Source organism: Acetobacterium bakii, from assembly GCF_001263355.1.
GTDB classification, from domain to species: Bacteria; Bacillota; Clostridia; order Eubacteriales; family Eubacteriaceae; genus Acetobacterium; species Acetobacterium bakii.
Genome location: NZ_LGYO01000008.1, coordinates 170,962 through 228,632 on the forward strand (window position 1 = coordinate 170,962; position 57,671 = coordinate 228,632).

Sequence of the window (57,671 nt, forward strand, 5' to 3'; positions counted from 1 at the left end):
GCAATGAATGCTTATTTTTTGAACATTGAAAGGCTGGAAAATTCAGACATTACAAAGCTATTGGACAAGATCTATGGGGATTATTATAAAAAAATAAAGAATTGAGGTAAAAACGATGGATATGAATCTATTTACACAAAAGTCATTGGAAGCAATTAAAACTGCAGAGCTCATTGCCGGTGAAAACAATCATATGGAAATTGAACCCGAACATTTATTAATGGGACTTATTACCCAGGAAAATGGTATTGTAGGTCGGATTTTTGATCGGCTTGGAAAAAATTCACATACCATAGCTGAGGAACTCAGAAGAGAAATTGCCAAAAAACCCAGTGTCTCAGGCCCCGGTCGTGAACAGGGGAAGGTATACATCAGTACAGAAACAGATAAAGTGCTTAATGATTCTTACAAGGAAGCTAAAAAACTGGATGATCAATACATTTCAGTGGAATGCATTCTTTTGGCTTTATATAGCCTCGGCAAAAAATCAAAATCCGTAGAAATTCTGGAACGATATGGCATTGCGAAAAACGACATTTTAAATATTCTTAAAGAAGTACGTGGCGGACAGCGGGTGGTAAATGATCATCCCGAGGTCACCTATGAAGCTTTAAGCCAATACGGAAATGATTTGGTTCAGGATGCCAAGGATAATAAGCTTGATCCGGTTATTGGCCGAGATGCCGAAATACGACATGCCATTCGGATTCTCAGTCGCAAAACAAAGAATAATCCAGTGCTGATTGGTGAACCCGGGGTTGGTAAAACCGCCATTGTTGAGGGTTTGGCCAAACGAATTGTTGAAGGAGATGTTCCCGAAGGATTAAAAGAAAAACGCATCATCTCTCTGGATTTAGCGGCTTTAGTTGCGGGTGCCAAATATCGCGGTGAATTTGAGGAACGTCTCAAAGCTGTTTTAAAGGAAGTAGTGGATAGCAACGGAGAAATTATTCTTTTTATTGATGAGCTGCATAATATCGTTGGCGCAGGAAAAACCGAAGGTGCCATGGATGCCGGTAATATGCTGAAGCCGCTGCTGGCAAGAGGCGAACTTCATTGTATCGGTGCCACCACACTGGATGAATATAGGCAGTACATCGAAAAGGATGCCGCATTGGAACGGCGTTTCCAACCGGTCATGGTTGATGAACCCAGTGTCGAAGATACGATTTCCATACTCCGTGGCTTAAAAGACACCTACGAACGCTTCCATGGGGTTCAGATTCTTGACACTGCCTTGGTGGCTGCCGCGACGCTGTCAAACCGATATATTTCTGATCGCTTCCTTCCGGATAAAGCCATTGACCTCATCGATGAGGCCTGCGCGAAAATTCGAACAGAAATGGACTCCATGCCAGAGGAAATGGATGAGGTCCGCCGTAAAATGATGCAGTTGGAAATTGAAGAAGTGGCACTTAAAAAAGAAAAAGATAAATTAAGCAAGGAACGTCTGGAACGGCTCCAAAAGGAACTGGTGGAGTATCAGGAACGCTTCAATACCATGAGTATGCAGTGGGATAATGAGAAAAATTCAGCAGATACACTAAAATCACTTCAGGAGGAATTAAGCCAATTAAACCATGAACGGGATAAAGCGATCAGAGAGGGGGATTATCGAAAGGCCTCTGAATTGGAATACGGAAAGATTCCGGAAAAAACCGCAAAGCTTGAAGAACTTAAAATGAAAGCTGATGAAAAAGGCGATGAAAATAGTTTGAAACGTGAAAAAGTTACCGAAGAGGAAATTGCGGAAATTATTTCTGATTGGACCAGTATCCCCTTAAGCAGATTGCTGTCTGGTGAACGCGAAAAGCTTTTGGGGCTGGAAGATATTCTTAGAGAACGTGTTATCGGTCAGGAAGAACCCATCGAAAAGGTTGTGGATGCTATCATTAGATCCCGGGCAGGCATTAAAAATCCCAAGAGTCCCATTGGTTCATTTTTGTTTCTGGGACCCACCGGGGTTGGAAAAACGGAACTGGCCAAAGCGGTAGCAGCAACACTTTTTGATTCTGAAGAAAACATGATCCGTATCGATATGAGTGAATACATGGAAAAATTCTCGGTATCCCGTTTAATCGGAGCACCTCCGGGTTATGTGGGCTATGAAGAAGGGGGACAGCTCACTGAATCGGTACGCCGTAAACCCTATTCGGTTATTCTCCTGGATGAAATAGAAAAGGCCCATAAAGACGTCTTTAATATTCTTCTTCAGATTTTGGATGATGGACGAATTACTGATTCCCAGGGCCGCACCGTGGATTTCAAAAATACTATTATCATCATGACCTCAAACATTGGCTCAGAGTATCTTTTAGAAGGAATTAATACCTCCGGTGAAATCACCAAAGAAACCGAAACCATTGTGATGGATTTGCTGAAAAGTTATTTCCGGCCAGAGTTTCTCAATCGAATTGACGAAATCGTTCTGTATAAACCGTTGAGTAAAGCAGCCATTGCACAAATCATTGAGTTGCTGTTAAAAGATTTACAGAAACGGCTGGATGAACGTCGCATCACAATTTCCCTAACATCAGCTGCAAGGGAATCCATTGTAGAAAGAGGTTTTGATCCTGCTTATGGAGCCAGACCGCTGAAACGTTATCTTCAAAAACACATTGAAACAATGATCGGAAAAGAAATCATCCGTGGAAACATTCATGAAGGTCAAACTTTATCCATTGATGTTAAGCCAAACGGTGATTTTTTCATCGGTGAAGAAGAATAAAGAAAGTGCTGAGAAATGGCGATAATTTCCATATTGGCGGCTAGAATTTACTAGTTTCAGGGATGCCGCATAGAAAGTTTATAAATATTAATCTGTTTGCAACAGTATTTTTTAGACAGTTAATCGTTCTTTTTCAGGTTGATTTGATATAATAGAGAAAGAAAAAATATATTCGGAGGTAAAAAATGCAAAAAATTATTATGTCTCCTAGCCGTTATGTTCAGGGTGCAGGGGAACTTGGGAAATTGCCGGAACATGTTGGAAAATTCGGAACCTCGGCTCTGGTATTAATGAGCGGAACAATGATGCGCACAAAATCCGATGAATTAAAAGCAAACTTTGAAGCCGCAGGGATAAAGTTTACATCCGAAAGATTTGGCGGCGAGTGTTCACTGGTTGAAGTTGCCCGACTCCGGGAAATTGTAAAGGCCAAGGGCTGTGACGTTATTGTCGGTGTCGGCGGTGGAAAAACCCTTGATACCGCTAAAGCAACCGCCCATTATGAAAAATTACCGGTTGTGATTGCTCCATCCATTGCTTCTACCGATGCCCCTTGCTCAGCACTTTCAGTGCTTTACACCGAAGAGGGGGTTTTTGATCAATATTTGGTTCTTCCTAAAAATCCGGAAATTGTTATTATGGATACCGATATTATTAAGGCAGCTCCGGTTCGTCTTTTTGTTTCCGGAATGGGGGATGCTCTGGCAACCTATTTTGAGGCTCAGGCCACCGTTGATTCCAACGGAACAACTATGTCTGGTGCTCATCCCACCCGATCGGCTTTGGCGTTGGCCCGTTTATGTTATGATATCCTCATCGAAGATGGCTTAAAAGCAAAACTTGCTGTTGAAGCAGTATGCTGTACTCCGGCTGTTGAGAATGTAATTGAAGCCAATACATACCTCAGTGGTGTTGGCTTTGAAAGTGGTGGTTTGGCAGCATGTCATGCAATCCATAATGGGTTAACGGTCCTAACCGAATGTCATCACATGTATCATGGCGAAAAAGTCGCCTTTGGAACCCTAGTTCAATTAGTAATGGAAAATCGATCCATGAATGATATCGAAGAAGTCATTGATTTCTGTCTTTCTGTTGGATTGCCAATCACCCTTGGAGAATTGGGCTGCACCGAAGTGACACCTGAAAAGATTATGGCTGTTGCCGTTGCTGCTGCTGATCCCGCAGAAACCATTCACAACATGCCTTTTGATGTTGATGCCGATACGGTGTATGCTGCCATCATGGCGGCCGATGCGCTCGGACGTTTGTATCTGGGTGAATAATTATTTTTGAATAAGGTGATGTTATTTTGCCTATTCCATCAAACCGGAGCGTAAGCTCCGGTTTTTTTGTGCCTAAAGGCAATGAGCCAAAGAATTGATTGGACTGACCAGGGACTGCCTGAAAAATTGAATAACCCTATAATAGCATTTATTAAAATTGTTGCAATAGTTTTGATTGGAGATTAAAATAATGTGATATAGACGTTTGAAAATAATTATGAATCGGCGAAAATTAAGGGGGACTTATGGAAAATATACTGAAAAATGACAGTCAGCTTTTTTATAAAAACCTTATTACCATAGGAATACCCATAGCCATGCAGCAACTAGTGGGAACTGCCCTCAATATGATTGACACGGTCATGATTGGTTCTCTCAGAGAAGAGGCTATAGCCGCTGTGAGTATTGCAAATCGCTGGTTCTTTCTTTATGTTGTTTGCCTCTTTGGGATTTATAGCGGCATGTCTATTTTTACATCTCAGTATTGGGGCGTTTGTGATATAAAAAACATTCGGCGCATTCTGGGAATGGCTTTAACCATTGGAATGGCTGTCGGAAGTTTTTTTTGTCTGGTAGCTGTTTTTTTTCCGGTTCAGCTCATGTCACTGTTTATTCAGGATCCTATAGTAATCCAGTATGGGGTTGAGTACCTTCAAATCATTGGAATTACCTACTTTTTAAGTGCTGTGAGCTTTGCTTTTACATACGTCAGCCGATCGGTGCATCGGACAAAAATACCGATGGTTGCAAGTGTCGTGGCTTTGTCCATCAATACCTGCTTCAATTATTTATTAATTTACGGAAAATTCGGATTTCCTGAACTAGGGGTTCAGGGTGCGGCGTTGGCAACGGTATTGTCTAGGATTATCGAAATAGTCTTAATGCTTTTCTTTATTTATAAAGGGCCCCGTCAACACCCATTGGCAGCGAGTGTGAAAGAACTGGTTGACTGGGATTTTAAACGATTAAAGGAAATACTTAAGAAGGGCGTTCCGGTATTCGTTAATGATAGTCTTTGGGCTTTGGGAAATACCGTATTCTATATTGCATTCGGCTATTTAGGTGCGGCTTCCATTGCGGCAATTCAGATTGCCTTTATCTTGTCAGATGGTTTCTGGGCATTTTTTATTGGTGTGGGATCTGCTTCATCTGTGATTGTGGGAAATGAAATCGGTCGAAATCAGTTTGACCTGGCCTGGAAATTATCCCTGCGGCTGATTAAAATATCCTGCGTTCTTTCAATTATAGCAACAGTTTTTATGATCCTGCTGATGAAACCGATAGGAGCGCTTTATAATATTACCCCGGAGACAAAAATTCTGCTGGAACGCTCGATTTTTGTTATTGCCATTTATCTTTTACCCAGGAACATTAATTATCTTTTGAATGTCGGTATTTTAAGATCCGGAGGCGACTCCAAATATGCGATGCTTTTGGATGTGATAATGGTTTGGGGAATAGCGGTGCCTTTAGCATTTATATCAGTTTTAGTTTGGAAGTTGCCTATTTATTGGGTGATTGCGATTGTGTATGCTCAAGAGCTCATCAAGATTCTTTTCCTGATCCATCGTTATCAAACTAAAAAATGGCTGAAGAATATCATTGTTTAACGAAATATTTAACAATAAAACCCCAATGTTCGGGTATTCATTTAAGAATACTGGGAACTTTGAGGTTTATGGGTTTGGGCGTTATTTTTTATGTAAAATTAGGGGATCAAAAAGTTCCCGGGTTTTTTTCAACATGTCGCGAATGGGAAGGTCATATGGACATTTAGGCTCGCACTCCCCACATTCAATACAATCCGAAGCATTGGAAGCAAAGCTGTTATAACGGTCCAGGGCCCATTCTTCCAGGTTGTAGCGGCGGTAATAACCTTCCACTATAAACTGCATGGGAATATCGATGCCCTGAGGACAGGGAGCACAGTAGCCGCACCGACGGCAAAAGGTTTTACCCAGAGCATTGGCATCGGCTTCAAGGATATGACGCTCCTCGTCATCTAATGGGGTGAAGTTTTTACCGACTGATGTATTGGCAAGAACCTGCTTTACCGAATCCATTCCCGGAATCAACGTCGAAATGTTCGGGTTTTCAGCCACCCAGCGAAGGGCATAGTTAGAATGGATAAAGGCTCCACCGGCCAGGGGCTTCATGACAATAACGCCGACATTCTTTGCCTTCGCTTTTTCAAAAAGCGGGGCTCCGCGATTTTCGACAATATTATAGGGAAATTGAATGGTTTCAAATTTCTCCTCATTCAAAGCGTGATCCAGAACCTCGTAGCTGTGCGAGGTAATACCAATATGTTTAATCAAACCTTTTTCTTTACAGGCAACCAGGGCAGCGTAGCCACCAGTAGGTGCCATAATTTTTTCATAGGCTTCCATTGTGCTACAATTGTGGAACTGATAAAGGTCAATAAAGGTTGTTTGCAATTCACTAAGACTGCGTTGTACATCAGCCATTACGTCATCATAGGTGATCTTTGGGGTTTTTGTGGCAAGGTAAAAGTTTTCTCGGCCCCATTCCTTCAGGGCTTCACCCAACATTTCTTCACTGTTGGTATAAGCTCTGGCAGTGTCAATGAAGTTCACGCCCTCTGCAACAAGATTCTCGATAATTTCATCAACATCCCATTGGTTGCATCGTTGAATCGGAATACCACCAAACCCAATAAGAGAAACTTCTAAACCGGTTTTTCCGAGTGTTCGCTTTTTCATATTCCACCTCTTCATTTCTCAAGTTATTGCTCATTCTAACACATAGAAAGTAAAAAGTCATCAAAAATGGAGTCATTCATTGGCAATGGATACTGCCATTTCATTTCTGATGCGGCAGAAAGATTTATGATAAAAATAAGGGGTGATTTATTCAATTGGCTACTGGAGAATCAACAATGGCTGTGCTATAATAGGAACACTAAGAATACATCGGGAGGATGTGAATGCTATTAAAAAACGACTACAAAAATTTAGATTATGGCTTGATCATCTCGGTTTTAATACTTTTCATCATTGGGATGATTGCGATCTTCACCGCAACCAATGTGGACAGTGTAGCCAACACAGGATCTGAAAAATATATTATAAAACAGAGTATTTCTTTTGTTATTGGGTGTATCATTATATTTTTTTTGATCAAAAGCGATTATAATTTTTTTGCTGATCATTGGAAGTGGATTTATGGAATTTCAATTTTCGTATTATTGATTGTATTTATCCCCGGGGTGGGAACAACTAATATGGGGACGACGGGATGGATTAACCTGGGTTTCTTTGAGGTTCAAACATCTGAAATTGCAAAAATTGGTTTTATCCTATCTTTTGCAAAAGTTTTGGAGCTTCGCTTTGATCGCTTGGATTGTGCCGAAGACCTCTTGGTCCCCGTTGCATTTATTTTACCTCCGGCACTGCTGATGATGCTCCAACCGGACTTTGGCCAGGCACTGGTTATATTGATTATTGCTTTGGGGATGCTTTTTGTGGCAGGATTCAACATTCGATATTTCTATGGGCTCATACTCTTTTCATTCATAGCAGTTCCAACCGCCTGGTTTTTTGCTTTTGATTATCAAAAAGAAAGGATTCTTTCTTTTTTAAACCCTGAGTTGGATCCACTGGGAACGGGATATCATGCCATCCAATCAAAAATTACCATTGGTTCGGGAGAGCTTTTTGGAAGAGGCCTCAATACCGAGGGCACCATGACAAAGCTTGATTTTCTTCCGGCTCAATGGACGGATTTTATATTTTCAGTTATCAGTGAAACGGTTGGATTTATTGGAGCGGCTTTTGTTGTGCTATTGTTTTTGTTTTTAATGTTACGTTTATTACGAAGTGCCAAAGCTGCCCGGGACATGTATGGAACTCTGGTGATTTTCGGGGTATTCTTTATGTTTTTGTTCCAGATTACCGAAAACATTGGGATGACCATTGGTTTATTGCCGATTACCGGCATCACTCTTCCATTCATCAGTTATGGCGGAAGTTCTCTGATCATCAACATGACAGCCATTGGGTTTGTGTTAAACATTTATATGCGGCGTTTGGATGTACGATTTTGACAGTGTACGATTCGATTTAGAAAGGTAAGGTAGTATGATGAGTATTCGTTTTGACCTCTCTTATGCAAATATTAATCCCAGTGAATTTGAAAATCGCTTTGAACAACTGGCTTTAGCCAATGAGGAACTCATGGCGAAAACTGGGATTGGGAATGATTTTCTTGGTTGGGTAGATTATCCTATTAATTATGATAAAGCTGAATATGCCCGGATTAAAAAGGCTGCCATTAAAATTCAGGACACCTGCGACGCCTTGGTCATTATTGGTATCGGCGGATCATACCTGGGATCCAAAGCAGTTATTTCTGCTTTAACCAGTCCTTTTTTCAATGAGGAACCACGTTCGAAAAGAAAGGCACCAAAAATTTATTTTGCCGGACAAAATCTTAGCGGTAAATATCTGGAAAAGCTGTTAGAACTTTTAAAGGATCAGGACATCTGTGTCAATGTTATTTCAAAATCGGGAACCACCACCGAACCAGCCATTGCTTTCCGGTTTTTCAAGAAGTTTATGGAAGAAAAATATGGAAAAGATGGCGCCAGGGACCGTATCTTTGTGACCACCGATAAATCAGCAGGCGCCTTGAAATTTATGGCCGATGAAGAAGGCTATGAAAACTTTGTTATTCCCGATGATATTGGCGGCCGCTATTCGGTTTACACAGCTGTGGGACTGCTTCCCATTGCCGCTGCGGGCATTGATATCGATGCTTTAATGGCCGGTGGAAAAGCTGGATATGAAGAGTATAAAAATCCGAAAGTTGATAAAAATCCCTGTTATCAATATGCATTGTACCGTAATGTGCTGTATAATCGCGGGAAAAGCATTGAAATTTTAGTGGATTATGACCCCAGTCTGGAATACATCGGAGAATGGTGGAAACAGCTTTTTGGTGAAAGTGATGGGAAAGACGGGAAGGGATTATTCCCATCCGCGGTACATTTTTCCACGGATCTTCATTCCATGGGACAAATGATTCAGGACGGCCCTAAAAATCATTTTGAAACCGTTCTTGTCATTGATGAAGATCAATCTTCGATTAAAGTTTTTCATGATGACGCAAACCTGGAAGGTCTGAATTACCTGAATGCCTGGGAAATTGATGCGATTAATGAAAAAGCCTTTATGGGAACACTTTTAGCACATGTGGATGGTGGTGTTCCCAATGGCATCATTCATCTTAAAAAACTTGATGCCTTTAATATTGGAAAATTAATCTACTTCTTTGAAAAAGCCTGTGGTCTTAATGGCTACCTTATGGGGGTTAATCCCTTTGATCAGCCAGGGGTTGAAGCCTATAAGAAAAATATGTTTGCACTTCTGCATAAACCCGGTTATGAGGCCCTGACCACAGAGCTCGAAGAACGCTTATAATCGGAATAGGATTTTATGACCATAAAGGTTAAAACTGAATAGCACCATCAACAAATTGAAGCGACCGTAATGGTCGCTTCAGACTGTAGACAAATTAAAAAAGTAAGTTTTGGGGACAATGGTAACATCATGTTGTCTGCATCATGGCGAACAGGCGATAGCCTGTACGATCATGCAGCAGACAACGATTTACCATTGTCCCCAGGACGAGTTTGTCGACAAACTCAAGCGACCGTAAGGGTCGCTTTTTTTATGGCATTGTTCGATAAATCGGGTGGTTTAGAAAAAATGTTTAAAATATAATTCTCTTTTCAATTTAAACTATAGTATAATAAGAGATTGAGAATGAACATGCAAAATTCAAAAGGCCTCTTTGAATAAATATCAGAAGAAGGTTATCAAAAAAAGGAAAGAATCAAATGGATACTAGTATATTAAAATTAATCAATGATGCTTTGGTGCAGGCAAAAAACGAAAAATATGTTTTGAATGACGGGAATATTGAAAAATCCCATTATCAACCGGAGCCAATTATAAAAAAAGCCTCGGAACTTGCAATGCCTGCTCCCAAAAGATACAAAGAAATGCTGAAAATAGAACCGAATAATAATACCTTTTCCTGGCAAAGTGATTATATAAATGCCCGGTTTTATTTACAAGCTAAATTCATGGAATCCTTTGAAGATGATTATGCTTATTATGGTGAAATATTAAGATATTTACCTCAGTACACCGATATGACTTTTCCGGAATTACGGGGATATTTTACCTGGCGCACTAAGGTTAGAAAAGGAATTATTGAGGAAACAAATATATCCTTTGTTTTTGTTTATATTTATGAGCTGATCAATGGGATCGGTGCAGACTCACCCAAAGATGGATTTCAAAAATTGCTGTATATATGGAATGTATATACAAAGTTTAACAATAAAATTGATCGATATTTAAAAGATTGGCTAAAAGATTATGTCATTTATTATGAGATGGACCCAAGTCGAATCAAAGACATTCCCATCAAAAGAAACCACTATCTTTTTGTGCTGAGTGATATACAAAATGCTGTTAAAAAAAATGATTTTTCTGAATTCCTGAAATTAATTAATGGCTTTTCAAATTATAAAATCCATAAAAGCAAGTTTTTAAAAGAATTTCAGAATGATTATATCGACGCATTGGCAGTTGTTTACACGGATTTAGAAAAATTTTACAATAACAGTCGAAAAACTACACTCTTTGAAAAGATGTTTGGCAAAGAATCCAGGGAGGCATGGGTGCCTTTCAGAAGTGGGATTTTTTATGGTGATACACAAAAAAATCCGCGAAAATGCATTGTCAATGATTTTGAAAGATATGAATGTACAAATGGAGAATGGTTGAAATATTCATATTCAGAGTATAATGTGGATAAGCGTTTTATCGGAGAAGTTTTAAGAACTACCGAGTTTTTTTTAAGAGAGATATACGATTATTCCTATAAGATCACATTTAAAAGCACTTCCAAATTATTAACAAACCTTATTGAAAAAAGCATTATAAGCTTCTGTGAAGAAAATAATAAAAAAGATTTATGCCCCAGGATGAAAGAAAATCAACGAGTTAAAAAGAAAAAGAAAAAAGAAATGGCTCCAATTATAAAAATTGAGCCGGTGAGAATTGAGATTGATCCATCTAAATTTGATGAAATACGAAAAACTGCCCAAGATATACAAAGAAAGTTAATCGTTGAATCTGTAATGGAAAAAGAAAAAGAAATATTGGTTGAAAAAACAAAGGTAGTCAATAACGAAAAAGAACAGGGTATGGAAGTATTTTCAAAAAGTTTGACCATTGATGAAAAAGAGATAATCAGAGAGATACTCAACAATCAAAGTGAAAAAATAGACGAAATAGCAAAAGAAAAAAATAAAATGGTAACAGTTTTGCTTGAAGCGATTAATGAAAAAGCGTTAACATTTATTGAAGACAACATCATAGAAACGAATGATGAAAAACCATGGATCTACGATGAATACAGAGAAGAATTACTGGAGGTTTTATAAGTATGGCTATGGTTCCTAAAAGAATTGCAACAACAATCATGAACGCATTAAAAGGTGGAGTTGTCCCCAGAGTTGGGTTACCTTATATTGCGGTGGGCAGAGAAATAGAAATAAAAGCATTGCTTCATGATATTGACATCATTGAAGATGGCGGCGCATCATTCCGGTTTATCGTCGGAAAATACGGCAGCGGTAAAAGTTTTTTACTTCAGACAATGCGTTCGTATGTGATGGATAAAAACTTTGTCGTTGTTGATGCGGATTTGTCACCTGAACGCAGACTGGTAGGGACAAAAGGCCAGGGAATTGCCACATACAAAGAATTAATGAAAAATATGTCAACAAAGACCAGACCCGATGGCGGCGCCCTGCCCCTGATTCTGGAAAAGTGGATCAGTGGGATCCAAACCAACGTTGTGACTGAAAGCAAAATAACAGCCGAAGATTCCGGATTTAATGGGTTGGTCGAAACAAAAATATATGAAGTCATGAATGAACTTGAGGGAATGGTTCATGGATTTGATTTTGCAAAAATGATTTCCATGTATTATAAGGCCTACACTCAGGGTGACGATGAAACTAAAGCCAAGGTATTAAGATGGTTCCGAGGTGAATATGCCACCAAAACAGAGGCTAAACGGGATCTGGGTGTGAATATTATTATTAAAGATGATGATTGGTATGAATACATCAAAATTTTTGCCTTGTTTTTAGTCAGAGCGGGCTACGGCGGAATGCTTATTTTAATCGATGAATTAGTGAATATTTATAAGGTTCCCAACGCCATAACCAGGCAGTATAACTACGAAAAAATATTGATGATGTACAATGACACCCTACAGGGAAAAGCAAAGCATATCGGAATCATTATGGGCGGCACACCCCAGTGTATCGAAGACACCAGACGCGGGGTTTTTAGTTATGAAGCTCTGAAATCCAGATTGGCTGAAGGTCGCTTTGCAACCGAGGATACCCGGGATATGCTGGCGCCGATTATTCGGCTGGCACCGCTTTCACATGAAGAAATGTATATTTTAATCGAGAAGCTGGCGGATATCCATGCAGGCCTGTTTAGTTATGAATCCACCATTGAAGAAGAAGATATGATAAATTTCATAAAAATCGAATATTCAAGGATCGGGGCAAGCAGCAACATTACCCCCCGCGAAATTATTCGTGATTTCATCGAACTGCTTAATATTATTTATCAGAATCCGGAGAAAAAAATCTCCGACATTATGCAGATGGAGACCTTTGAATTTGCGAAAACAGAATTAAACGAGGAAGAGCTCCTGAAAGAATATGAGGAATTTGAAATATAAATGGATACCTTTCGAAAACTAGCACCCTTCATACAGGATTATATTTATCGGGAACGATGGGATAATTTAAGAGAGATTCAAGTCGGCGCCTGTGATGTGATATTAAATACTGAAGATAACCTCCTTCTGTCTTCGGGTACAGCAAGCGGAAAAACCGAGGCCGCATTTCTGCCGGTACTGACAAAGTTATATGAAGTGCCCTCTAAATCCCTGGGCGTATTATATATCAGCCCATTAAAGGCATTGATTAACGACCAGTTTAATCGCCTCGAGGGATTACTGGAAGAAAGTCATATTCCCGTAACCAAGTGGCATGGCGATGCCAGTAAGGCCGAGAAAAACAAACTGCTGAAGAATCCCCAGGGAGTTATGCAAACAACGCCAGAGTCCCTGGAAGCTATGCTGATGCATCGCAAGGCCGAAGCCATTAAACTATTTTCCGATCTGAAGTACATTATTATCGATGAAGTACATTATTTTATGAGCGAAGACCGTGGCGCACAGCTGATCTGCATTCTCGAACGCATCCAAAAAATCACCAATAATATTCCCATTCGAATTGGCTTATCCGCAACCCTGGGAGACTATACCCTGGCCGAAAACTGGTTAAACTCAGGGACCAACCGAAAGTGTCAAACCCCGACATTCAGCGGGGAAAAACGCAGCCTGAGATTGTCGCTGCAACATTTTTTTGTAACCTACAATAGCGATAAAAAAGATGACAGAGTACTAATGAAGCGTTACTATGAGTACTTGTATGCCAGCACCTTTGGAAAAAAGTGCATTTTATTTTCAAATTCCAAGGCTGAAGTTGAAGAAAGCATTGCAAATATAAAAAAAATTGCAGTAAAGAACAAAACCGATAATGTTTACCTGGTACATCATGGCAATATCTCTGCCAGCTTTCGTGAGTATGCCGAGGAAAAAATGAAAAAATCAGGTAAGCCAATGGTAACTGGAGCAACTCTCACACTTGAATTGGGAATTGATTTAGGCGAATTGGAGCGCATTGTCCAAACCGGTTGTCCCCTTTCTGTTTCCAGCTTTGTCCAACGATTGGGAAGAACCGGCAGACGGGGAAACCCTTCGGAAATGTGGTTCGTATTCAGAGAAGATACCGGCAAGGTTTATGAGGAATTTTACAAAGCCATTAATTGGAGTTTTTTAATGTGCATTGCCATCATTCAACTTTATTTGGAAGAAAAGTGGATTGAACCCATCACCCTTAATAAATTGCCCTATGGCATTCTTTACCACCAGACCATGAGTTTTATGGTCTCCGCAGGAGAAGTATCACCGGCTTTGCTGGCCCAAAATATGCTTTCGTTCAGCCTGTTTAAAAATATCAGCCAGGATGATTTTAAGAAGATGATACGATTTTTAATTAAAATTGAACAATTGGAGCTAACCGAAAATAGGGGCCTGCTGATCGGTGCAAAAGGCGAGAATGAGGTTAACCATTTTGAATTTTTTACGGTTTTTGAAACCCCAAAGGAATACAGTGTTAAATTCCGATCCGAAGAAATTGGCACTGTCCAGGAAGCCTTCCCAGTTGGTGAACGGTTTGCATTGGCCGGCAGGACCTGGGAAACCCAGGATATCGATAAAGATGCAGGAATTATTTATGTCAAAGAAATAAAAGGCCTTTCAACCAATAGCTGGATCAGTGATGGTAAATATACGGTTTATTCAAAGATCACCCAAAAAATAAAAGAAATATTAAAGAGTGACAGCAGTTATAAATATTTAGGGGAATCCGCAGAAAAAAGATTGGCGGAAATAAGACGGATTGCCGCCGATGCCAATATCATCAATGAAACAGTGGTGAAAATAAACGATAATACCTATGCTATCTTTCCATTTTTAGGAACCAGAGAATTCGTCACATTGTTTTATGCTTTGGATTATTTTGGGCTTAACGGTCAATTGCATTACGATAAGGGAATTCCTGTATGTGTTTTTATAAAGGATCATTCAAAAGAAGAAATTGAACAGATATTGCAAAAAATTAAAACCGAACCGCTTGATGTGACTCACTTCAAGTTTCCAAACGAGGTTCAGATTAAGGGTAAATTCAATGAGTTCATTCCGGCAGAGCTGTTAAAAAAACAGTATATTGAAGACTTTTTAGATGTCGATGGTTTAAAAAAGAGCTTAGCGGTGGAAAATGTTAAAAAAGCATCCTGTGATTGCCATGATGTATGACTTTGATAAAACCCTTCGCACAAAGGATATGCGGGAATATGAATTTATTCCCAGTTTGGGCGTAAGAGCTGATGAATTTTGGAAAGAATCGAATAGGCTTGCAACCCAGGTAGGAATGGATCGCATCCTGGCATCCATATATGGGATTTAAAAGCTAATAAATGTAAAGGTTTAAAATTCCCATAACATTTGGCATTTTGCTAAAAAATAGTGATGAAAAATGAGAATGATGTGTTATAATAGCTTAAAATAATAATTGCTCGAAATTAAACAAGCAGTCATTGCTAAGAGTGCTAAGTTTGAAATAATAATCGAAAAAATACACGAATATCAATTTAAAGGGCAAAACTGTTGTGAAGCAGTGACGCAAAGCTAAAGGGACTTTTTAAAGTCAGCCAGTTATCAGAATGAGTTTTTCAACTAATTTTGGAGGCGACCATGAAGTTTAAAGAAAAAAGACCCCTGATAATTGTTGCAATATGGTGCTTTTTAATGATATCCGCATTTTTAATCGTTGGTGCTGCCTTATTAGAAACTTTGAATGAAAATCGGGTAAGTCCGGAAATTACATGGATTCCTTTTATGGGGATGGTCATTGTTACGGTTCTTTGCATTATTGCCATATATCATGAAAAAAAAGCATCTGACAACCTCAGAATAATTCTTTCAACTGACCATTTGACAGGTGCTTCAAATTGGAGCCAGTTTCAGAAAGACTGTGAAGAGTACTTAAAAAAAGGCGATCAGAAAAACTATGCCATGGTTACCTTTGATATTGATAAATTCAAGGCTATTAATGATTTGTATAGCCATGAAGTCGGAAATGAAATATTAACTGCCATTGCTAAATCCCTGGCAGCATTTATTGGAGAAGAAGAAACGTTTTCCAGGACATCAACCGATAACTTTAATATTTTGTTAAAATGCCATAGCCAGGATGAATTGATTCGAAGGATTGAGGACTTAATCGAAGAAATTAAAAATAATGCCCATGTTTATGCTATAAACATCTCGGTTGGGATCTGTCTCATTAAAGATAAAACCCTGGATATAAATATTTTAAGCGACCGGGCCAACATGGCAAGACGATCCATAAAAAACAATTGCGAAAAAGAATATACTTTTTATACGGATTCTATGCGCCATAACATGCTCAAAGAAAAGGGTATGGAAAACAGAATGACTGCAGCTTTGGGAAACCGCGAGTTTGAAATGTATTTACAGCCAAAGTATTTATTTTCAGATGATAAAATTATTGGCGCAGAAGCTTTGGTTCGGTGGAATTGTCCGGGAATAGGAATTATACCGCCAAGTGATTTCATACCTCTTTTTGAAAAGAATGGTTTTGTAAAACAAATTGATACCTATATGTTTGAAGAAGCTTGTAAGCTCTTGGAAAAATGGAAAAATGAGTCAGTTGATTTTCTGCATTTGACGATTTCTGTAAATTTTTCGCGTTTACATCTTAATAATCTGTTCTTGTCCAAAGAACTGTCAGAAATTGCCGAACGCTATCATATTGACCCGAAACTCATTGAAATTGAGTTAACGGAAAATACGATTTTTGATAATGAAAATCAGATGGTCACCATTATGAATGATTTAAAAGAATCGGGATTCCAAATTTCAATAGATGATTTTGGCAGGGCTTATTCCTCCTTGAACACCCTGAAGAATTTACCCGCAGATATATTAAAATTGGACAAGGAGTTTTTTGAAGGCACCTCCGCTACGAATCTTCGCGGGAAAAAAATCATCATGAGTATCTTGAAAATGGCCAGAGACTTGGATTTGGTTACTGTTGCAGAAGGCGTTGAAACCCTTGAACAAGTTGATTTTCTGAAAGAAATGGGTTGTGATATTGCCCAGGGATTTTATTACGCCCGTCCCATGCAAGTGGCTGATTTTGAAGCCTTCATTACAAATAAATTACAATTAGTCTAAAAGCATAAAAAAAGAGCCTGGCTCTTAGAGTTTGCTGATAAATCGTCCTGAGGACAATGGTAAATCGTTATGGCTGCATGATCGAACAGGCCAGCCTGTTCGCCATGATGGCGACAACTGATGTTACGATTGTCCCCGGGACTTGCTTTTTATTTTATCCGCAGTCTGAAAGAGCTTAGCTCTTTTTTTATATGCTTTTTTTATTTGAGCAAAAATATTGGGTGGATACATTAAATGATAGTCTAAAAAAGTATTGGGTATGAATAAAAGCAAATGCCTTTGGTTTTGCTAATTAAAAGAATCAAAACAGCAGATAGAAAAATTCAATCGGAATTGGTTCGAAAAATAAAAGAAGGAGAAACATTATGAATTCACAGGACAAGAAACATCGTTCACATCTACCCATGCCAAATACAAAACGATCCGGACTGATTACCTATGACGCAAGAAATCCGGATACCAAGTTCCCGCCCATTGAGCAGCTTCGGCCGCCGGTCGGAGCACCCAACGTTATGATTATCCTCATTGACGATGCCGGTTTTGGTTCTTCAAGCGCCTTTGGCGGCCCCTGCCAGACCCCGAGTGCAGAGAAACTGGGTTTGGGTGGCTTGGTGTACAACCGCTTTCATTCTACCGCCCTCTGCTCTCCCACCAGACAGGCCCTACTAACCGGTCGCAACCACCACTCCGCCGGCATGGGTGGCATTACCGAAACCGCAACCGGTGCTCCGGGTTACAGCTCAGTTTTGCCTAATACGATGTCGCCTTTGGCTCAGACACTGAAACTCAACGGCTATTCCACGGCGCAGTTCGGTAAGTGCCATGAGGTACCGGTTTGGCAGACAAGCCCCATTGGACCATTCGACGCCTGGCCCTCGGGTGGTGGTGGATTTGAATATTTCTATGGCTTTATCGGCGGCGAGGCTAACCAATGGTATCCGACGCTTTATGAAGGCACCACCCCGGTTGAACAGAAGAAAACCCCAGAGGAAGGCTATCATTTGATGGAAGACATAACCGAAAAAGCCATCTCCTGGATTGCCCAACAGAAAGCCCTGGCACCCGACAAGCCTTTCTTCACCTACTTTGCCCCCGGCGCAACCCATGCCCCCCATCACGTACCCAAGGAATGGGCTGATAAGTACAAGGGTAAGTTTGATCAGGGCTGGGACAAACTCCGCGAAGAAACTTTCGCTCGCCAGAAAGATTTAGGTGTCATACCTGCTGACTGCCAGCTGACTGCCCGCCATCAGGAAATTCCCGCCTGGGATGATATGCCTGAGGATCTCAAACCAATACTCCGGCGTCAGATGGAAGTATACGCCGGATTTATGGAGTACACCGACTACCACATCGGCCGATTAATTGATCATCTGGATAAACTGGAGATCCTTGATGATACTTTGATCTATTACATCATTGGGGACAATGGTGCTTCGGCTGAAGGAACCATTAACGGCGCTTATAATGAGATGGCTAACTTCAATGGTTTGGCCGGTCTCGAAACCCCGGAATTTTTGATGGAGCGAATTGACAAGCTTGGGGGGCCGGAGTCTTACAATCACTATGCCGTGGGCTGGGCTCATGCCATGTGCACGCCTTATCAGTGGACCAAGCAGGTGGCATCCCATTTTGGCGGTACCCGCAATGGTACAGTTATCCATTGGCCCAATGGCATTAAGGCCAAGGGTGAGATCCGTTCCCAGTTTCATCATGTCATCGATGTGGCTCCGACAATTCTTGAGGCCGCCGGCATCCCAGAACCGACCTCGGTTAATGGCATACAGCAGGATCCCATCGAAGGCGTCAGCATGCTGTATGCATTTGATGATGATGCCGCAGCAGAACGCCGTGAGACCCAATATTTTGAGATGTTCGGAAATCGCGGGATCTACCATAAGGGCTGGACGGCAGTAACGAAACACGGTACGCCCTGGATTCTCATGGGAAGAAAGCCGATAGCTCTGGATGATGACATTTGGGAGCTCTATGATACAAATAAAGACTGGACCCAGGCCAATGATCTTTCCAAAGAAATGCCGGAAAAACTTCACGAACTCCAGCGTCTGTGGCTAATTGAGGCAACCAGACATAAGGTGCTGCCCATTGATGATCGTGTGATCGAAAAGATGAATCCGGATACTGCCGGCCGACCGACCCTGATCAAAGGTACCACTCAGCTTCTCTTTCGGGGTATGGGACGGCTGTCCGAGAATTGCGTCCTCAACATCAAAAACAAGTCCCACTCAGTCACAGCTCAGATCGAGGTACCGGAATCAGGCGCCAAGGGCGTGATTATCTCCCAGGGTGCAAATATTGGCGGGTGGAGCCTGTATGCTCATAACGGTAAACTCAAATATTGTTACAATGTGGCAGGCATCAATCACTACTTCGTTGAGTCCACAGCAGCATTACCATCAGGTTTGCACCAGGTGCGTATGGAATTCAAGTATGACGGCGGTGGATTAGGCAAGGGCGGCACCGTTTCCCTTTTCATGGATGGCCAGAAAGACGGTGAAGGAGTCATTCCCATGACCCAGGCCATGGTTTTCTCCGCTGATGATGGTTGTGATGTTGGTGAAGACAGCGGCGCACCTGTTTCACCGGACTATGGCTCACAGGGCAACGATTTTAACGGTGAGGTAAGAGGGGTGCTGATTGAAATTAGCGAGGGATCAGAGAACTCAGAGCATATGGTATCACCAGAGGAAGCCATTCGGATTGCCATGGCCCGTCAGTAGAGATGCACTCAGAATCCGCAGCTTAACGGGTATCAAAGAGGTTTAGATGTTTAACACTGATTTGAAAGAAAAAAGCTGAAATCCACAATGATTTCAGCTCAAACTATTGATAAAGAAGAAAAGTAAGTCCAGGGGACAATCGTAACATCAGTTGTGTGCATCAAGGCGAACAGGCGACAGCCTGTACGATCTTGCAGCACACAACGATTTACCATTGTTCCCTGGACGGATTTACAAAGAAAAAAGCTGAAATCTAGCGCGATTTTAGCTTTTTTGTTTTATGCTGGAGTCTGGAAAATAAAAAGATACTATTATTCAGCAGTGACGGGATTCTCGAAATTAATGCCGCCAAAGTTCACGTCTGCAAAAACTGAGAGAGAAACGGCATTCTCAGGGTCTTTACAAATGGTGTTGTTGGACACGCCGCCAAAGCGGCTATGGTCTACAAGATTAACGTTGAAATTTTCCGGAACAATGAAGTTCAGGCCGCCATAGAGAACTTCAATGTCCATCTGATATTCTTTTTTGTCGGTAATAACATCTGTTAAATCAAGCTGCATGCCACCGGAAAAAGCTCCCACCCGGAGATCGCGCATGACTTTACCGTTTAGTAGTTTCATTTTACCCCCAAAAGTAATCGATTCATCCATGGAGTCAGGACTTTTATCCAGGGTTGATTCAAAATTCTTTCCCTTTTTATAAACAAATGCGGTGCATAATGTTATACTTGCAACATAGACAACCAATGATCCTACCAGTAATTTCTTAATATTCATAATGTACACCCTTTCAAGTTTTTCTGCATTCTATCATTTTTTTCTTAAATATAATAGATTTAAAATGCCGGACAAAGTAGTAGTGATAACTTTTTTAAGAAAAAAATATCCAGTTATGGGCATTATGGGCAACACTCACAACCTAGTTGAACTTTTAAAAATAATGATAACGCTGTCATTTAAAACGAAGATTTGTCCACGGTCTGATAACCTTTGTTTTTTTTACATACAATCAAAAAAGCTTAAACTAAGATAAAGAAAATATGGTATAATAAAGAAGATTGTTAGCTGATTCGAGCAAAATAAAGCGATTAAGAAAGGTCTCAATGGAAAATAAAAAATATAATGAAGAATTTGAAACCATTGTTGGCGATATATTAACTCATAGTGAATTTTTAAAATTAAAACTAATTGAACACCATGGAAATGGTTTATATGAACATTCGGTTGCAGTAGGATATCATTCATTTCGGGTGGCAAAAACACTTGGAATGGACTATGCTTCGGTAGCGCGAGGAGCGCTGCTTCATGATTTCTTTATGGAATCATGGCAGGGACAAAAGAAAGACTCAAAAGGAATTCAACGAATTAAAGATATGCATGGATTTTCTCACCCTAAAACGGCCCTTATCAATGCTGAAAAATATTTTGACATTGACGAACGTCAAGCGGATATGATAGTGAAGCATATGTTTCCATTAACACCCATTCCACCCATGAACATGGGGAGTTGGGTTGTAACCGCAGTGGACAAATTTGTCGCCATCAGAGAAATAGTTTTTGAAAGAAGCCGTCCCATGCGACGACTTAAAGGATTTTTATTAAAAGCATAACTTATTTCAGTATTTGGATAATAAAATAAAAAAAATGACGGAGGATTAATTTGGTAGAGCAACAAATTGAAAGAGCAAAACAGCATTTTGGAGAATTGATCAGAGAACAACTGGAACGAATTGAAAGAATGAAGGTCCAGAGCGACTTCACAGATTTTAAAACAAAAGAAAAAATTATTATCGGGGTTGCCGGAGGAGATGGTATTGGTCCATTCATTACAGCTGAAGCCCAAAGAGTTTTAGAATTTTTACTGGCAGATGATGTGAAGACCGGCCGGGTGGTTATTAAAGTCATCGATGGCTTAACCATTGAAAAACGTGCTGCTTGCGGAAAAGCCATTCCGGATGATGTCTTAGCAGAATTGAAAACCTGCGATGTAATCTTAAAGGGACCCACAACCACACCAAGAGAAGGGGATCAATGGCCAAATATTGAAAGTGCCAATGTCGCCATGCGACGAGAGTTGGATTTATTTGCCAATGTTCGTCCGGTGAGTGTTCCTGAAAAAAATATTGATTGGGTATTCTATCGAGAAAATACCGAAGGCGCTTATGCAATCGGAAGCAAGGGTATTCATGTGAATGAAGATCTTGCCATTGACTTTACCGTGACAACCCAGGAGGGGTCCGATCGGATTATCAAGGCGGCTTTTGACTATGCTGAGAAATCCGGAAAAAACAAAGTAACCGTTGTTACAAAAGCAAATGTTATTAAAACAACAGACGGTAAATTTTTGGATGCGGCAAAAGCCATTGCCAAGAATTATCCAACGGTTGAAATGGATGACTGGTATATCGATATCATGACCGCAAAACTTGTTGATGAAAAGCGACGCAGCCAGTTTAAGGTGATGGTCCTTCCCAATCTTTATGGGGATATTTTAACCGATGAAGCGGCAGAATTTCAGGGTGGTGTCGGTACTGCCGGTTCTGCTAATATTGGAAAGCGCTATTCAATGTTTGAAGCCATTCATGGCTCAGCGCCGCGGATGGTGGATGAAGGTCGCGGACATTATGCCGACCCATGCAGCATTATTCGTGCAGTTGGCATGTTGCTGGAACATATTGGATATAAGAATAAGGCGGATCAACTCCAGAAAGCCTTGGATATATGTGGTTTATACGAAAAAAAATTAGTGCTTACCGGTCGTGCTACCGGTGCTACCGGTGCTGAATACGCGAACTATGTGATGGAAACCCTATCTAATGTTGATTTGGATGCAGTTTACGCACGTTATCAATAAATAAAAAAGGGTGCCATTGGGCACCCTTTTTTTAATTGCTTATTATTAGACGCAGGAGGAGAAAATGCTGGAAAAAATTGATTTGAGTGTGACCATTGACAAAAAATCCTATCGTTTTGATAAGGAGGCACTTAGTATTCGAATTGGTGAGATTCAACGCAAAATATTAGATCTTGGCATTCCCGTCCTCATGATTTTTGAGGGATGGGACGCTGCGGGAAAAGGCACATTGATCAATGAAATTCTCATGCCACTGGATCCCAGATCGTTTAGAGTGTTTAATTTTAAAAAAGAAAATGAAGAGGAAATGAACCGTCCCTTTTTATGGCGGTATTGGACTAAAACCCCGGAAGACGGTCAGATTACCCTATTTAATTTAAGTTATTACACGGATTTAGTTAATCGAAGATCCTTAGATAACGCAAACCGCCAGGGGCTAATGAGGCAAGCCAATCAATTTGAACAAACTTTGTCGGATGATGGCATGGTGATTTTTAAATTTTTTATACATATCAGTAAAAGAGAACAAAAAAAACGCTTCAAAAAACTTGCTGAAAACGACGCCACAGCGTGGCGGGTTACTTCAAAAGATAAAAATGAAAACAAACACTACGAAAAACTTTATGACATTGTTAACAGGGGTTTGGAGTTAACCGACAACGATTGTTCACCATGGACAATCATTGAAGGCGAACAAAAGGAATATGCTTTAACTAAAGTTTTAAATACCATTGTGACCCGTTTGGATAAGGCAATTGAAAAAGCCGAGAGAAATCCGAAAGCAGTATTGTCCCCATTGATTAAGCCAGGTGATTTGCCTTTTCAATCAAAAATACTTGATGCAGTTACCTTGGCACAGACAATGACCGAGGAAGAATACCAGGAAGAACTGAAGGTTTGCCAAAAGAAAATCAGATTATTGCAGCACGAGTTATATAGGGTGCGAATTCCACTTATTATTGGGTTTGAAGGTTGGGATGCAGCAGGGAAAGGGGGATGCATAAAACGTCTTGCCCGGAACATGGATCCCCGGGGTTATACGGTTTATCCCACCGCAAAGCCAAATGATATTGAAAGAAAACATCACTATCTATGGCGCTTCTGGAGAGATGTGCCCAAAAATGGACACGTGGCGATTTGGGACCGTACCTGGTATGGCCGAGTGATGGTCGAGCCCATCGAAGGGTTTTGCACAGTCGAAGAGTATGAACGAAGTTATCGGGAGATTAATGAGTTTGAAAAACAATTAACTGATTGGGGCGCGATTGTTATAAAATTCTGGCTGCAAATAGACCAGGATGAACAATTGAAACGTTTTACCGAACGTGAAAATAATCCCATGAAAGAATGGAAGATCACCGATGAGGATTGGCGAAATCGGGAAAAATGGGAAGTGTATAAAATTGCAGTTGACGCTATGCTATTAAAAAACTCTACACTCCATGCGCCATGGATTATTGTTGAGTCGCAAAATAAGTATTATGCTCGTATTAAGGTTCTTAAAGAGGTTATTGCTGCTATTGAAAATCAAATAGAAATTCAAAGCAGGTAAATAATTTTTATTTATTGTAATTCATAATGATTAAAGAGATCGTTATCGGTACTTATTAAAACGAAAAATTACCTATAATAAAGTGTATACACCTAAAACCTATTGTGATATAATTTTAGTGATAAAATTTTGCCATTTTTTCACAAGAAGAAAAAAATAAAAAATAATCTGAAATATTTTCGAGGAGGAAATTTATGCCTAAAAAAATGATGACTATGGATGGAAATAACGCAGCTGCTCATGTAGCTTATGCCTTTACCGAGGTTGCCGCTATTTTTCCAATTACACCTTCATCCACAATGGCGGAATATGCCGATGTGTGGGCTTCTCAAGGACGAAAAAATATCTTTGATGAAGTTGTTAAAGTTACTGAAATGCAATCAGAAGGTGGCGCTGCCGGTGCCGTTCATGGTTCGCTTGCCGCTGGTGCATTAACCACAACCTTTACTGCTTCCCAAGGATTATTATTGATGATTCCAAATATGTATAAAATAGCAGGCGAATTATTGCCATGTGTTTTTCATGTGACCGCTCGTACGATTGCTGCCCAGGCACTTTCGATTTTTGGAGATCATAGTGATGTGATGGCTTGTCGCCAAACCGGTTTTGCCATGCTGGCATCCGGTGGTGTTCAAGAGGTTATGGATCTGGCTGGGGTGGCCCATTTAGCCGCCATTAAAACCAGAGTGCCATTTATGCATTTCTTTGATGGCTTTAGAACATCTCACGAAATTCAAAAAATTGAAGTGATTGATTACGAAGATTTGAAAAAGTTAGCGGATTTTGATGCAATACAGGCATTCAGAAATAATGCTTTAAATCCTGAACACCCTGTCATTCGGGGAACAGCTCAAAACCCTGATATTTATTTCCAGGCACGTGAAGCAAGTAATCCATTTTATGCAAACATCCCAGAGATTGTTGCCGATTACATGGAAAAAATTTCTGAACTAACCGGCAGGGACTATCATTTATTTGATTACTATGGTTCCCCCGATGCTGAAAATATCATCATCGCGATGGGTTCTGTAACAGACACCATTGAAGAAACCATTGATTACCTGATTGCTCAGGGAGAAAAAGCCGGTGTGGTCAAAGTTCGTCTGTTCAGACCATTTGCTCCGGAATATTTGTTAAAGGTATTGCCAAAAACCGTTAAAAAAATTGCTGTTTTAGATCGTACCAAAGAACCTGGTTCATTAGGCGAACCTTTATACCAGGATATTTGTACCGTGTTTTATGGTAAAGCGGTACAACCGCTTGTTGTTGGGGGCCGTTATGGCTTGAGTTCCAAAGATACAACCCCGGCACAAATTAAAGCAGTATACGATAACTTAAAATTGGATGCACCTAAAGATAAGTTCACCATTGGTATCGTGGATGATGTTACTTTTACAAATCTTGAATTAGGTGAAAACCTGAATACCGTCCCATCAGGAACTAAGGGCTGTAAATTCTGGGGTCTGGGTTCTGACGGCACCGTTGGTGCCAATAAATCAGCCATTAAGATTATTGGGGATCATACTGATTTATATGCCCAGGGATATTTTTCTTACGATAGTAAAAAATCCGGTGGCGTTACGGTTTCACATCTTAGATTTGGTAAAAAACCGATTAAATCGACTTACCTTATTGTCAATTCTGATTTTGTATCCTGTTCAACCCAGGCCTATGTGAATCAATATGACCTGTTAAAGGGTCTTAAAAAAGGTGGCACCTTCCTGCTTAACACGGTTTGGACCGTAGCAGAGCTGGAAGAAAAAATTCCCGCATCCATGAAAAAATACATTGCCGATAATAATATTAATTTTAATATTATTAACGCTACAAAAATTGCTGAAGACATTGGTCTTGGGCGACGTACTAATATGATTATGCAATCGGCATTCTTTAAATTGGCGGATATTATTCCTATTGATGATGCCGTTAAATTCTCTAAAGCCGGGATTTTAAAATCCTACGGCAAAAAAGGTCAGAAAATCGTTGACTTAAATAATGAAGCCGTTGATCAGGGCATTAATGCACTAGTAAAAGTTGAAGTACCGGAATCTTGGAAAAGTCTTGTCTCTGAAACCGTTGCTGAAGAAAATGTACCTGAATTCATTACGAATATCTTACGTCCGATCAATCGGCTGGCAGGGGATGATATTCCAGTTTCAGCCTTCACCGGTGTAGAAGATGGTACATTTATGGCCGGGTCTTCTCAGTATGAAAAACGCGGAATTGCAGTGAATGTTCCAAAATGGATTCCTGAAAACTGTATTCAATGTAATCAATGTGCATTTGTATGCCCGCATGCAGTTATTCGTCCAAACTTATTGGATGAAGGCGAAAAAGCAGCAGCTCCCGCCGGATTTGAAACCATCAAGGCCACTGGGAAACAACTTGCCGGATTGGAATACCGCATTCAGATCAGTCCTCTGGATTGTACCGGTTGCGGAAACTGTGAGGATGTATGTCCCGCAAAAATAAAAGCATTGGTAATGGAACCGATTGAAACTCAATCCGATCAGATTGCCAATTGGAATTATGCAACAACCATAAAAATTAAAGATAACCTGCTCAATAAAGGAACGGTTAAAGGCAGTCAGTTCTGTCAGCCACTCTTAGAGTTCTCCGGAGCTTGTGCAGGTTGCGGCGAAACACCTTATGCTAAAACAGTGACTCAATTATTTGGCGACCGCATGATGGTAGCTAATGCTACTGGCTGTTCGTCTATTTGGGGTGCATCATCACCATCCACACCTTACTGTAAAAATGCCGAAGGTAAAGGACCCGCCTGGGCAAATTCATTATTTGAAGACAATGCTGAGTTTGGCTTTGGGATGATGATAGCTACCGAAAAAATGGCTGATACCATCCAAAACTATCTCAAAGAAATTATGGCGGCAGATGCTCCTGAAGCAGTGAAAACTGCGGGTCAAGCATGGATCGACAGCAGAAAAAATGCCGACGCATCAAAAATTGCCTCTGCACAACTGGTTGAAGCACTTAAGATTTATTCGCCAGAGGGTTCATTAGCCCAACGTGTGAAATTTATCAAAGACAACGAAGCTTTCTTAGTTAAAAAATCCCAATGGGTTTTTGGTGGCGATGGCTGGGCCTACGATATTGGCTACGGTGGATTAGACCATGTTTTAGCTTCACATAAAAACATCAATGTTTTAGTAATGGATACTGAAATTTATTCAAATACCGGTGGTCAGGCTTCAAAATCCACACCAACCGCTGCGGTTGCTCAATTTGCATCAGCAGGTGAGAGAATTAAGAAAAAAGACCTTGGTATGATGGCTGTAACCTATGGTTATGTGTATGTTGCTCAGGTTGCCATGGGTGCTGATAAAAACCAATTTATGAAAGCCCTTCAGGAGGCTGAAGCTTATGATGGTCCTTCGCTAATCATTGCATATGCACCATGTATTAATCATGGCATAAAAGGTGGCATGAGCCGTACCCAAACTCATGAAGCATTTGCCGTGGAATCAGGATACTGGCATTTGTATCGATTTAACCCAACATTGAAAGAAGAAGGTAAAAACCCATTCATTTTAGATTCAAAAGAACCTGATATGAGTAAATTTACTGAGTTCCTAGACTCAGAAGTTCGTTATACCTCACTGAAACTGACCTTCCCAGAAGTTTCTGAAACGCTTTATGATAAAGCGAAAGAAGAAGCAACAGAACGTTATTTGGGTTACAAAAGCATGTCTGAAAAATAAAAATTCATAAAAAAGAAACCTTTCGGGGTTTCTTTTTTTATGATCTGCTGCTATACGGATGAATATAAATTAGATAAAACTCAAAGGAGATACTATCGGCTTCAGGAGCTCGTTCATCAGGAGAAATAGGAGAGGATCATCAGCCGGAAAGTACATTTGATTCCCCTGGTATTAAAAACAGCCTGGAAATGGCATCAGGCACATCTCCAGGGCTTTGAAGAAAAATAAGTAAAAAATTAAAAATCAAGGGTGTTGAAATATTCTGCAACCGTCATATCCATGGCGGTTAGAAGAGTTTCAATGCCCTTTAACTTTACGGAATAATGCATTTCAACACCGATTTTCTGACTTTCCAGAATACCGGCTTCTCGGAGTATTCTCAGATGCTGGGAAAGGTTGGCCTGGCTAAAATCAAAGGAACGATGAAGCACACACACACACTGAGGTTCCGCAAGGAGAAACTTTACAATTTTAAGACGGATGGGATGTCCAAGCGCTTTAAATATTTTAACCGAAACATCGTCGGAATTCATAAGATCCTCTTTTCTATTTTTCTTTGGTTGCCTCGAAAAATTCATAACCTCCTGAAAGATTATATACTTTTTTAAAACCATGATTAATCAGAATATTCTGGGTAGCATTCCCAGTAACACCCTTATTGCAGTACGTCACAATCGGAGCGCTTTTGTTGAGCATTGAAAGCCTGCCACGGAGTTCGCTGTGGGGAATGTTTTTGGCGTTTGGAATATGGCTATCCTGATATTGCTGCTCAATCCGGGTATCAATAATTTCAAATACTTCTTCTGAATTCAATTTTTTTTTTAGTGTCTCGGAGGTTATGAGATCACGTCCGTTGTTTAAGGCATTATCCAAAATCATTCCGGTATAGTGGATAGGATCCTTAGTATTGGAAAAAGGCGGGGCATAACCAAGATCAAGGTTAAAGAGCTCATCCACTGTTGCACCATAGGTAATAAGTGTCACAAAAACATCCAGGCGTTTATCCACACCTTCGTAACCGATGATCTGAACACCCAGAATTTTTCCGGTATCTTTGTCAGCAATGGCCTTAATTATCATTTCCCGACCACCTGTGTAAGCAGGCTTATTTGGCTTAATGTTATGAGATACTAAGAAATCATATCCGTTTTTTATGGCTTCAGCTTCGGATAATCCGGTGCTGCCGATGCTGAGATCAAAAAATTTAAAGATGCCGGTTCCCAGGTTGCCCGTATAAATCATATTTCCACCGGTGATACTATCACCACAGATTCGTCCGGTCTTGTTTGCAGTGGAACCCAGAGGACGGTAGTGGGGTTTCTTTGTAACGGCTGACCAGGTTTCGATACAATCGCCACAAGCATACACATCGGTATCAATGGTCATCATGTGTTCATCGACCTTAATGGCACCGGTTGTTCCAAGAATAAGTCCCGCATCTTCAGCCAGAGAGACGTTTGGTTTTACACCGGTGGCGATGATAATCATTTCCCCGGGAATAAGAGTTCCGTTATCCAGGAGAACGCCCTGATTTGTAGCTTCCACAACATTGGAATTTTTAAAAATGCTGATTTCCATTTTGCTAAGAATTGATTCGAGATACTTAGACATATCTTCATCGAGATTGGGAGTAAGCTTTCCGGCACGTTCTACCAGGATTACTTTAATACCTGCATCAATGAGATTTTCCATAACTTCAAAACCGATGAAACCGGAACCAACAATTACTGCAGTTTTAGGTAAATGTTTTTGCATAAATGTTTTTATGGCAACGGCATTCTGAACATTTCTGAGAAAAAATACATTGGCATTGTGAATTCCCTTGATCGGCGGCACAAAAGCATGAGCACCGGTACTGATAATAAGTTTATCATAAACATCCTTGAAGGTATTGCCAGTGACTAAATTTTTCACCAAAAGGGTTTTGTGGTAAATGTCAATTTTCAAAACTTCATGACGTGTAAAAATATCGATGTTATATTTTGCCTTGAAAAAACCGGCATCTCGCGGAACCAGTGATTCAATCGAAGGCACCTTGCCGCCAATATAATAAGGGAGACCACAACCGGAATAAGAAATATCCTGGTCTTTTTCATAAATAACGATATCAGCATAATCATTATTTCTACGAGCCTTTGCAGCGGCTGAGGTACCTGCAGCTACAGCACCAATGACAATGATTTTCATGGCTATCTCCTTTTGTTTTTTAATAATTCTGATAAATTCAGTAAAAGTCTAAAAATCAATTGAATCCATAATAACTCCATTATAATCAATTAACAGTATAAATGCAATCTTGTTTTCCATGTTGGAAAATTTACAGAGAATCAAAAGTTCTTCCCCTAATGAAGAATCGTTATAAATAAAAGAATAAACGAAAATTAATTCAGTTCTTGCAATCAACAATAAAAAATAATTTTTTCAGTAAGAATAAAATAAATCTAAAAGATGGACGTAGGAAAATATTATGGTATACTAAACAGAAAATCCCCTATTTACAGCATCTTAACCAGTCCTTATTATTTCAACAAGGGAGCAGAACGTCATGGATGAAGCTTACAACAAGGTCGATTCAAAGGATATGATGGACCACCGCAATAAAACCAGGGATTTCCTTAAAGGCATTTGTTTATGGGTTTATAAAAATGTATTAAAACCATCATCTTTGGGAGTTATTTTTTTATTTATTCTTATTATAATGCTGTTATTTTTCAATCCAATTATTGGAATGGGCGATGATGGGAGTAATGCAGGGGTGCTATCACAAAGCAACCTCTATGATGTAGAGGAGCTAACCCCGAAACAGTCTATGGCATTCTTTGAAAAAAACTGGGGAATCATGCAGTATTTTAATGAATCATACAGCAGCCTGTCGACCTCACAAACACCTTTTATTAATGCTGCTGTGAAATTGGATTTTGGACTGACCAGGGATGGGGTTTTTGATCTCAGATTTTATGCGGCAATTATTTCCATATGCTATCTTTTCGCCAGCTATTTACTTTTTGAAAGTGTCACCAAGGGAAAGCGAACAGTCAGTGCTTACCTCATTGTTTGCCTCGGCGTTTTTTTCTTTGGGGATACCGCCTATACGGCGTGGTTTAATTCATTTTATGCCCAGGGTATCAGTCTTTTTTCTGGGATCATATTGGCAATAACACTCATTTTAATGGGACAAAAAAAGTACAATGATTACTTTTTATTGGTGCTTTTCTTTTCTAATGCCATGATTTTTTGCTTGCTTAATCACCAATATACGATATTAGGGATATTTATGGGTATTTTGGGAATACTCCTTCAATATGTGCAACCCAGAAAAACATTTAAAATAATATGTATAGCGGGAGGAAGTCTATTAATTGTGGTCTCAATTATAGGCTTCTTTTTGATGTCAGATAATTTAACATCGATTAATAAATTACACAGTATGTCCCGGGGGGTCTTAATGACGGCTGATAATCCCGAAACGGCGTTGGAATATTTTGGAATAAATCCACAATATTCAGTGTTAACAGGCACGAACTATTATGAAGCAATTTCTCCGGAGACAATCAATAGTACTGATATGGCAATTGATTTTTTTAACAAGATAACTCCGGGAAAAATTGCAGGGTATTATTTTGGCAATCCTGGACAATTATATGAAATGATGAACCTGGCCGTAGAAGCCAGTTTTAATATACGTCCTTCCTGGCTTGGAAATTATGAGATCTCGCAAGGCTATCCCCCGGGGACCCAGACAGATTTTTTTACGGGATGGAGCTATTTCAAAGCCAATATAATGCCGGGAAATTTCGGATTTATTATGATCTGGATGGGCATCATAATTGGGGTATATGTAAGAAGTTTCAGATTGGGAATCATTGCAAGAAATGAACGCAATACTTTGGAATTTCTAGGTTTGATGACCTGGATGTTTATTGGAATTTGGCAATTGTATTTTTCAGTAATCACCACCGGGGATACAGATAACACCGGACGTCTTTTTGTTTTTTCCCTAACATTCGATTTAATTACTTTTGTAATTCTAGGGAAACTATTTTTCTGGTTTGGAAAAAAGCTGGAAAAAACAGATTTAAAGAATGGTGTAAATAAATTCTTAAAAAGGAAAAGAAACGAAAAATCAGTTCAAGGGGGAACAGCAGAATGAAACGCATATTTTTAATTTTCTTTGGGTTTGCTTTTTTATTTTCCCCGATGACGATTATTCAAGCCCAGAATAATTCACCCGCAGAAATAGAAAATATTCTGGTTCTTTATGATCAATTGGCGGTGGGCACAGAATACAGCAATAATCTCAATGCGTTGGAAACAGTCCTTTCTGCCATGTCCCAGACCATGGAGATAATGCCAATGGCTGATTATGACCAGGGACGTTTATTTAATTATTCGAAGGTAATATTTTTGAAAAATACAGAGCATCCCATTGCAAGTGAGATACTAAAGAATGATATCAATCGTTATACCGGAGAAATGATTTATTTGGGTTTTTTAACACCGGGACTCATTTCGAAACTTGATGGATTGGACATCAATCGTCAGCTGGGACGGGGGGTGTCATTAAATTTCAATCAAATAACCACCGACAGTGTCTGGATCAATGAATTGCGAGTCATTAATAGAAGGCCTGTTGTTGGAGAATCAACCCTTGCAGTAAACGGAGAAGCTTATCCTTTCTCCACACGCGTCGATAACATTATATATGTGCCGACATTCATCGGGAATGAAGGTTTTCAACTTTGTCTCGGCGGACTATTGAAAACCTGGATTAACCCAAACGAATCAACAAGCATGGTTTTGTTGATTCCGGAAATCTATCCGTTTTCGGATTTAAATATGGTTGTTGAAATGAGTGACCGGTTCTATGAAAATGGCATTCCCTTTACCCTTGGCGTTGTACCCATGGACGAAAACCTTGATTATCCAGCCATGGTGCGCTTTTATGAAGTTTTACGTTATGCCCAATCAAGAAACGGAAGCATCCTTATTCACCGGCCAAATCCCGAGACGGTGTCAAACAGTGACACCATCTTATCAGAAAAAATGACTGCAGTTGTGGACGCCATGGTTGCCCAGGGGGTATTTCCCCTTGGTATTGTAGTTACCGAAGAGCTATTCTTCAAGGATATCGGCAGTGTCGGTCCCCTTAATTCTTTTTCATCGGGTTCGATTATCCAAAATCAAAGGGTAACAGAAACCGGCGTAAAAAAAGCCTGGACATTCGAGCAGAGCGGTCTTGGCATTGCTTTTGAAACCATCAAGAGTACCCGTAGCCAGGATCGAAATTTTGGAGAATTGCCCATTAACACTACCATTATTTTACCGCTTCCAGTCGATGAAACAGCACTTACTACAGATGTAGATGACATTAATAATAAATGGCTGTCCCTGACAGATTATAAGAGCTTATACAACCAGTGGGTTATTGGTCAAAACACTTTGGAAAGTGGGCCCAAGGGAATTCTGATCAATGGTACTCCGGTTTCGCTGGCCTTTATGGAAGGGACCATTGATAAAGACTATGTTTACAAAAAACCACCGGATTACAGCCTGGAAAAAGTTTTTAATGCCGGAAACACCCTTTTGCTGGTAGTCGTTGGGATTATTATCATTATTTTTGTGAGTATTGTCGGTTTTAGCCGCAGCGTCTATTTAAATAAGTTCAGAAAAATCAACAAGCCGGATGAGAAAAAAGACCCTGGAAATATTGAAACAGATAAGGAAGACCAAACATTATGAATGCATTTGACTATATTATGATTGTAAACATTATTTTGATCTGGAGTCTTTTATTTATCAATATTGTCCTCATTGTTGGGGGTTATATCTACTATTTAAAAGTGGAAAAAGAGGATCCCCCGGAAGTCCTTGGCGATTACCCATTCGTATCAATTATGGTACCTGCCCACAATGAAGGTGTCGTTATTGTTAAAACTGTCGCGGCATTGCTGCGTTTTGAATATCCCCAAGACCGGTATGAAATTATTGTTATAAATGATAACTCAACCGATGATAGTGCCGAATTATTACAGGGAATTAAAGACGCCAATCCCGGTCGAAACCTTATTGTGATCAATACCGATAATGTAACCGGCGGAAAGGGAAAGTCCAACGCTTTAAACATCGGATATCAACACAGTCAAGGTGAATATTTAGCGATTTATGACGCTGATAATACCCCTGAACGAAAGGCTCTTTTGTATCTGGTTGCTGAATTAAAAGCAGATGATTCACTGGGAGCTGTTATTGGCAAATTCAGAACACGAAACAAAGATGTTAATCTGCTGACCCGTTTTATTAATATTGAAACCCTGTCTTTTCAATGGATGGCCCAGGCCGGACGCTGGCAATTAATGAAGCTGTGCACCATTCCCGGAACAAATTTCATTGTGCGCCGCACCATTATAGACGCCATCGGAGGCTGGGATGTCAAAGCCGTTGCCGAGGATACTGAGATCAGTTTTCGGATCTACTTAATGGGATACAAAATAAAATTTCAGCCAAAAGCTGTTACCTGGGAACAGGAACCCCAAACCCTTGGGGTATGGTTTCGCCAGCGAACCCGTTGGGTTAAGGGAAATGTCTATGTGCTCATAAAAAACATCGGTTTTCTCATCGATCCCAAAGCAAAAAAAATACGTTTTGATATTTTCTATTTTTTATCAACCTACTTTCTGCTGCTAACGGCTTTGGTTGTATCAGACGTTATTTTCTTTATGAATATTGCCGGGCTTGTCTCTACGACCATTCTGGGATTCAGCAATCTGCTATGGTTTACCGCTTTTATTATGTTTGTATTGGGGGTCTTTATTTCCCTGACAACCGAAAAAGGAGAAATGTCGATTTCCAATTTGTTGATCATCGCCTTAATGTATTTCACTTACTGCCAATTATGGATTATCGTAACAGTTTACGGCGTCTATCAGTACTTTAAAGACCGCGTTAAAAAGCAGGACAGTAAATGGTATAAAACCGAGCGTTTTCAGGGTTAGTTGAACAAATGAAATAGGTTAATTGTGAAACCCAAAAGAAACGAACAATGTTTGCTTTGATGTCAGTTTTCACAACCAGAAGAAATCGCTATGCGAATTTCATCTGGTTCGTGCGAAACTGGCAGCAAAGCTCACGACACGTTTGTAATTACATAATAAATAAAAAGAAAAAGGAGGAGCAAATGAAAAGAAAATTCAGCGTCATCAGTATTATTATTGTTAGTCTCTTGATATTATTTATTCAGCCGGTGGGCGCCGTTAATGTTGGGGGAGAACCCCGGTCCGATTTAAGAACCCCCACCCAGAGTTTTACCACAAATTTTTCCGATTATTCCATGAAAGGATTATTTTCCACCAGTGAGCAAACCTTCTGGGTAGCCTCTTCATGGGATGTTCAAAATGTGTTGGTTCACTTGGAATATCGTGCCACGCCTTTGGCGGACACCCAGCTTTCCAGTATGACGGTGGCAATCAACGACACCTATTTTTATTCATTCCGTCCTGCTGATAACACCGGAGGCCGACATGGGGTTGATATTGAGGTTCCACTTGAGTTTTTAAAACCGGGCTATAATAATATCCGGATTGACGGCTACATGCGAACCCAGGATTCATTGCCCTGTGTGGATGATGTCAGCGAAGCCAACTGGCTGGATATTTTCAAAGAATCTACGGTTTCGGTACAATACGATAAAAATGCTTTTACTACAAGCATTGAATCCTTTTACAATCGATTTTATGAGGTGGATGCCCTTCGCTATCAGGAATCGGCATTTATAATTTCCGACTCGGGAAATGTTGCCGAAACCAACGCCGCTTTATTGGGCATTGCCGGGATATCCAATCAAACGATTTATGATGACGGCTATTTCCCGCTTTTATCCATAAGTGATCCCTCGGTGAGCCAGATAAAAAACAGAATCATCATGATGGTTTATGACCAGCTGCCTGAGAATTACCGGAGCACAGTGGACCAGACCGGGCTTTTAAATGACCAGGATGCCCTGCTTACCATCATTAATGAAGGTTCCGACACTAATGTCTTATTAATCACCGCCAAAAATGATATCGCCCTAATCAATGCCGGACGGATGCTGGGAAATCCGGAACTGATGAACCAACTTATTTCCAATACCAAGGTGCTGGGAAGAATTGAAAATATTGAAACCCAGGTTTATGAAGAAGAGACCTATATTCCCTTTGCCGGCAGCCAGGGAACCTATTACAATGGCGCCTTTCGCCAGACAAAGGAATTTGCAGTCAATTATCCTGCCAATCGCAGTATTGCCGATGCCAGTGAGTTTTATTTAAACTATCGTTATTCCGAAAACCTTGATTTTGACCGATCGCTGATGACGGTTTATATCAATGACGTTCCCATTGGCAGCAGAAAGCTTTCGATGGATAAAGCGGGTGGTGATGAAGCAACTATTTTAATTCCCAACGATATTGATATCAGCGGATCCTTTCAGGTGAAGGTCACCTTTGATTTGGAAATAAAAGATTTATGGTGTACCCTCAGGCAAGGGGAGATGCCCTGGGCCTTCCTGACCCCGGATACCATGCTAAAAATTAATTCAGTGGCCAGCCGGGATCTTATCTTTGAAAATTATCCGGCACCCTTTGTGACAGATTACAGCCTAAATGACGTAACCGTTGTGGTTCCGGATAAACTGGACATAAATGCCAAAAGCACGCTGGCAAAAATGTTCAGGGTAATGGGACGGTATACCAAAGGCAATACCGGATCGCTTGCAGTGATACACCCCGGTGAAATGAATGAAGCGGCCATTGCCTCGAATATTATTGGGGTGGGTACCTTCCAGAATAACAGTTTCATTCAGAACAACAATGACAAGCTTTTCTTTAAATTCAATGATGAAGGTACGGCTTTTGTATCCAACGAAAAACTCGTTCTGGACCCTGGCTATGGATCGACTTTGGGTTCGGCTCAGCTTTTGTCTTCTTTGTTTAATAAGTCCGGCAGAGCCACACTTATTGTGGCGGCGCCGTTGGACTCAGAGCTGGTATCCATCGGGAGTAATCTTGGCGAAATGAAAAATCTTTCCAAGCTCACCGGCGACGGAGTTTTAGCGGATTATGATGGCAATCTTTTATCCTATCGGTTTAAAGATACCATCAATCCCACCATAGCAGTGGTGAAACAGATTGCGTTAAGGGAGGATGCTCAGATCTTTATTTTAGTTAGCGTGATGTTCCTGATTCTCTTGCTTGTTGGCCTTGTATTCGTCATTAAGAAGAATGGCATTCAGTTTAAAAAGGGAGGGTGGAAAAAATGAAAAATAAAGAGCAGGTAATATCCGATCTGGGAGTTGTTTTCTTTTTAGTTCTGACCTTTATAACCATTGTTTTCACAGCCGGAGATTCGAATAATTATTTCCTGAACCTGGTGATGCTTAATATTACATTTCTGGTGATCATTGTCACCTATTTTACAAATTTAACCCTGGGTTTGGTCATCAATGGGGTATTGATTTTTGCTTACATATCCTACACGATTTTTCTGACGTTAGGGGTTGGAGAACCGGTTGAAGCCAAGTCTTATTTTTGGATTGTGGCCTTGCCGCTGTTTACCTTTGTGGTCAGTTTAATGACTCAGGGCAATTTGGGGCTGCAAAAACAGGTCAGAGAGCTGGAAGCTGAAAATGAAAGTTTGGCCACAGTCGACCCGGATACCGGCCTGCGCAATCTGCGGACCTTTACAAGTGATGCTAAGATTTTTATCGGGATGGCTAAACGGGGCCAGATTGAGTTGTCATTAATGATGATTAAATTCAGACATTACAAAGAAATCAAACGAATTTTAGGAGAGGATCGACTGCCTCTGTTTATGAGAAAAATGACGGAAGTCATGATCAGAAGTATGCGGGTGGAAGATACAGTCTACCTCATTGACAAAGAAGATATAACCTTTGGCGTATTTCTGATAACTGATACAGCCGGATCTGAAATTGTCGAAACACGCATAAAAGATCAGTTGCAGGTAGAAGATTTTTATTCAATAACGGCACCCTATGATGTGGAAATTGATCTTAAAATAGGGGTTTTCCATTGCGATAAATGTGAAAAAGGAGAGATGGTATCTCCCCTTGAATTTATCGAAAAAGCCCGAAAAGAAATGGAATATGATGTTGGGTAGGATTAGATTAGTTTGTTTTTAAAATAACTGGCAATCGCATCGCAGATGCGAAAAGATGCTTTTCCGTCGCCGTAGGGGTTCACCGCATGAGCCATGGCATCGTAGGCGGCGGGGTTATCCAGAAGATTTTGGGTAACCGCAAGGATGTGTGATTTATCCACTCCGCCCATGACCACGGTTCCGGCGGCCACGGCTTCGGGCCGTTCGGTTTCATGACGCAGCACCACCACTGGTTTCCCCAGAGCCGGCGCTTCCTCCTGAATACCCCCAGAATCCGTGAGGACCAAATAGGTTCGGCCCATGAGGTTGGATATTTCAGCATAATCCAAAGGTGCTAAAATATGAACCCGATCAAGCTCTTCCAGCAGTGGAAGGGCTTTTTCTGCGATTAGCGGGTTGGGATGCATGGGGAACACCACTTCAATATCCGGATTTGTGAGAACCAGTTCACGAATGGCCGAAAAAATATTTTCCATGGGTTCACCCAGATTTTCCCGACGGTGGGAGGTCAAAAGAATAACGCGTCGGTTATGATAATCAATGGTATTCAGAACCGGGGTTTCAAAGCGATAATCTTTTTTAACCGTCATCAGCAGGGCGTCAATAACCGTGTTTCCAGTGATGACGATATTTGCCACGGGAATATCCTCAAGAAGAAGATTGTCCCGATTTCCAGCGGTTGGGGAAAAATCAAGATCCGCCATTTGCCCGATGAGGGTACGATTCATTTCTTCAGGGAATGGTGAATACTTGTTTTTGGTACGCAAACCGGCTTCAACATGACCGATGGGAATTTGCTCATAGAAAGCTGACAGGGCTGAGGCAAAGGCCGTGGTGGTGTCACCGTGGACCAAAATCATGTCCGGGTTTTCTCTTTCCAAAATGGGCTTCAAATCTTCCAGAATACTGGCAGTAATATAGGACAGGGTCTGTCCGGGTTTCATGAGATTCAGGTCATAATCCGACTTAATGGAAAAGATTTCGAGAACCTGATCAAGAATTTCCCGGTGCTGTGCGGTTAGGGTCACAAGGGTTTCAAACCGGGAATCATTTTTTAATGCAATCACAAGGGGGGCCATTTTAATGGCCTCGGGCCGGGTACCAAAGAGGACCATGATTTTAATTTTTCTCAATAGCTTACTCGCTTTCAATCAGATTTATTATAAAGCAGCCCTAAAAGAGCCTGGAGATTATCATAGGAGTAGGCATTATCGTCATATCCGAATCCGCCATAAAGTTTACTTTGCTGATCAGTGTTTTGATGTTTTTTCAATTGATTCAGGGCATTGTCCGTTAGAAACTCATTTCCTAAAGCCGCCCCAATTTGGGCGGCGAGTCCATAGGCGGCCGAAGAAGTTTGAGTATCCAGGGCTTCGCCGCTATCGGGATCATAGTAAGAATAAAGTGTTCCGGAAACTGTTTTTTCTTCCAGCCACTCAATTGACGCGGTGGAATACATCCCGGCCTGGGCTAAATTCAGCATAACCATGAGACTGTCCAGAATATTGATGCTATTATCCAAGTCTTCATAGCTGGCATTTTTAATATTATAAGTTTTATGATACAACGGTAATTCTTCACTGATAAAGCTGCCCAGAAGTATCTTTTCATTGGTCTTGAAAGCTTCCCGGAGCTCCGGGATTTCCTGAGCTAACGAGGCTAATGACTCCAGATTGATGTATGCTGTTTCAACGGTAGTAACAGTTGTGGGATTGGCATTACCGTAGTAATCGACCAGGTAATTGGCATGAAAGCCCCGGGAGGACAACTGGGTTTCCAGGGTTTCCAATAAAAGCTTGCCGGATTCGTTAAGGGGCCCCTGACTTTTTTTCAAATAAAGGGTTTGGTAGATCCGCAAATCGTCAATGGTCGCAGATACATCGGTGATCGGACTGCCGTTTTCCACAATGCGCCAGAGCAGAATATCGTTATCAATAAAATGGTTCAGGATATAGTCTGTTGTAGCATTGAACAAGGAATCATCATCGGTTAAGCGGGCGTATTCCAAAAGCAGTCCCATGGATTCTGAAAGAATTTCATGACCGGTGGATAATTCCGAGATGTCATCGCTGATTAATAAATTGGTGTAGACTCCTCCCAGCGGCGAGGTCAGTTCCTCGCTGATAAAAGAATGACATTGCAAAACCGCCGGGGAAGCCGGAGTAATCACCGATAAGGGTTTATTAGCTGAGGTTTCATATTTTTCCGGAATCCGTGGTTCCGGGTTTCCCGGGACACAACCACCTACCAAAAGCAGACCGGCAAGAAGAACACCTAAAATCTTTATTTTTTCCATGGAACCGCTGGCCTTTTATATTTTCGTCTGCCACTGAGCATGACCTTCCGGATCAGATTAATACTAGAGGAAACCAGGACGATCCCCATGGCCAAAGCACCGGAAATCCCCAGGGTATGAAGGCCGGTGGTAATACCAAGATCAATACTGCCGCCCAGAAGATAAAGCATGGTGTAATAAACCCCTCCTCCGGGTACCAGCGGAATCAGGGCAACGGCCAGATACAGGGTGGTTGGAGTTTTGGTAACCCGGGCCATCATTTCGGCATAGAAAGAAATAGTGATGGTGGCTAAAAAGTACAAGGCAACATCACTTGCGATGATGAACTGAAATAAAACATAGGTCAGCTGCCCCAGAAATCCGCCAATTGCCGAAAAAAGCAGTTTGTTTTTGGGAATATTAAACACCAGCGCAAAGGCAAAAGAACCGCCAAAGGCATAAAGACAGGGAGCAATAAAAGCCATCATCACATACCTCCAAAAGCGCTCAAAAGACCGAGCGGAATACCCACTCCGGTGGCAATACCGGTTCCGATCAATAGTGCTTCAATACCTTTTGTAAGCCCTGAAAGATAATCGCCGGCAATAATATCCCGAATGGAGTTGGTAATGGCAAGACCCGGAACCAGGGTCATAATTGAGCCAATGATAATGGCATCCATTTGGCTGGTTAATCCCAGGCCCGTGGCACCTAAGGCAATTGTCGCAGCAATAAAACCACCGACAATATTGATGAAAAAAATGTTTGTTTCAAAACGGGTCATGACGTCCATTTGCAGTTTAATGCCAATTCCGATAACCAGGCCGATACAACTGGCTTGAAAATTGCCGCCAAAAAACAAAGTGAACATTAGCGACACAAAGCCAAGCGCTAAAACCTGAAGGAAATATGGATAGGGCGGAGCGCTATTGATGCGATGGAGTTCGGTTAGCACGTCATCATAGGACAAATCTTCATAGCAAACCTGACGGGAAAGACTGTTGATATATTCCACCTTCATCAAATCGATGCCCCGTTTATGAATCCGGTGTGTTCGCGTCATGTGGTCACCGTTTGCCAGCGTTATGCCCATAATAATAGTGGTTGGTACAACAAAGATCTCCGCATTTCGAGCACCCATAGCCATGCAGATACGCTGCATCGATTCCTCAACCCGGTAGGTTTCGGCCCCATTGGACAGCAGCACAACCCCGATTTCCATGGCAATATGACTGAGTTGAGCACCTGTCATTATAATTCTTCCAAAATGGCATCAATGACCCGGTGGGCCACCGCATTTTTGGATAAAAGCGGGAGTGCTTCGGTTTTTTCCGGAGTGATTATGGTCACGCGGTTGGTAGAGGTATTGAATCCCGACCCGGTTTCCTTGAGATTATTGGCAACCATCATATTAACATTCTTTTTATGGAGCTTGCTGATGGTATTTTCGACCATATTTTGAGTTTCCATGGAAAAACCGCAAAGGAATTGATCCGGCCGTTTTTTCTCGCCTAAGGTTTTTAAAATATCAATGGTTGGAGACAAAAGGATTTCACGATGCTCGTTTGTTTTTTTTATTTTTTCGGTGGAAACATCTTTGGGCTTGAAATCAGCAACCGCCGCGGCTTTGATGACAATATCGGTGTTTTCAAAATGATCCATTACCGCAGCACACATTTCACTGGCAGAAAATACGGGTATTACTGTCACAAAGGGAGGCGGTGTCAGTGCCGTTTTTCCGGTGATCAAGGTTACTTCAGCACCCCGGAGCATGGCGGCATTGGCCAGAGCGTAACCCATTTTTCCGCTGGAACGGTTGGTGATATAACGAACCGGATCGATGGACTCACCGGTTGGGCCGGCGGTTACAAGTATTTTTTTGCCATCAAGATCTTTGGGGTAGGCCAGCTCACGGACAATGTGATCGATAAGCAGGGTTTCTTCGGGTAGCTTTCCGATGCCCATGTCTTTACAGGCTAAAATACCGGTTGCCGGATCGATAATTTTATACCCGAAGCCCTTGAGCTTCTTGAGATTATCCTGGACAATCGGGTTTTCATACATGGCTGTGTTCATTGCCGGGGCAATGAGTTTCGGGCAGCGACAGGCCATGATGGTGGTGGTAAGCATATCGTCGGCGATGCCGCCGGCAATTTTGCCGATAATGTTTGCCGATGCCGGGGCGACCAAAAAAAGATTGGCTTTTTTGGACAATGCCACATGGGCGACGCTGTAATTGATGTTGCGATCAAAGGTGTCCACAATTGTTTTGTTGCCGGTCAGGGTTTCAAATACCAGGGGAGAAATAAACTCCCGGGCATTTTTTGTCATGATGACGTGAATATCACAACCCAGTTTAGAAAGGCCACTGGCAACATTCGCCATTTTATAGGCGGCAATGCTACCGGTAACACCCAGAACAACGGTTTTATTTTTCAATAGATTTTTCATAATAAGTTCCTTTATAAGCAGTATTTTCATTTAAGCCACTGAGGGTCTCCATTATTATACCAAAGGGAACCATTAAGAGTAAAGTAAACATAAGTTTTACTTGAATTTTTATTAAAAAGCAGTTAAAATAAAGTTGCATTGTATCCAGCCAGACTGGAACGATAGCAGGAGGAATTAAATGAAAAACACAAAGACCAGCGATTTGGTCAAAGTCTCTCTTTTTGTAGCTATTATTGTGCTTATGGCGGTAACTCCATTTTTAGGCTACATTCCATTGGGTTTCACCCGGGCTACCATTATTCACATTCCTGTCATTATCGGCAGTATTCTGCTGGGACCAAAGTATGGGGGGTTTCTTGGCTTTGTTTTTGGGCTGACAAGCCTGCTCAATAATACGTTTAATCCCACGGTCACATCCTTTGTTTTTACACCCTTTTATTCTCTGGGAACCTATTCCGGAAATTTTTGGAGCTTGGTCATTGTTTTTTTGCCGAGAATTTTAGTGGGAATCGTTCCTTACTATATTTATCGGGGCATGAAAAAAGTTAAGGATAATGATGTCCTGGCACTGGGTGTTGCAGGTGTTGGCGGATCCCTCACAAATACTTTATTGGTAATGAGTTTTATTTATTTGTTTTTTGGTCAAAGCTATGCCCAGGCAAAAAATGTTCCTCTCTCAACGCTTTATGGTGTGATCATCTCGGTTATTGCCGTCAATGGGATTCCAGAGGCCATTGTTGCCGGGATTCTGACCATTGCTATATGCAAGGTTTTGATAAAATACACAAACGCGTCGACATTGGAATAAGAAAAATAATTAATCTTAAAATAAGATCATACTGACGGTGAGACTGTTTCTGAATTTAAATTTGGAAACAGTTTTTTTATATCAAAATCGCAAACAATGCTTATTTTGCTTTGCATAAAATGAAAAAAAATATATAATGAAGCCGGAATTGAAATTTAAGGTGAATTGGAGAATAAATGGAAAAGATAAAACAGGTCCTGGTTTGGTTGCTGATGATCCTGATGATATTTGGCGTGATGGGATCATCGGTTTTCGGTGCTACCGTAAACGATGACAGCACCATAAATTTGAAAATTATTCACACCAATGATACCCATTCACGGTATACTTACAGCGTGAATCAAACCATTGGTTTTGCCAAGCTGAAAACCATCATCAATCGGGAAAATCCCGATCTTACGGTGGATGCCGGGGACATTTTTCACGGACAGTCTTTTGCTACCATAAAAGAGGGTGGGAGCATTGCCGAGCTGATGGCTGCAGTTGGCTATGATGCCATGGCCCCGGGCAATCATGATTTTAATTATGGCAGTTCACGATTGCTGGAACTGGGAACAGCCGCAAAGACAAAGATACTGGGCGCAAATGTTTCCTATACGGATTCAGGAAACCCGTTTTTCGAAGATCCCTACCTAATAAAAGAAATAAATATTGATGGAAAAATTATTAAAATTGGGGTATTTGGACTGATCAGTCCGGATATTTATTCAGCCACCGCCCCGGCCAATGTTGCCGGACTGACCTTTGGAAATCGGGAAACTACCGTTGCAACCGCCAAAGAGTTGGTTGCGACCCTTGAAGGACAGGGTTGTGATGTGATTGTGGCGCTGACTCATATCGGGGATTCAAACGGTGGAGAACTGATGCGCAGTGACGCCATTGCCCAGGCGGTATCGGGGATTGATGTGATTGTTGACGGACACACCCACGATGTTGAAAACCGGGAAGTCAACGGAGCATTGATTGTTCAGACTGGATGTTATTCCAGTGCCGTGGGCGAAGTCGAGATTACCATAAAAGAAAATGATGTTCAGTTTACAGAAGAAACAGCAGTGACCCAGAAAAATGAGCCCGTTGCGATCCAGGCCGTTGAATCGACGTACACTGTGGAAAGTAAGGTGGCGACTTTGACAAGCGTGGCCCAGGCAACTGATGATCTCATTCCCGCAGATGAAACAGTGGCTAATCTGATTGCGGCACTTGAAGCTGAAGAGGAGCCCATTAAAGATGAGGTGATTGGAAATACTCCGGTAAAACTCGGAGGCAATACAGGTAATATCTGGGAAGATGTTCGTTTGGGGGAATTGAATCTGGGACGGGTGCTTACGGACAGTTATCTTTTCACAACCGGAGCGGATATTGCCGTTGAAAATGCCGGGGGAATTCGCGCTGAAATCGCCGCCGGGGATATAACCATGGGCCAGGTGATTGATGTCTTACCATTCGGAAATTATCTTGTCACTAAAAAAGTGTCAGGGGCAGATATTCTGAGTATGTTGGAAACCAGCATTGAAATAGGTGTGAATGATCAAATTGCCAGGGATAAAAATGATAATTCCTGGCCATCCTATAGCGGCAGTTATCTCCAATGGGGTGGCATCAAGGCCCAATATGATCTTTCAAAACCAAAAGGAGACCGGGTGTATTCGGCAGAAATTGGCGGCATTGATTTGGATGCCGGTCAGATGTATACCGTGGCCTGCAATAATTATCTGGCGACCAGTTCTGATTATCCGGAGTTAAAAGCTGCTGATGAAATGAATGAATATGCAGCCTGCGATGAGGCCTTCACCGGATATTTGCAGGGCACCGGGAATGAACGATTGCTAAATGCCATTAATAATTCAAATATCACCGAAGCAAGAATGCCTGAACCCGTTCCAAAGCCTCAACCTGTGAAGCCAGAACAAAAACAAAGTTCAAATAATCCTAAAACCGGAGTTAGGGAGTCAGGTTTGTTAAAGGTGTTATTGGAAGTGTTATTTTCTGAAAATGCAGTTATCAATTTGAAAAAATAAAGGTAATTGTAAAGCTCACGGCACTTTTGCTTTTACCAATTTGGGGAAATAATTAAGGAGGTGCAAAATTTTTAAACCGGGAAACTTCCAGAAATACATGGACCTGGCCATTGAGATGGCCAGGTTGGGAGCTTTAATGGGCGAGGTTCCCATTGGAGCAGTTTTAGTATGTCAAGGTTTGGTTATTGCAAAGGCCCATAATCAAAAAGAATGCCTGGGTGACCCCACCGCCCATGCGGAAATGCTGGTTATTCGACAGGGGGCAAAAAAACTGGGGCGATGGCGGTTGGATGACTGCGGTCTCTTTGTTACCGCTGAACCTTGTGCTATGTGCATGGGAGCCATTATCCAGGCCAGAATTCCAAAGCTGGTATACGGTGCCACTGAGAAAAAATTTGGCGGGGTAGAGTCCACGGCACAATTGGGACAACACCCGATGCTTCCCAAACATATGGAAATATATGCCGGGATTTGTGAAAAGACCTGCGAGGAGCTTTTGAAAGAATTCTTCCAAAAGAAGCGATAAAGTTTTTAAAACCCGTCTTGTGTGTTAAACTAGAATCATTAAACATTAGGAGGACGAAAAAATGAATGAAAAATCAAAAGTATATTTTACTACCCTGAGAACCACCGGGTCCAATAATATTTTGCAAAAGTTGAAAAAGCTCGTATTGGCAGCGGGCTTGGGTGAGATTGACTTTGAAAATAAATTTGCCGCTATAAAAATTCATTTAGGTGAGCCGGGAAATCTTGCTTACTTGCGACCCAACTTTTCTAAGGTTATTGTGGATATTGTCAAAGATCAGGGTGGGAAACCCTTTCTAACGGATTGCAATACCTTGTATGTGGGTCGTCGGAAAGACGCACTTGAACACATGGATGCGGCTTATGAAAATGGGTATAATCCTTTTGTCACCGGCTGTCATGTGATCATTGCCGATGGGTTAAAGGGCACCGATGATCTGGAGGTTCCTGTAGAAGGCGGCGAATATATCACCGAAGCGAAAATTGGCCGGGCCATTATGGATGCCGATGTTTTAATTTCCATGACCCATTTTAAAGGCCATGAAAATACCGGGTTTGGCGGAACCCTGAAAAATATTGGCATGGGAGCCGGTTCGCGACGGGGTAAAATGGAAATGCATTCTTCAGGCAAACCTTTTGTGAAAGCGAAAAAATGTCGAAGCTGCAATGCCTGCGCGAAGATCTGTGCCTTTAATGCCATTTCCTTTAGCCCTGAAGATGGCAAATCGAGCATCAATCACGATATCTGTGTTGGCTGCGGCCGCTGTATGGGGATCTGTCCGTTTGATGCGATCTCAGCACCCTTTGACGAAAGCAATGATATTCTCAACAAAAAAATTGCCGAATACACTAAAGCCACCATTAATGGACGTCCTCAGTTTCATGTCAGCTTTGTGATTGATGTTTCCCCTAATTGTGACTGCCATGTGGAAAATGATATGCCCATTATCCAGGATGTGGGTATTTTTGCATCCCTTGATCCGGTAGCCCTGGATATGGCCTGTGCGGATGCCTGCAATAAGGCCCCGATTATTAAGGGTAGTTATCTGGAAAGTCAGATTGAACATCAACACGTTCATGACCCGGAAAATAAGGACCGATTTACCATTGCCCACCCGGATACCAACTGGGAAGTATGCATTGACCATGGGGTAAAAATAGGTTTGGGCAACAAAGACTACGAGATCGTCGAAGTATAAACTATTGTGAACTCGCATAAATTGGCTTGGCAACTTAATTGATTATCATTACCCGGAATAATCTCGGATATCCAGCTGAGTAGGTTTCAATCGGTTATCAGAACAAGCGGCCAAACCTTTAAAAAAATATGATAAGAAAAACAGTAACCGATATCATAATTTCTTTCGTGTTTTCTGATTGACAAAGCCAAAATAAATAGATATAATGACAAAAATAATAAAAGAACAGCGATGACCAAGAGAAAGATACCAATAACTGAATTTTAGAGAGTTGGAGAGTGGTGTGATTCCAATAATTCGGTGGTATGTAATACTCGCTTGCGAGCTGCTGACCTGAAAGTTTACAAAGCCAGTAGGGAAAGCCGTATCCTTTGAGGATTGTCAACGTTAAATGACTATGGTTAGGAGTGCTCTGTGCATTCAGACCAGATAAGGAAATAACCGTGAGGTTTATTTCATATTAGAGTGGTACCGTGGATAACTTATCCGCCTCTGTTTTCAGAGGTGGATTTTTTGACGTTTTAGTAATAACAAAAAGAAACGGCATATAATAATCACTATGAAGTGATTTTATATAATAAGAAGTTTGAAAACATTTCAAGGAGGAAATTAACAAATGGCTAAATTATTTTATGATGTGGATTGTAATCTGGGGTTATTAGACGGAAAAACCGTTGCTATTATTGGTTACGGAAGCCAGGGACATGCCCATGCCCTGAATTTAAAAGAATCCGGTGTTAATGTTGTGGTTGGTCTTTATGAAGGAAGTAAATCCTGGCCTAAAGCAGAAGCCGCAGGACTTAAAGTAATGACTGCAGCCGATGCAACCAAAGCAGCGGATATCATTATGATTCTTCTTCCTGATGAATTACAGGCAGGGATTTACAAAGAAAACATTTTACCAAATCTTTCACCAGGAAATTATCTTGCATTTGCCCATGGTTTTAACATCCATTACGGACAGATTAAACCACCGGCAGACGTCAATGTCTTCATGATTGCCCCAAAAGGCCCTGGACACACTGTCAGAAGTCAATATCAGGAAGGTCGAGGCGTTCCAGACCTTATTGCAGTTTATCAGGATCCAACCGGCAATACCCATGATATCGGACTTGCTTATGCATCTGGCATTGGCGGAGGCCGTGCAGGTATTCTTGAAACAACTTTCAAAGAAGAAACCGAAACAGATTTATTTGGCGAACAAGCGGTACTTTGCGGAGGCGTAACAGCTCTAATGAAAGCTGGCTTTGATACCTTGGTTGAAGCAGGTTATCAGCCAGAAAGCGCATACTTTGAATGTGTTCACGAAATGAAATTAATCATTGATTTAGTGGTACAGGGTGGTTTAGGCTACATGCGTTATTCCATCAGTGATACTGCTGAATACGGGGATTATATAACCGGAAGCAAAATCATTACCGACGAAACTAAAAAAGCCATGAAGGGTATTCTTTCAGATATTCAGGATGGTACTTTTGCCCGTAACTGGATCCTTGAAAACCAGGCGAATCGTCCATATTTCAATGCTGTTCGCAGAATAGAAACTGAAACACAGGTCGAAAAAGTTGGCGCTGAGCTTCGTACCATGATGTCATGGATTAAGAAATAATTCATCGTAGCATAACAACATAGAAACACTAAAAAAGGGCAGAAGACCTTCTGCCCTTTTTTGTAAAAAAAATACGAAAATTTGTTATAAATTATAAATAAATAGGAGGAGATGCAATGAGCAGAATTATTAAAATATTTGATACCACCCTTCGGGATGGGGAACAATCACCGGGCTGCAGTATGAACTTGAAAGAAAAATTAGAGATGGCGAAACAGCTGGAACGTCTTAAAATTGATGTCATCGAAGCGGGATTTGCCATTGCATCTCCTGGAGATTTTGAATCTGTTCGTCTGGTTGCCAATGAAATTAAAAATGCCACCGTGGCAAGTTTGGCAAGAAGCACAGAAAAAGATATCACCGCTGCCTATGAGGCCTTAAAAGGTGCGGTAAACCCCCGGATTCACTTCTTTTTGGCAACCTCCGATATCCATATGGAGTATAAACTGCGCATGACCCCAGAGGAAGTTTTGGAAAAAGCGGTAAAAATGGCTCGATTTGCCAGAAATCTTTGCGGTGAAGTCGAATTCTCGGCAGAGGATGCATCGCGGACCCGGCCAGAATTTCTATATCGGGTTTTGGAAGGTGTGATAAACGAAGGGGTTACCGTGGTTAATGTTCCCGATACCGTGGGATATACAACCCCGGGCGAGCATTTTAAATTCATTGAAGCAATCAGACATAATGTGCCAAACATCGATAAAGCGACTATTTCCGTTCATGTTCACGATGATCTCGGATTAGCAGTGGCCAACAGCCTGGCAGCCATTCAGGCAGGAGCGGGACAGGTTGAGTGTACCGTCAATGGGATCGGGGAACGGGCCGGAAACGCGGCACTGGAAGAAATTGTCATGGCATTAAAAACCCGTCACGATATCTATCAGGCGGATACCAATATCGATACCACTCAGATCTACCGTTCCAGCCGGTTGTTATCCAAGTTAATTGGCGTTAAGGTACAACCTAATAAAGCCATTGTTGGCGAAAATGCGTTTGCCCATGAATCAGGGATTCATCAGCATGGTATGATGGCCAACAAAGAAACCTATGAAATTATGACACCGGAATCCATTGGCTTAAAACAAAATAAAATGGTTCTTGGAAAACACTCCGGCAAGCACGCTTTTGTGGACAAGCTTTCATCGCTTGGCTACACATTCACTTCCGACGAAGTGGTGGAGCTCTTTAATCAATTTAAAGTGTTGGCAGACAAGAAAAAGGATATTTCGGATAAAGATATTCTGGCCCTGGTGGAACAAAAACAATTGGCCATTCCCGCGGTTTATTCCCTGGATCGTTTTATCATCAGCACCGGAAATACCATTTCGACCGCAGCGACCATTCGTTTAAGGAAAAACGGCGACCTCATCGAAGGGGTATCCCTGGCAGATGGTCCCATCAGTGCCGGATTTAAAGCCATTGGCGTTTTAGTTGACGAGGAGTTAACCTTAATTGACTACGGTGTTGAAGCCGTAACTGATGGCACCGATGCCCAGGGCGAAGCCCACGTAAAAATTTCCGACGGAACCCACTTTTACCATGGTCGGGGTTTAAGTACCGATATCATTGATGCCAGCTTAAAGGCATTTGTGGATGCCGTGAACCAAATGCTTTATATCCAGGAAACACAAAAGGAAAAAGCTTAGAAACTTATAGGCAATTGCGAAATTGGTAAACATGGAACAATGGTTGCTTTGATGGCAGTTTTCACAAACAATTTTGTAACGTTGAGGCGGACATCTCGAAGAGTGTCCGACGTAAAGTGGAAAAATTGTTTCGTGTAAGCTGGCAGCGAAGCTCACGGTAGTTTGGCAATTAGCTATTAGAAACTTAATATAGGAGGATCGCAATGTCTGAAAAAATATTGATTTTTGATTCGACCTTAAGGGATGGTGCCCAGGCAGAGGGAATTTCCTTTTCTGTGGAAGATAAAATGCGCGTTATGGAAACCCTGGACAAAATTGGCGTGGATTATATTGAAGCCGGGAACCCTGGTTCAAATCCCAAAGATATTGAATTCTTTAATCGCATTAAAGGCTTACAGCTTAAACACGCCAAGCTGGTGGCTTTTGGGAGCACCCGTCGGGGTGGAATTTCAGTTGAAGAGGATGCCAATCTGAAAGCTATTCTTGAGACGCAAACCCCGGCGGTGGCCATATTTGGAAAAAGCTGGACCTTTCATATAACCGATATTATTAAAACAACGCTGGAAGAAAATCTTCGCATGATTGAAGATACCATGGCTTATCTGAAAGCGATGGGAAAAGAAGTGACCTTTGATGCCGAGCATTTCTTTGATGGCTATAAGGCGGATCCGGTTTATGCCATTGAAGCATTACTGGCAGCCCAGGCCGGCGGAGCCGATTGTCTGGCACTTTGTGACACCAATGGCGGGGCGCTGCCCTTTGAAATAGCAGAAATAGTAAAAGACGTTCGAAAAAAGTTGGCTATTCCATTAGGTATTCATTGTCATAATGATAGTGGGATGGCTGTAGCAAACAGCATTATGGCGGTTCAGGCCGGCGTTCGTCAGGTCCAGGGAACCTTCCTTGGCTATGGTGAACGTTGCGGCAATGCCAATCTGGCCTCAATCATCCCTAATCTTCAACTGAAAATGGGATATCATTGCCTGGCGTCAGAAGAATTACTAAAACTTACCTCCTCCGCCATTCGGATTGCCGAAATCTCAAATTATGTGCTCAGCGGCCGGGAACCCTTTGTCGGGAAATCAGCCTTTGCCCATAAGGGTGGGATGCACATTGATGCGGTCATGAAAAACCCTCAGTCCTTTGAGCATATTCCACCGGAAGCGGTGGGGAATGAACGGCGAATTCTGATGTCAGAGGTTTCGGGCCGCAGCACCATTATTCAGCTGATCAACGAAGTGGATCCCAGTCTCACCAAGAAATCAGAGGAAACCACCCGGGTCATGGATCGGATTAAGGAACTTGAATACCAGGGCTACCAGTTTGAAGGTGCCGAAAGCAGCGTGAAACTTCTGATTCTTAAGGAGTTGGGAAAATACAAACCCTTTTTCACTCTGGAAGACTTTAAAACCATTGGCGAGCAGCCTCATCATAAAGAAGCCTTGAGTTCATCAGCGGTGGTAAAAATCAACGTTGACGGTCAGTCGGAAATCAATGCCGCCGAAGGCGATGGACCTGTTAACGCATTGGATAAGGCTCTGAGAAAAGCCTTGGAAGTTTTCTATCCCAACATTCGCGACGTCCGCCTGACGGACTTTAAAGTTCGGGTCATTGACTCAAAATCAGCCACCGCCTCCAAGGTCAGGGTGCTCATTGAAAGTTCGGATGGCCAGGATATCTGGTCAAATGTGGGAGTGTCCACGGATATTATCGAAGCCAGTTTAATTGCCCTCATCGATTCCATTGAGTATAAGCTTTTAAATGATATGGAGCGGCAGTCTGACAGCAGATAACGAACTGATTCCCACAGAATTCAGTAAGATATAAAAAGGAGATGAGTGACATTGGGAATGACAATGACTCAGAAAATATTAGCAGCCCATGCAGGGTTAAGTGAGGTAAAACCAGGGGATTTAATTATGGCTGATCTAGATCTCGTGCTAGGAAATGATATTACCGCACCAGTGGCCATAAACGTATTTAAAGGCATTAATGCTAAAACCGTTTTTGATAAAGATAAGGTGGCATTGGTCCCCGACCATTTTGCTCCAAATAAAGATATACAAGCCGCAGAACAATGTAAGATGATGCGTCAGTTTGCCGGAGAACAAGATATTACCAACTACTTTGAAGTCGGCGAAATGGGTGTTGAACATGCTCTTCTTCCCGAAAAGGGATTAGTGGTTGCCGGTGATTTAGTCATTGGTGCAGATTCTCACACCTGTACCTACGGGGCGTTAGGCGCATTCTCAACCGGGGTTGGGAGTACCGATATGGCTGCCGGTATGGCCACCGGAAAAGCCTGGTTTAAAATACCAGCAGCCATAAAATTTAATATTACCGGAAAAATGAACCAATATGTGTCCGGGAAAGACGTCATTCTTCACATCATCGGTATGATTGGTGTGGATGGGGCACTGTACCAATCCATGGAATTTGTCGGGGAAGGGATTGCCAATCTTACCATCGATGACCGTTTTACCATTGCGAACATGGCCATTGAAGCCGGTGCCAAAAACGGCATCTTCATTGTTGATGATCAAACCATTGATTACATCAAGGCCCATTCATCAAAAGAATTCACTGTCTATACAGCAGATGAAGATGCACAATACGAAAGAACCATTGAAATTAATTTATCAACCATCAAACCAACCGTTGCTTTCCCGCATTTACCGGAGAACACCAAAACAACCGACGAAATCACCGAACCGGTGATCATCGATCAGGTCGTTATCGGTTCCTGTACCAATGGCCGTTTATCAGATTTTGCCAAGGCCGCAAAAATATTTGAAGGCCGCAAAGTTGCCAAAGGCATCCGCACTCTGATTATTCCGGCCACCCAGAAAATTTACCTGCAGTGTATGGAACTGGGTTATTTTAAAACCTTTGTCGAAGCCGGCGCGACGGTAAGCGCGCCTACCTGTGGTCCCTGTTTAGGCGGCCATATGGGCATTCTTGCCAGCGGTGAGCGTTGTGTGGCAACCACCAACCGTAATTTTGTAGGCCGCATGGGTCATGTGGATTCAGAAGTTTATCTGGCAAACCCTGAAGTGGCGGCAGCTTCTGCTATTTTAGGCCGGATTGCCGATCCCAGCGAATTACCTAAATTATAGGATCAAGGAGATGCTATGAAAGTAAAAGGAAAAGTATTTAAATATGGCAACAACGTTGACACCGACGTTATCATACCGGCACGGTACCTGAATACCAGCAACCACCAGGAACTGGCTAAACATTGTATGGAAGATATCGACGCTGATTTTATTAAAAATGTCCAGGATGGGGATATTATGGTTGCCAGCAAAAACTTTGGCTGCGGTTCCTCAAGAGAACACGCTCCCATTGCCATTAAGACCGCAGGAATTTCCTGTGTCATCGCAACTGATTTTGCCCGCATCTTTTACCGAAATGCCATTAACATTGGCTTACCGATTTTAGAGTGTCCGGAAGCTGCGGCTAAGATAGAAGCCGGGGATGAAGTTGAAGTAGATTTTGACACCGGCCTCATTACCAATATTACCAAAAATGAAACCTACCAGGGCCAGGCTTTCCCGGAATTCATGCAAAAAATCATAGCAGCCGGCGGCTTGGTCAACAGCATTAACAAAAAACTATAGAAACCCAAATAATTTAAAATTAAGAAGGAGAGTTAGCCTATGAATTATAAAATAGCCGTAATACCCGGAGATGGTATTGGACCAGAAATCGTTGGGGTCAGCACCAAAGTCCTTGATAAAATTGCCGAAAAATTCGATCATACCTTTGATTATACCGAGGTTCTTGCCGGAGGTGTTGCCATTGATGCCTGTGACAACCCACTGCCCCAGGAAACCGTTGATATTTGTTTAGCCAGTGATGCCGTTCTTTTGGGAGCCCTTGGAGGTCCTAAATGGGATAATCTTCCTGGCGACAAACGTCCAGAAGCCGGACTGTTGGGACTTAGAAAAAGTTTGGGCCTTTATGCCAATCTGAGACCTGCGATTCTGTATCAAGAACTAAAAGATGCCTGTCCCTTAAAACCTGAAATTATCGGAGATGAACTGGATATGATGGTGGTGCGTGAACTCACCGGCGGTATTTATTTTGGTGAAAAAGGTCGGGATGGCGATTTTGCCGCCTGGGACATTATGAAATACAGCAGACCGGAAGTGCTTCGTATTGCCAGAACAGCATTTACCATTGCCATGAAGCGTAACAAAAAGGTCACCAATGTCGATAAAGCCAATGTATTGGAAGTTTCTCGTTTTTGGAGAAGTATCGTAATCGAAGTTTCCAAGGATTTTCCTGAAGTAGAACTCAACCATTTATATGTGGATAATGCTGCCATGCAACTGGTGATTAACCCCAAACAATTTGATGTCATCGTAACCGGAAACCTGTTTGGCGATATCTTATCCGATGAAGCCAGTATGATCACCGGATCTATCGGCATGCTTCCTTCAGCCAGTATGGCAGATGGAAAATTCGGAATGTTCGAACCCATCCATGGTTCAGCACCGGACATCGCCGGTCAGGATAAAGCCAACCCCATTGCGACGATTGTATCCGTAGCCATGATGCTGCGTTATTCCCTGGACTTAATCGAAGAAGCCGACGCCATCGAAGCGGCAGTTAAGAAAACACTTGCCCGAGGCTATCGAACCGGAGATATTTATACCGAAGGAACGACCTTGGTCGGAACCATCGAAATGGGTCAGCGGGTTATGGAAAACCTCTAAGCTTCACGCAGTAAAGAATGTCAGATAATTGCGAAACTGGCAGCGAAGCATACGGCAGTTTCGCAATTACCTATGAAAAGTATGGATAAGAAAGGATATCAAATGAAAAGTGATCGTGTAAAAAAAGGAGTTGAAACAACTCCGCAACGTTCTTTATTTAAAGCCATGGGTTATATTGATGAAGAACTGGAACGCCCATTAATTGGGATAGTTAATTCATTTAATGAGATTGTACCGGGACATATTCATTTAAATACCATTACCAAAGCAGTTAAGGAGGGGGTTCGAATCGCCGGAGGCACACCCATTGAATTTCCTGTGATAGCGGTTTGTGACGGTATTGCCATGGGACATGTGGGAATGAAATATTCTCTGGCTTCCCGGGAGCTCATTGCCGACTCCATTGAGATTATGGCCACAGCCCATGCCTTTGATGCCTTGGTTCTTGTTACAAACTGTGACAAGATTGTTCCGGGAATGCTTATGGCAGCGGCACGACTCAATATTCCGGCAGTGGTTATCAGCGGTGGTCCCATGTTAACCGGAAAGTCATTTGGGAAAAAAGACACTGATTTAAATACTGCCTTTGAAGCAGTTGGTGCCTATAATGCCGGGAAAATTGATGAATACGAGCTCAAATCATATGAAGATTCGGTATGCCCCGGTTGCGGTTCCTGCTCAGGGATGTTTACCGCCAACAGTATGAATTGTTTAACCGAGGTACTGGGTATGGGTCTTCCTGGAAACGGTACCATCCCCGCAGTTTTTGCGGAACGAGTCCGTCTGGCAAAAAAAGCTGGGATTCAAGTCATGGAAATGCTGGAACGAAACATCAGACCAAGAGATATTATGACGGAAGCTAACTTTAAGAATGCTCTGGCCTGTGATATGGCACTGGGATGTTCAACCAACAGTATCCTCCACTTACCGGCTATTGCCTATGAAGCAGGAGTCATTATTAATCTGGATGAGGTCAATGAAATTTCAGCTAAAACCCCTCATTTATGTAAATTGGCACCGGCAGGTCAACATCATCTTGAAGATTTATATTATGCCGGAGGTATTCAGGCATTAATGAAAACCTTAGCGGATGGAAATCTTATTGATGACAGTTTAATGACGGTGACTGGCAAAACCATTGCTGAGAATATTCAGGGTGTAACCAATAAAAACCCAGAGGTCATTCGGACCTTGGATAATCCATACAGTCCAACCGGCGGTTTAGCCATACTTTTTGGTAACTTAGCCCCAGATGGCGCGGTTGTTAAACAGGGGGCTGTGGCACCCGAGATGTTAAAACATCAGGGACCGGCAAGGGTCTTTAATTCCGAAGAAGACGCAACCAGCGCCATTAAAGCGGGAAAAATTGTCAAAGGTGATGTTGTCGTCATTCGTTATGAAGGTCCCAAAGGCGGTCCGGGTATGCGGGAAATGTTATTTCCCACCTCGGCCATTGCCGGCATGGGTTTGGATAAGGACGTCGCGCTGATTACCGATGGCCGATTCAGCGGCGCTACCCGTGGTGCGGCCATTGGCCATATTTCACCCGAAGCAGCTGCCGGGGGAGCGATTGGCCTTGTTGAAGAAGGTGATCTCATTGCCATTGATATTCCCAACCGTTCGATAAAGTTAATGGTGGATGATGCTGTTTTAGAAGAACGAAAAGCTGCCTGGATTCCTCAGGAGCCTAAGATTAAAACCGGTTATTTAGCGCGATATAGTAAATTGGTTACTTCTGCCTCTACCGGCGCAGTGTTTGAAAAATAAAACTCAAAAATAATATTAGGAAGGAAGTGAGAATTTGAAAAATAAAGATTTGTTAATGGGTTCCGAAATTACGGTTCGTTGTTTGGAAGAGCAGGGAATCAAGTATGTATTTTGTTTCCCTGGCGGTGTTGTTATTCCATTATTTGATGCTTTTTACCGATTGGATCATAACATTACACAAATTGGACCCTGTCATGAACAAAATGGTGTCCATGCAGCCGACGGGTATGCACGAACCAGCGGTACTGTCGGTGTGGCTATTACAACTTCAGGCCCCGGAGCAACCAATGCCATTACCGGTATTGCCAATGCCTATTTGGATTCAGTACCACTGGTTGTTATCACCGGCCAGGTTGCTTCACCACTGCTGGGAAAGGATTCCTTCCAGGAAATTGATATTACCAGCGTGACCATGGAAATCACCAAGCATAATTATTTGGTAACCAAGGTTGAAAAATTGGCGGATACAATTCGTGAGGCGTTTGTTATCGCTCAATCAGGAAGACCCGGGCCGGTTGTCATTGATATCCCAAAAGATATTTTTATGGCAAAAACAGACTATCAGTGGATGGACATTCCAAAACTTAAACAGAACCATCCAAAACTCAATGAGGATAAAATAGCAGAAGCGATTGCCGCTATCAAGGCAGCAAAAAATCCTGTGATATATGCG

General features: G+C 41.7%; 42 protein-coding genes and 1 riboswitch (2 of these 43 only partly in view). Of the genes, 33 read left to right on the forward strand and 9 right to left on the reverse strand.

Going from position 1 to position 57,671, the window contains the following annotated elements; translation table 11 throughout:
- The 4 genes from AKG39_RS04180 to AKG39_RS04195 all read left to right on the forward strand — a co-directional run.
- Positions 1–105: the final stretch of a hypothetical protein gene (locus AKG39_RS04180; RefSeq protein ID WP_050739105.1), read on the forward strand. 546 nt of this gene lie to the left of the window's left edge; 105 of the gene's 651 nt are visible here — the last part of the coding sequence; the start codon falls outside the window, past its left edge; it ends in the stop codon at positions 103–105.
- Positions 106–115: 10 nt separating this feature from the next.
- Positions 116–2,728, forward strand: a complete 2,613-nt coding sequence (clpB, locus tag AKG39_RS04185) for an ATP-dependent chaperone ClpB (protein ID WP_050739106.1) — start codon at positions 116–118, stop codon at positions 2,726–2,728.
- Positions 2,729–2,913: 185 nt separating this feature from the next.
- Positions 2,914–4,011 carry a glycerol dehydrogenase gene (locus AKG39_RS04190; RefSeq protein WP_050739107.1) on the forward strand — a complete coding sequence of 366 codons (1,098 nt, stop codon included), beginning with the start codon at positions 2,914–2,916 and terminating at the stop codon, positions 4,009–4,011.
- Between the two features lie 245 nt (positions 4,012–4,256).
- Complete coding sequence (locus tag AKG39_RS04195) at positions 4,257–5,621, forward strand: MATE family efflux transporter (RefSeq protein ID WP_050739108.1); 1,365 nt, start codon at positions 4,257–4,259, stop codon at positions 5,619–5,621.
- Positions 5,622–5,702: 81 nt separating this feature from the next.
- Here the strand turns inward: AKG39_RS04195 and AKG39_RS04200 are convergent, their stop codons facing one another.
- Positions 5,703–6,734, reverse strand: a complete 1,032-nt coding sequence (locus AKG39_RS04200; protein WP_050739109.1) for an aldo/keto reductase — start codon at positions 6,732–6,734, stop codon at positions 5,703–5,705.
- A 224-nt stretch (positions 6,735–6,958) separates the two neighbouring features.
- Between AKG39_RS04200 and rodA the strand changes: the two genes are divergently transcribed.
- The 8 genes from rodA (at position 6,959) to AKG39_RS04245 (ending at position 19,703) form a co-directional block, all read left to right on the forward strand.
- On the forward strand, positions 6,959–8,077 hold the full coding sequence (gene rodA / locus AKG39_RS04205; RefSeq protein ID WP_050739110.1) for a rod shape-determining protein RodA: 1,119 nt from the start codon (positions 6,959–6,961) through the stop codon (positions 8,075–8,077).
- A 37-nt stretch (positions 8,078–8,114) separates the two neighbouring features.
- Positions 8,115–9,452, forward strand: coding sequence for a glucose-6-phosphate isomerase (locus tag AKG39_RS04210; RefSeq protein ID WP_083439404.1), 1,338 nt, complete (start codon positions 8,115–8,117; stop codon positions 9,450–9,452).
- A gap of 419 nt (positions 9,453–9,871) precedes the next feature.
- The gene (locus tag AKG39_RS04220) at positions 9,872–11,491 is read left to right on the forward strand and encodes a TerB N-terminal domain-containing protein (RefSeq protein WP_050739113.1); all 1,620 of its coding nucleotides are present in this window, start codon (positions 9,872–9,874) and stop codon (positions 11,489–11,491) included.
- Between the two features lie 2 nt (positions 11,492–11,493).
- Positions 11,494–12,813: an ATP-binding protein gene (locus AKG39_RS04225; RefSeq protein ID WP_050739114.1), complete on the forward strand. Its 1,320-nt coding sequence runs from the start codon at positions 11,494–11,496 to the stop codon at positions 12,811–12,813.
- Positions 12,814–15,018 carry a DEAD/DEAH box helicase gene (locus AKG39_RS04230; protein ID WP_050739115.1) on the forward strand — a complete coding sequence of 735 codons (2,205 nt, stop codon included), beginning with the start codon at positions 12,814–12,816 and terminating at the stop codon, positions 15,016–15,018. It abuts the gene before it with no gap.
- A complete protein-coding gene (locus AKG39_RS04235; protein ID WP_050739116.1) occupies positions 14,981–15,169 on the forward strand; it encodes a hypothetical protein in 189 nt (62 codons plus the stop codon). Before AKG39_RS04230 ends, AKG39_RS04235 begins: the two co-directional genes overlap by 38 nt.
- A gap of 180 nt (positions 15,170–15,349) precedes the next feature.
- Positions 15,350–15,425, forward strand: a riboswitch (cyclic di-GMP riboswitch).
- A gap of 31 nt (positions 15,426–15,456) precedes the next feature.
- The gene (locus AKG39_RS04240; protein ID WP_050739117.1) at positions 15,457–16,962 is read left to right on the forward strand and encodes a putative bifunctional diguanylate cyclase/phosphodiesterase; all 1,506 of its coding nucleotides are present in this window, start codon (positions 15,457–15,459) and stop codon (positions 16,960–16,962) included.
- 365 nt (positions 16,963–17,327) lie between these two features.
- Complete coding sequence (locus AKG39_RS04245) at positions 17,328–19,703, forward strand: arylsulfatase (protein ID WP_115028243.1); 2,376 nt, start codon at positions 17,328–17,330, stop codon at positions 19,701–19,703.
- Between the two features lie 311 nt (positions 19,704–20,014).
- Here AKG39_RS04245 and AKG39_RS04250 read toward each other — a convergent pair whose 3' ends face one another.
- Positions 20,015–20,479 carry a LiaF domain-containing protein gene (locus AKG39_RS04250; RefSeq protein ID WP_050739119.1) on the reverse strand — a complete coding sequence of 155 codons (465 nt, stop codon included), beginning with the start codon at positions 20,477–20,479 and terminating at the stop codon, positions 20,015–20,017.
- Between the two features lie 326 nt (positions 20,480–20,805).
- Here AKG39_RS04250 and AKG39_RS04255 point away from each other — a divergent pair, with 326 nt between their 5' ends.
- From AKG39_RS04255 to nifJ, 4 genes are all read left to right on the forward strand, one after another.
- Positions 20,806–21,312 (forward strand): HDIG domain-containing metalloprotein, encoded by a 507-nt coding sequence (locus tag AKG39_RS04255; RefSeq protein WP_050739120.1) that lies wholly within the window; start codon positions 20,806–20,808, stop codon positions 21,310–21,312.
- A gap of 50 nt (positions 21,313–21,362) precedes the next feature.
- Positions 21,363–22,556, forward strand: a complete 1,194-nt coding sequence (locus AKG39_RS04260) for an isocitrate/isopropylmalate family dehydrogenase (protein WP_050739121.1) — start codon at positions 21,363–21,365, stop codon at positions 22,554–22,556.
- Positions 22,557–22,620: 64 nt separating this feature from the next.
- Entirely contained in the window at positions 22,621–24,108 is a 1,488-nt protein-coding gene (pap, locus tag AKG39_RS04265) for a polyphosphate:AMP phosphotransferase (RefSeq protein ID WP_050739122.1), read from the forward strand.
- A 194-nt stretch (positions 24,109–24,302) separates the two neighbouring features.
- Positions 24,303–27,827, forward strand: coding sequence for a pyruvate:ferredoxin (flavodoxin) oxidoreductase (nifJ, locus tag AKG39_RS04270; RefSeq protein WP_050739123.1), 3,525 nt, complete (start codon positions 24,303–24,305; stop codon positions 27,825–27,827).
- A 236-nt stretch (positions 27,828–28,063) separates the two neighbouring features.
- On the opposite strand, the gene AKG39_RS04275 is transcribed toward nifJ, so the two are convergent.
- Positions 28,064–28,360, reverse strand: coding sequence for an ArsR/SmtB family transcription factor (locus tag AKG39_RS04275; RefSeq protein WP_050739124.1), 297 nt, complete (start codon positions 28,358–28,360; stop codon positions 28,064–28,066).
- 13 nt (positions 28,361–28,373) lie between these two features.
- A complete protein-coding gene (locus AKG39_RS04280) occupies positions 28,374–30,014 on the reverse strand; it encodes an FAD-dependent oxidoreductase (protein WP_050739125.1) in 1,641 nt (546 codons plus the stop codon).
- Positions 30,015–30,372: 358 nt separating this feature from the next.
- Between AKG39_RS04280 and wsfD the strand changes: the two genes are divergently transcribed.
- The 5 genes from wsfD to AKG39_RS04305 all read left to right on the forward strand — a co-directional run bounded on the left by wsfD (position 30,373) and on the right by AKG39_RS04305 (position 37,979).
- Positions 30,373–31,977, forward strand: a complete 1,605-nt coding sequence (gene wsfD / locus AKG39_RS04285; protein WP_050739126.1) for a glycan biosynthesis hexose transferase WsfD — start codon at positions 30,373–30,375, stop codon at positions 31,975–31,977.
- A complete protein-coding gene (locus AKG39_RS04290; protein WP_050739127.1) occupies positions 31,974–33,566 on the forward strand; it encodes a hypothetical protein in 1,593 nt (530 codons plus the stop codon). Before wsfD ends, AKG39_RS04290 begins: the two co-directional genes overlap by 4 nt.
- The gene (locus AKG39_RS04295; protein ID WP_050739128.1) at positions 33,563–34,819 is read left to right on the forward strand and encodes a glycosyltransferase family 2 protein; all 1,257 of its coding nucleotides are present in this window, start codon (positions 33,563–33,565) and stop codon (positions 34,817–34,819) included. The genes AKG39_RS04290 and AKG39_RS04295 overlap by 4 nt, the downstream gene beginning before the upstream one ends.
- A gap of 182 nt (positions 34,820–35,001) precedes the next feature.
- Positions 35,002–37,119 (forward strand): cellulose biosynthesis cyclic di-GMP-binding regulatory protein BcsB, encoded by a 2,118-nt coding sequence (locus tag AKG39_RS04300; RefSeq protein ID WP_050739129.1) that lies wholly within the window; start codon positions 35,002–35,004, stop codon positions 37,117–37,119.
- On the forward strand, positions 37,116–37,979 hold the full coding sequence (locus AKG39_RS04305; protein ID WP_050739130.1) for a diguanylate cyclase domain-containing protein: 864 nt from the start codon (positions 37,116–37,118) through the stop codon (positions 37,977–37,979). Before AKG39_RS04300 ends, AKG39_RS04305 begins: the two co-directional genes overlap by 4 nt.
- 2 nt (positions 37,980–37,981) lie before the next feature.
- Here AKG39_RS04305 and wecB read toward each other — a convergent pair whose 3' ends face one another.
- The 5 genes from wecB to coaBC are packed head-to-tail and all read right to left on the reverse strand — an operon-like array spanning position 37,982 to position 42,705.
- Positions 37,982–39,112, reverse strand: a complete 1,131-nt coding sequence (gene wecB, locus AKG39_RS04310) for a non-hydrolyzing UDP-N-acetylglucosamine 2-epimerase (protein ID WP_278277916.1) — start codon at positions 39,110–39,112, stop codon at positions 37,982–37,984.
- Between the two features lie 14 nt (positions 39,113–39,126).
- Positions 39,127–40,275, reverse strand: coding sequence for a hypothetical protein (locus AKG39_RS04315; RefSeq protein WP_050739131.1), 1,149 nt, complete (start codon positions 40,273–40,275; stop codon positions 39,127–39,129).
- Complete coding sequence (locus AKG39_RS04320; RefSeq protein WP_242852552.1) at positions 40,263–40,742, reverse strand: threonine/serine exporter family protein; 480 nt, start codon at positions 40,740–40,742, stop codon at positions 40,263–40,265. Before AKG39_RS04320 ends, AKG39_RS04315 begins: the two co-directional genes overlap by 13 nt.
- Positions 40,742–41,506 (reverse strand): threonine/serine exporter family protein, encoded by a 765-nt coding sequence (locus tag AKG39_RS04325; protein ID WP_050739132.1) that lies wholly within the window; start codon positions 41,504–41,506, stop codon positions 40,742–40,744. The genes AKG39_RS04320 and AKG39_RS04325 overlap by 1 nt, the downstream gene beginning before the upstream one ends.
- Positions 41,506–42,705 (reverse strand): bifunctional phosphopantothenoylcysteine decarboxylase/phosphopantothenate--cysteine ligase CoaBC, encoded by a 1,200-nt coding sequence (coaBC, locus tag AKG39_RS04330; RefSeq protein ID WP_050739198.1) that lies wholly within the window; start codon positions 42,703–42,705, stop codon positions 41,506–41,508. Before coaBC ends, AKG39_RS04325 begins: the two co-directional genes overlap by 1 nt.
- 178 nt (positions 42,706–42,883) lie before the next feature.
- Between coaBC and AKG39_RS04335 the strand changes: the two genes are divergently transcribed.
- The 12 genes from AKG39_RS04335 to ilvB form a co-directional block, all read left to right on the forward strand.
- Complete coding sequence (locus AKG39_RS04335) at positions 42,884–43,513, forward strand: ECF transporter S component (protein ID WP_050739133.1); 630 nt, start codon at positions 42,884–42,886, stop codon at positions 43,511–43,513.
- A gap of 176 nt (positions 43,514–43,689) precedes the next feature.
- Positions 43,690–45,531: a bifunctional metallophosphatase/5'-nucleotidase gene (locus AKG39_RS04340; protein WP_050739134.1), complete on the forward strand. Its 1,842-nt coding sequence runs from the start codon at positions 43,690–43,692 to the stop codon at positions 45,529–45,531.
- Positions 45,532–45,598: 67 nt separating this feature from the next.
- Positions 45,599–46,057, forward strand: a complete 459-nt coding sequence (locus AKG39_RS04345) for a nucleoside deaminase (protein ID WP_479714961.1) — start codon at positions 45,599–45,601, stop codon at positions 46,055–46,057.
- 61 nt (positions 46,058–46,118) lie between these two features.
- Positions 46,119–47,255, forward strand: a complete 1,137-nt coding sequence (locus AKG39_RS04350; RefSeq protein ID WP_050739136.1) for a DUF362 domain-containing protein — start codon at positions 46,119–46,121, stop codon at positions 47,253–47,255.
- A 616-nt stretch (positions 47,256–47,871) separates the two neighbouring features.
- A complete protein-coding gene (gene ilvC, locus AKG39_RS04355) occupies positions 47,872–48,864 on the forward strand; it encodes a ketol-acid reductoisomerase (RefSeq protein ID WP_050739137.1) in 993 nt (330 codons plus the stop codon).
- Positions 48,865–48,980: 116 nt separating this feature from the next.
- Positions 48,981–50,510: a 2-isopropylmalate synthase gene (locus AKG39_RS04360; protein ID WP_050739138.1), complete on the forward strand. Its 1,530-nt coding sequence runs from the start codon at positions 48,981–48,983 to the stop codon at positions 50,508–50,510.
- 203 nt (positions 50,511–50,713) lie between these two features.
- Complete coding sequence (gene cimA / locus AKG39_RS04365; protein ID WP_050739139.1) at positions 50,714–52,303, forward strand: citramalate synthase; 1,590 nt, start codon at positions 50,714–50,716, stop codon at positions 52,301–52,303.
- A 51-nt stretch (positions 52,304–52,354) separates the two neighbouring features.
- Positions 52,355–53,626, forward strand: coding sequence for a 3-isopropylmalate dehydratase large subunit (gene leuC / locus AKG39_RS04370; protein WP_050739140.1), 1,272 nt, complete (start codon positions 52,355–52,357; stop codon positions 53,624–53,626).
- Between the two features lie 15 nt (positions 53,627–53,641).
- Positions 53,642–54,130, forward strand: a complete 489-nt coding sequence (gene leuD, locus AKG39_RS04375) for a 3-isopropylmalate dehydratase small subunit (protein WP_050739141.1) — start codon at positions 53,642–53,644, stop codon at positions 54,128–54,130.
- A gap of 39 nt (positions 54,131–54,169) precedes the next feature.
- Positions 54,170–55,231 (forward strand): 3-isopropylmalate dehydrogenase, encoded by a 1,062-nt coding sequence (gene leuB / locus AKG39_RS04380; protein WP_050739142.1) that lies wholly within the window; start codon positions 54,170–54,172, stop codon positions 55,229–55,231.
- Between the two features lie 102 nt (positions 55,232–55,333).
- A complete protein-coding gene (gene ilvD, locus AKG39_RS04385) occupies positions 55,334–56,998 on the forward strand; it encodes a dihydroxy-acid dehydratase (RefSeq protein ID WP_050739143.1) in 1,665 nt (554 codons plus the stop codon).
- Positions 56,999–57,032: 34 nt separating this feature from the next.
- On the forward strand, positions 57,033–57,671 hold the start of the coding sequence (ilvB, locus tag AKG39_RS04390; protein ID WP_083439406.1) for a biosynthetic-type acetolactate synthase large subunit. Its footprint extends 1,023 nt past the window's final position; the window shows 639 of its 1,662 coding nt (coding positions 1–639); it begins with the start codon at positions 57,033–57,035; its stop codon lies beyond the right edge, outside the window.

Bases quoted from the DNA above. Each gene is read 5' to 3' on its own strand.
- clpB (WP_050739106.1), top strand. From the start codon at position 116: ATGGATATGAATCTATTTACACAAAAGTCATTGGAAGCAATTAAAACT.
- AKG39_RS04190 (WP_050739107.1), top strand. From the start codon at position 2,914: ATGCAAAAAATTATTATGTCTCCTAGCCGTTATGTTCAGGGTGCAGGG.
- AKG39_RS04195 (WP_050739108.1), top strand. From the start codon at position 4,257: ATGGAAAATATACTGAAAAATGACAGTCAGCTTTTTTATAAAAACCTT.
- AKG39_RS04200 (WP_050739109.1), bottom strand. From the start codon at position 6,734: ATGAAAAAGCGAACACTCGGAAAAACCGGTTTAGAAGTTTCTCTTATT.
- rodA (WP_050739110.1), top strand. From the start codon at position 6,959: ATGCTATTAAAAAACGACTACAAAAATTTAGATTATGGCTTGATCATC.
- AKG39_RS04210 (WP_083439404.1), top strand. From the start codon at position 8,115: ATGAGTATTCGTTTTGACCTCTCTTATGCAAATATTAATCCCAGTGAA.
- AKG39_RS04220 (WP_050739113.1), top strand. From the start codon at position 9,872: ATGGATACTAGTATATTAAAATTAATCAATGATGCTTTGGTGCAGGCA.
- AKG39_RS04225 (WP_050739114.1), top strand. From the start codon at position 11,494: ATGGCTATGGTTCCTAAAAGAATTGCAACAACAATCATGAACGCATTA.
- AKG39_RS04230 (WP_050739115.1), top strand. From the start codon at position 12,814: ATGGATACCTTTCGAAAACTAGCACCCTTCATACAGGATTATATTTAT.
- AKG39_RS04235 (WP_050739116.1), top strand. From the start codon at position 14,981: ATGTTAAAAAAGCATCCTGTGATTGCCATGATGTATGACTTTGATAAA.
- AKG39_RS04240 (WP_050739117.1), top strand. From the start codon at position 15,457: ATGAAGTTTAAAGAAAAAAGACCCCTGATAATTGTTGCAATATGGTGC.
- AKG39_RS04245 (WP_115028243.1), top strand. From the start codon at position 17,328: ATGAATTCACAGGACAAGAAACATCGTTCACATCTACCCATGCCAAAT.
- AKG39_RS04250 (WP_050739119.1), bottom strand. From the start codon at position 20,479: ATGAATATTAAGAAATTACTGGTAGGATCATTGGTTGTCTATGTTGCA.
- AKG39_RS04255 (WP_050739120.1), top strand. From the start codon at position 20,806: ATGGAAAATAAAAAATATAATGAAGAATTTGAAACCATTGTTGGCGAT.
- pap (WP_050739122.1), top strand. From the start codon at position 22,621: ATGCTGGAAAAAATTGATTTGAGTGTGACCATTGACAAAAAATCCTAT.
- nifJ (WP_050739123.1), top strand. From the start codon at position 24,303: ATGCCTAAAAAAATGATGACTATGGATGGAAATAACGCAGCTGCTCAT.
- AKG39_RS04275 (WP_050739124.1), bottom strand. From the start codon at position 28,360: ATGAATTCCGACGATGTTTCGGTTAAAATATTTAAAGCGCTTGGACAT.
- AKG39_RS04280 (WP_050739125.1), bottom strand. From the start codon at position 30,014: ATGAAAATCATTGTCATTGGTGCTGTAGCTGCAGGTACCTCAGCCGCT.
- wsfD (WP_050739126.1), top strand. From the start codon at position 30,373: ATGGATGAAGCTTACAACAAGGTCGATTCAAAGGATATGATGGACCAC.
- AKG39_RS04290 (WP_050739127.1), top strand. From the start codon at position 31,974: ATGAAACGCATATTTTTAATTTTCTTTGGGTTTGCTTTTTTATTTTCC.
- AKG39_RS04295 (WP_050739128.1), top strand. From the start codon at position 33,563: ATGAATGCATTTGACTATATTATGATTGTAAACATTATTTTGATCTGG.
- AKG39_RS04300 (WP_050739129.1), top strand. From the start codon at position 35,002: ATGAAAAGAAAATTCAGCGTCATCAGTATTATTATTGTTAGTCTCTTG.
- AKG39_RS04305 (WP_050739130.1), top strand. From the start codon at position 37,116: ATGAAAAATAAAGAGCAGGTAATATCCGATCTGGGAGTTGTTTTCTTT.
- AKG39_RS04315 (WP_050739131.1), bottom strand. From the start codon at position 40,275: ATGGAAAAAATAAAGATTTTAGGTGTTCTTCTTGCCGGTCTGCTTTTG.
- AKG39_RS04320 (WP_242852552.1), bottom strand. From the start codon at position 40,742: ATGATGGCTTTTATTGCTCCCTGTCTTTATGCCTTTGGCGGTTCTTTT.
- AKG39_RS04325 (WP_050739132.1), bottom strand. From the start codon at position 41,506: ATGACAGGTGCTCAACTCAGTCATATTGCCATGGAAATCGGGGTTGTG.
- coaBC (WP_050739198.1), bottom strand. From the start codon at position 42,705: ATGAAAAATCTATTGAAAAATAAAACCGTTGTTCTGGGTGTTACCGGT.
- AKG39_RS04335 (WP_050739133.1), top strand. From the start codon at position 42,884: ATGAAAAACACAAAGACCAGCGATTTGGTCAAAGTCTCTCTTTTTGTA.
- AKG39_RS04340 (WP_050739134.1), top strand. From the start codon at position 43,690: ATGGAAAAGATAAAACAGGTCCTGGTTTGGTTGCTGATGATCCTGATG.
- AKG39_RS04350 (WP_050739136.1), top strand. From the start codon at position 46,119: ATGAATGAAAAATCAAAAGTATATTTTACTACCCTGAGAACCACCGGG.
- ilvC (WP_050739137.1), top strand. From the start codon at position 47,872: ATGGCTAAATTATTTTATGATGTGGATTGTAATCTGGGGTTATTAGAC.
- AKG39_RS04360 (WP_050739138.1), top strand. From the start codon at position 48,981: ATGAGCAGAATTATTAAAATATTTGATACCACCCTTCGGGATGGGGAA.
- cimA (WP_050739139.1), top strand. From the start codon at position 50,714: ATGTCTGAAAAAATATTGATTTTTGATTCGACCTTAAGGGATGGTGCC.
- leuD (WP_050739141.1), top strand. From the start codon at position 53,642: ATGAAAGTAAAAGGAAAAGTATTTAAATATGGCAACAACGTTGACACC.
- leuB (WP_050739142.1), top strand. From the start codon at position 54,170: ATGAATTATAAAATAGCCGTAATACCCGGAGATGGTATTGGACCAGAA.
- ilvD (WP_050739143.1), top strand. From the start codon at position 55,334: ATGAAAAGTGATCGTGTAAAAAAAGGAGTTGAAACAACTCCGCAACGT.